We start from the raw sequence: 57,671 nt of genomic DNA on the forward strand, positions 1-57,671 counted from the left end.
CTTATACTATGTTGTGGTGACTTAAGTATAACGAATCTTCATGTCTTTTTTTAGTGTTGCGTTTCATCTTACAACACACCTAAATAATTTTGTATTAGATTCTTGTGACTTTATATAGAGTAAAAGAAAAGCATGTAAAAGAATTAAAGTATTTATTCAGTATAATAACTAACCTTTCTCTATTATAAAGTTGTAGTATTTACTTTAACTAAATACTACAAGCGTGTTTTTCATTCTGTTTATATTACATGACTACAACAAGCCCCTTAAAGTTAGGTCCCTGGTCCAACTTTAAGGGGAGTTTAACTGTATTTAATTACCTCTTATTATCTTAATTCAGGCCAATACTCTTTATTATCTTTAATTAATGCATCCAATACTTGTCGTGCCTTTTTAGCATCGACAATAGTACGATTTAATGTTAGAGCCTGAAGTGCTTTACCATATGATTCTTCTATATACGCTTCTACAGTTAACTTTTCAAAAGCATACTGATTCTCGATTAGTCCTTTATAAAAGGTTCCAATTTCTCCAACTGCATAAGGTGCAGGTCCATTAGCTCCCAGCGACGCTGCTACCTCAACCATACTGTCGTTTGGTAAATTTGAAATAATTCCGTTATTTTTTACAATAACCACAAATGTTTTACGTAAATTATTTGCTATTGATGCTGCTACCTCAACCATCATGTCGCCATGAGCATCATTATGAACAACCTTTGAATCTCTTGCTGTACCGTTAGCTACGATACGACGGCATTCTTCAAATACCTTCTTCTCACGGCCCTCTCTCACTTCATCTGTACGTGTCTTTTCAGGATTTAATTGTGATAATTTGTACTCAGGGTAAAGGTAATATTGAAGATACGTATTAGGCAAATAATCCGGAAAGTCTATTAACATATCTTTTACTACAGCATAAGTCTCTAACCAAGATTGATCCCGTTGCTCTGCATCTACTGGCTTAAACCCGCCTGTAGTTATTATTTCTTTCAGTTCAGGTGCCCTATCTTTTCCTGTTTCATCAAAGATATTAGTAAACCATCCAAAGTGATTCAGCCCAAAGTAGACTGGTTCCAAATCATTTACATCGTGGTTAATTAATTTTGAGTAAGACCGGAGCAAATTAACCGGCTGATCACAGATGTTTAAAATTCTTTCTTCTTCTGGAAATATTTTATCCAATGCGAGTGCAACAATCGCAGCAGGATTAGTGTAATTTAATATCCAGGCTTCTGGACTTAAACGGCGTACTTCTTTTACCATCTCGACCATATCTCTTATTGATCGAAGACCGTAAGCAAAACCTCCTGCTCCGCATGTTTCCTGGCCGATAACTCCTAGACTTAATGGTGTTTTTTCGTCTTTTTCTCGCATATTGAATCCACCTGTACGCATTTGACAAAATACAAAATCAACATCTGTATAAGCTATGTTTTTATCAGTTGTATAGACAACCTCTACATCAGGTGCCTCTTCTTTAAATAAGATCTTAGCAAACTCTCCTATAACTTCTTGTCTGTCCTCATCAATGTCGTAGAGCACGACTTTATTTAAAGCAAATTCTTCTAAATGAGTTGTCATTGCTTTCAAAATCCCAGGAGTCCATGTTGATCCCCCTCCAACTAATACGATATTATTTTTTTTCATAATAATCCCCTTTAAATTTTTGATTAATAATATTTATGAACCTTTTGATTCATACATGTAGTTATCTACAATATTTCTAATTTTAGAAATTCGTCCTCCATAAACGACATGCACTGTATTATTGTCGGGTTTGACTATACCGTTAGGGTGTGTTCGTTTAAGTAAATTATCCTCAACCAATGCACCGTCCTTTACCTCTACTCTTAAACGACTAATACAATTATCAACATCAACAATATTGTTTAATCCACCTAATCCTTTAACGATATATTCAGCTGTTTGTCGGTCTCCTTCTTCCACAGTTATACCTTCTTCGTATTCTTCAGTATCCTCAAAATCTGTTTCTCTTCTACCCACTGTTAACACATTAAATTTAGATATAATAAAGGTATAGCTGAAATAATACATTGCGAAGAAAATTGGTCCTGCAATTAAATATATATACCAGTTTGTCTCTGTTCCTTGCAATATACCAAATACAATCCAATCAATTATTCCTCCTTGAATATTACCGATCGCTACATTGAACATCGCTGGAATTAAAAAGGCTAATCCTGCAAAGATAGCATTTACTATCCATAGTATTGGAGAAATAAAGATAAACGTAAATTCAATAGGTTCAGTGATACCTGTTAGTATTACGGCAGTTAATCCTGCCATGAAGAATTTTAAAACTTTCTCTCTTTTTTCAGGAAGAGCCATACGATAAATCGCTAAAACGGTTGCAGGCATTCCAAATACCATATGAAGTATCTTTCCTTGAGCCAAGTATTGTGTAGCATCTGTAGAAAATGGTAAATTGTTATCTAATTGATAGAGGTAAATTTGTAATGCACCTACTAGTGTCTCTCCCTCTATATTTTCCACCCCACCTAAAGCAGTAAACCTGAATGTCTGATTTAAGATGTGGTGTAATCCGGTAGGATTAATAATCTTTTCTGTAAAACCATATAAAAAGGTCCCAAATAATCCACTTTCACTAATTAATTCACCTGTTGATATGATAGCAGTGTTAACCAAAGGCCATATATATGTTAAGACGATTCCAACTACTGACATGACTAGAGCAGCTATTATTGGAACAAATCGTTTCCCGCTATAGAAGGTTAATGAAGGATGCAGTTCGGTTTCTCTAAATTTATTATGCAAGAAAACACCTAATAGGCCCGCAATAATCCCGCCAATAACATTAGTATTATAGACAAAGATGCCTAAGGTACTAGTGTACATTGAATTTTGCAGAGTAGCTTGAACTTGATTTAACCCTTCAACATCCATTAAGTAATCCACGGTTGTAGTATCAGGAGTCAACCCTTGGATTTGTAACAAGTAACTCATTCCAATAAGCATGGCGATATAGCCTACTGCTCCCGCATAAACAGCTACTTCTTTGTCACGCTTTACCATGCCTAGTGGAATAGACATGGCAAATAATAACGGTAAATGCCCGAACGGAAGACCTGCTAATCTTCTAATGAATCCTAAAATATTTTGTAATGTTTCATTCTCTAAGAAAGGTAACACTTCTATAATAGCTGGATTTTGTAGAGCCGCTGCTAATCCTAGAAATATAGCCATAAAAGATAGCAGGCTAATCGGGAAAAGCAGTGATTTTCCAAAACTTTGGAAATTCTTTTTAAAATTTGACATAGAGTAACACCTCTTTTTATTTTTTAATAATAATATTTTTTATTTTTTGTGGTGCTAGGGTAAATGAAGAAATACTGCCTTTTAATTCTTCCATTGGATTAGATAAGTAGCTTTCCTCTGGCAATTGAGCTGTAACTTCTTTGTTTTGTGGATTAAATAAACGAATAAACAAGTCATTTTCTTCAGTAAGCTTTGTTGCAGATACAACTAACTCTTCTAACTCTAGGGATAAATATTTAGACGTCTTCGTAACATTCTCTCTAGGATTAATATTAAAACGGTTAAATTCCTTTTGCTGATATCCTATTAAAGGAGTTAAATATCTTTTTGATATTTTGCTTTCCTGATTTGCATTTTGAAAATCAATTGAAACACGGAAAGTAAAAGTTTGGTTCAAAAGCTGATTATCCGGTGTTTCTATTTCAATTCCAGAAGGTCTTCCAGGTCTGTTCACTAAATTACGTTTACCTAAATGAGAAAATGTTCTAAACAGAGTCAAATAAATACTGTCTCCTAATACTTCGTATTCTTTCAATCCTTCTGTGTAAACTGTACATTGCTTATTTTGACTTTTTAAAGAAATAAAACTTTGTGCTGTTTCAATACTTACTGGCTTTTCAACCCACTGGTCTGTTTCCCAAATATCTAATGCTTCCTGATTATAAACAGCCTTTTCCTGATTACTTAAATAACCATCAACTTTTACTTTATCCGATATAATTCCTGTTTTTATTACTAATCTATAGCGACTGTCTTTTGACTCATTTATATGATTTAAAGATACGTAAATTTTAGAATCATTTTGATAAAGACGAAGTGATCCGGAATAGCCTACTTCCTGATGTGCTATTCTGTTTTCTCTAGCTTTGCTGTCTAGGGGTACATTCATTTTCAAATCGAATTGAATCTCCTGATAGTTTGTTGTTTTATTAACCGAGAAATCTAACGTTCCATTATCTTTACTGTTTATAATCCAATCTTCAACCGGTGGAGAATAATCATAACTGTCTCCTGCATCTCCACTATTTTCAATAGATAAAATATTTTCGTACTTTTTGTTTGTATCTAAATGCACGTAGTCAATTTGATTGTCAGTCACAATTAATTTCCCGAATTTGTTCTCTATTGTGTTCTCTAATGTGGATTCAATATGAGTTACAGGTTCTTCTACATCTTGATAAGTATAATACTGGACACTTAACCCTTCAATACTAGCTACAGGTACAGCTATTGTTGTACGGAAAACTTTAATATCTTGCAATCGAGCAGCGACTTGACGATCAATTAATCCAGCATCTTCTTTTTGCTGAGATACAATAGAATAAGGTATTTTTTCACCTTCTTCATTAAATAATTCAAAATGCTTAGAACGTGTGAGCATTTCGAATTCCACTATTTCTTTTTCTCTCTTTTCAGGTAGACCGTTTACTATTGCGATGGTGTATTCGTTTTGTTTATCGCCCATTATTAGCAATCTAAGGTGAAGTTCTATTTGAGTGTTTACCATCTCAAGGGCATTTAATAGTCGCTGTTTAATATCTTGATTTACCTTGTCCGAGTTACATCCTCCAATACTGTCATGCGCATGAGTACCAAATAAGGTTTTACAAATCTTTTCTACCACAGTATGGGGGTAAGAAATTCCTGCATTATTACCGATAACAGCCAAAGGCTCTAATACATTAAACAACTTATTTTCAATTTCAGTATTCAGAAGTTTTATATCCATACGGGTAGAACCAATTGTTCGATGAATCCGAGCATGTTTACTGTCCGTCAGTTCTCCAGTTACAACTTCTAAATTGTCTACATCCAATCCCTCAACATACGATTCAAAATCACTAATTTCTACTGTATCTTCCGGATATATATTTTCGATTTCTGTAATGACATCCTTGATGTTTTTTTGAATAGGCATTTGATCGTGTCCATTCATAACCAAACGGTTACTTGAAGTAGAATAGGTATCCAGTACATTCATTATTTTATTCATACGTATCTTTAATTCTTCAGGGTCACTTTCTAAGTATTTAGCGCCCTGATAACCAGTTGCTAAGTTCACCCCCACTATTTTACTGTCATCTAATCCTTTCCATATAAAATCGGATTTTTTACCTTTTAATTCACTGTATCCTCTCCAAAAAAAGGTCGAGTTGATACCAAAAGCCTTATATATTTGAGGCATTTGACTTGAGTGGCCGAAAGTATCCGGTGCGTATCCCACTAGCATCGGATGACCAAATTCGCGAGCTCGCTTAATTCCATAGTATAAATTGCGAAAGATAGATTCTCCATGAACCAATAATAAGTCTGTTTGCGTATACCAAGGTCCGACGCGTAGATTTCCTTTAGCTATTAATTCTCTTAATCTATCTTCTGCTTCAGGTTCTAACTCTAAATAATCATCTAGCATAACGCTCTGCCCATCAAGCACGTATACCGTATCAGGATTATTTTCCAGATACTCCATCACTTCTTGCATATGATTTCTAAGAAGAACTTTTGTTTCATCTTTCGTAAAGTACCATTCTCTATCCCAATGAGTGTGCATTAAAATCTGAATATTTCTTTTCATAATAATCTCCTTATCCTTTAAATCCTCTACAAAAATAGTATAGCTCTTTTTCGTGAAAGTGCTTTCCAAGTTTACGGATAATTATCCAAAAAAAAAGAAGCACTTAAAATGCTCCTCGGGTTCCTAATACTTTGGAAAATAATTGGTTTTTAATTGGTTTATAACCTCATTTATCATTAAGATTATATGCAGTTGCTGTTCTCGAGAAATCCCTTCCATTTTATCTACTGGAACGTCATGATAAAAAGAACAATCGCTCTTGGACATCACAGAAGAATCTTTTTTTGTGATGGATAGTATTTCCATATTAAGATTTTTTGCTTCTTTTATAATTTGTAAGCATCTTTGCGTTTCTCCTGAGTTAGATAATATTAAAATGGAGTAATCATTAAACCTTTTTAACATCTGTAATTCAGAAACGATAATAGCTGGGATACCTAAATAGAGTAATTGCCTAGTCATATACTGTGCAGATACGTTAGAAGCACCTAAACCAAATAGTAGAATTTTATTTCTTTTGCTATAAATTCTTTTTATCAATTCATTTGAATGATTAAAATTTACTTTAGATAAAAAATATTCTGTATCTCTAATATGACGATTGGTTTTTGAATCTATCATGTTAAGATCTTCTTTAATAGCATATTTTAATTCACTAAACCCCTTAAACCCCATTAATTTACAAGCTCTATTAATGGAAGCTTGAGAGGTATAACTTTCTTGAGCCACTTTTACAACGGTTTGGTTTGGCACCTTTCGTATGTTCTCTTCAAGATAATCTAACACTGCTGCTTCACTTTTAGTAATAGGGCGATCAAAATTTCGTTCTTTTAATTGATGAATGACATGGTACATTTTTCGCACACCTCTTCTCTTTGAAAAAGTATAACATATTGCAGAATATATCCGTCCATACTCATTTAATTTTTTCTTTCCAAGTAACCGATAAAAATGTATATTTTCAAATCCCAAATTAAAAATCAGGTTAAGTTAAATGAAATTATTTGAAATAGAAAAACCTAAACAAGAGAAAGGACCTGGTGGGTAGTGCGGTCTCTCTTTTCTTGTCTAGGTTTTACTAGTGTAGTTATTAGTCTATTTCTTTATGCAACTAGAATCGGTAATGAATGGCTTCTTTGAAGACTTCTATTAATGTTTTATTTAATTCATCTCCACCATCCAAGTTCGCACTGTAAAATATAGGTGGTTTTTCCATGCCTCTAGCTTTTAATTGCTTAACTGTTTCCACTACCAATGTATTAACAATAGTGGCGCCTACAACTGTAGAAGAGGGGCCGACGCGTTGATCCAATCCTTCAATCTCACACATTCCATCCCCTTTATGACCATGATTATCTATAACGATATCACTGTATGCATAAAGGTTTTTTCCAGATGAATGTCTGGATTCTACTGATTTTGAATAGGTTAGATTGGTTATAGATATAGTGGTGACCCCCCTTTTTTGGGCTTCCAGTGCTAGTTCGATGGTCACCGGATTACGACCGGAAACCGAGTGCAAAAGGAGCACGTCTCCCTTTTTAAAAGGCGTTTTGTTAGCTAAGGCAGTGCCATAACCCATTAACCGCTCCATTTGGCTTGTGTGCGTAATTGGCTCTACATCTAGGAGAATACTTTCCCCAAATATGGGATTAATAACCATTAATCCTCCTGCACGATAATACAACTCCTGAGTGAGTATGCCTGCATGGCTTGCTCCAAAAGCAAAGAGGGACTGTTTCTTTTCGACAGCTTCTGTTAGGACTGTGACCGCTTTTTCTATAGCTTCCTTTTCTTCTTTCTCAACAGTATCCAGTATTTCTCTAATTCCCTTGAAGTAATCAAACATTAGCCTACCACCCCTGAAAGTAATTGGGCTAACCAGCTAGCTAATGGCCCAAATAAGGAGAAGTCATTTCCACCAAAAATAAGCATCCAGTTTCGTATTGTCGTTTCATAAACTATAACGGATATACCCATTAAGCCAACCATTACTATAGCCGACACAACGGTCCCTATAATGGCACCTCGCAAGCCTCCTTGCCCTTCTCCAACGACGGCCGCTCCACCCATTTCAAAGAAAGATGTGACAACAAGTGGAATTAAGATAACCCCAAATAAGTTTGTAGCATTAGCGATTAGAATCATAACAGTTGATGTAATCATCGCTACAATAAAACCTAAGATAACAGCGTTCGGTTTATAGTTAAATAGAATCGGAACATCAAAGGCTGGAACAGCTCCCGGAATAACTTTCTCAGAAATCCCTTGGAATGCAGGGATGATCTGGTTAATTAACATACGTACCCCATGAAGCATGATGATTAAGCCCGCACCAAAGGTAATCCCTTGTGTAATAGCAGTAAAGAAAGGATTGTCTCCTTCAGCTACAATTTCTGGAGTGATAAAGGACATGATAATATACATAATAAAGATAACAATGGCACCCATGACAGATATCTCACGGAAGAAAGACAAGCTTTTTGGTACATTTAATGATTCTGTTGAGCGTTCTTTATTTCCTACACGTTTAGCCACAAAGCCTGAAATCAAACTTAAAATACCTGTTGGGTGTCCGATAAGGAAGGAATCGTCTTCTGTGACATCCCAAATATATTTGCGCATAATCCATGGCATAAACGACCAATATAAAGCAGACAACACAGCTCCGAAGGCAATCAATGCAAAGCCTGATAGTCCTCCTTCAACTCCCGCTGCAACGAATATAAACGGGAACCACCATAGCATATGACCGGTTAGGAAAATGGTTTTAACCGGAGTAAAGCGAGCAATGAGTAAATGAAGAATCAAGCCGACAAACATGGCCAGGCCTACTTCTCCCCCATAATCCGCTGTAAATGTCACATCGCTAAGCGCTTCTCCTACTTCTGCTCCCCCTGCAATAGTTTCTTGGAAAGCATCATTAATAGGAGCAATGGTGCCAACAATTAAACCGACCCCTGTATCCAAAATAAGCATACCGAAGGCTGCTGATAAAGAACCCTTCACAATATCTGCTATATTTTTCCTTTGTATAATCAACCCTATTGCTGCAATCAAACCGAGTAAAACGGGTGGGTTACGCAGTATATAATCTGTTAGAAAATCTAATACTCCTTGCATGTGTTATCATCCTTTCGCATGATTAGCTAAAAAGTCATCTAATGCAGCTCCTACTTCTTCCTTATCCATATAGCGTTTTATCGGATAAACCGGTGATTTAGTCGAAGATTTTAAATCGTCTCCTAGTTCCTGACTGGTAAATATCGCATCCGCATCACTCCCTTTAGCGGAACTTAAATCCGTATTTTCTACATCACACTCAATTCCCCGCTCTTTGGCAGCTTTTTCTATAGACATTTTCAATACCATTGACGATCCGACACCAAATCCACACACTGCTAAAAATTTCATTTTATTTCTCTCCTTTTTCTATTATATTGAGTAATTTTTCATGATTCCCTGATAGAAAGATGGCGTAAACTTCCTCATCCATCAATAATTCAGATACTTCTGACAATGCTTCTAAATGAGAGGTAGAGTCTACCGCTGCCAGGACTAAAAATACTTTTACAGGATTCCCTTTTAAGTCAACCGGTTCATCCAAAGTCAGTAAAGCCAAGCCAACTTCATTCACGCCTTTCCCCGCCTTGGCATGAGGTAAAGCGAAATAATCTTTCAGTACAATATAAGGCCCGTTTGCTTCCACACTATTAATCATCTCTTGAATATAGCTTTTTTCTATCACTCCTTTTTTTAGTAGTGGGTCAGCAGCAAAGGCAATGGCTTTTTCCCAATCTTCCATCTTGTCGGCATGCTGCATGGTTTCTTTTGTAAGATATTCCCTAAGCATAAGCTTCCCTTCCTTTTTAATGATAGTTTGCCAAATAGCGATATATGGCTGAGTCTGGCTGGTTAAAGAAGACCCGTTCTACATTCTCTCTTGACTGCATCACCTCGTATATTCTTTCTATAAAAAAGCTAATATAATTCATATCCGCTTTAGACACTGAAATTAATATGACTATATCAACTTTCTCTGTTCCCCATGGTATTTTAGTCTCATTAATTAGGATAGAAACAGTCGTTTCATTAACATATGCTGGATTACCGTGAGGGATAGCGACTCCTGTTTCAAAAGCTGTTGAGGACATCTCTTCTCTGTCAAAAACAGAATCCAGATAGTCAGGAGTTACTTTTTCTTCATTTTCTAAAGGCTGAACAAGAAGGCTGATAGCTTCCTTTACAGTTTCAGATCGCCCTTTAATGATTTTAAACCGCTTTCTCAACGATGAAATAAACGGGTGCTCTTGTTCATATACAGCTGGATGGTGGGTGAGACCTGATTGACTTATTAATAGAGTACTGGCCTTTTTCTCTAATTCTTTCAATTCTTTATCTGAAGGGATAGTCGACAAATAGAGTACGGGAGTTGATTCCAGTTGAATCGGCACAGTGGATATAATTAAATCTACTTTAGATAAGTTGGCATGCTCCATTTTTTCTTTTGGCATGATTTCATATATATGGGCACTGGGTAGTACGTGTTTAATCCGTCTTTCCAATAGTTCTGTTGTCAGTGTCCCTGTCTGACTGACAATGAGAACTTTTTTGATGTTCGTTCTTCTTTCAAGAGCAGATTGGAAATGGATCATTAAAAAAGCAATCTCATCTTCAGGTATTTTCTTTCCTATTTCCTGTTCAAAATCAATCACACTATACCAAGTCAGGTGAAACATTAAAGAGTACTGCTTTTTTATTTCTTGAATATAAGGATTCTGAAGGGGAATATCATTTTTAAGTCGAAACGACATCGGGATAATATGATTGAGCAAGCCTCTTTTAAGTTGCGGGTCTTGAGACAAATCTTCGTTCAGCATACTTCCAATTTTTTGAATCATATCCTCGGCGAGTGATTCATAATACTGGTTATACGTAGTCTCGGCTAATTGGGAAATCCCATTCGCTATTAAACATTGGTTGACGTAGAGAGTGTCTTCTAGTGTGCATGAAATACCTGTTTTATTTTTTACAAATGCAGTTAGTTCATTAGCGATATGAAAGGTTTCAAGTTCACTTATGCGTTCAAAAATATATCCTTCTGCCTGACCATGGTGAAAACCTAAACGGATACGGTAATAAAGAATCATAAAGGATTCGAACAAATTTATTCGGTAGTAATCGGCTATATTGTACTTGAGCCCCAGCCTTTCTACTTCAGAAACCAGTGTTTGGCTGATTAAAGAATGGAGGTTTAATTCTTCTTTAATAAATGAGGCATAAGAACTAAGGTTAATAGGAGGATGATGATAATTTTTTTCGAATCTGTATCGTAACAACTTGCTCCACACTTTTTGAATCGACTGTTCGCTTCCTACAATGACAGACCCTTCATGATTGGATGCCCTCTGAATGTCTTCTCCAAAAAAAGTTTCTTTTACTGCTTTAATATCTTTCACTACCGTTGAACGGCTGACATAGTACTCCTTAGAAAGCTGGGAATAAGATAGACGCTCACCGTTTAGAAGTTTCTTTAAAATAGTATGTTGCCTTTCTTCTGGCTCAATTTCTAGGAATGGATTCAGGTTTAGGGTATACATTAAACGATCCTTGTCTTTTCTCTTCCCTTTCAACCGAATACCTACTCCCGGTCTTTTTTCTAACTTAACAGTACTGCTATCCAGCGCCGATTCTAACTCATCCAAATAGGTATAAAGAGTGCGAGAAGAAACGGACAATTTCTTGGCATACTCGCCAGCTGGTTCGAATTGTTCTGATTCTACGAGCAGTTTAAGCAAGCGACTTTTAGGATTTGAACTCATCTCTCTCCACCTTTCTTCTATCTTTGAAAAAAGTATAGCACAGAATTGTAAGCGCTAAAATGCATTTTTTAGCAACAATACTTGTTGCAATAAAGTGAACACTTAGAAGCATATCCTCATCAAAAAAAAAGACTTCCCAAAAATGTCGGAAAGTCTCGTAATGCTATTATTCTATAAGTCTGCTTTATAGAAAGATAGGCAGCAAAAGTGAACTGCGTACCCCCTCTATAGGTATTAGTCTTAGTTGGTTCTACCACCGTCAACAGTAGTTTAGTATTAAAAAACATAACTGGTAGATTTCTTCCTGTAAGGTTAGCTCAGATTTCTCATTTTATTCTTGAGTTAATGATTTAATCCTCCACAAACTTTCCTTTATCGGGTAAAGCGACTTCTTCCCAGTTGTTTAACACATGGTTCATCCCATCTTTTAGTTTGTCTCCGCTCATGGGTTTGCCATGGCCGGTAATGGCATGATAGGGATTTAAGTGAACTAATTTTTCAAAAGAAAGTTTGGCAGCCGTCCAATCTGGCGTAAGGTAACGTGGCGGTCCGCTCACTTCTTCTTTCTGAGTTAATACAGAATACAAACTTTCCTGTTCGGTTGTCACAAAGGCATCGGCTGCGATGAGTAGGCGATCTGTTTCTCGGAATAAGGCCACTTGTCCTTCTGTGTGTCCCGGAACAGGCAGCCATTTGAATTCAGCTAGATGCGGAACGGTTCCGTCTTCTGGCAGAGGATGAAGCCTGTCCCCCAAATCAATCGGGTCCGTCGGAAACAGTTTAGACGCTTTGACAACCATTCCTCCATCTGCTTTATAATCGGGTTCGGGGTAAGCTCTTTTGCCTGTCAGATAAGGAAATTCTTTTGTATGAGCGTAAACCGGGCTGTTCCATTTTTCAATCAATTCTATGACTGAACCGACGTGATCAAAATGCCCATGCGTTAAAATAATAGCACGCGGCTTAGCATCCGTTCCGAACCGGTCTTCAGCCGCTTGAATAATGGTCTCACTTCTTTTGGGCATGCCGGCATCAATGATAACATAACTCTCATCTCCGGGTTTCCCTATAAAAATCAGGTTTACAATTTGGTCGGTAAAAACATAAACATCCTCTGTCACTTCTACGCCCTTACCTGACTCTTTACTATACACCGGTAACTTTTTATAATCGTCACCATATCTCATGGGTTATGGCACTCCTTTTCATCGTGATTGTTTTATCCTTTAAACGTTAGTTCTATCTTAATCCTTCAACCGTCTAAATTCTAGAATAAAGCATTCAAGATAAGGAGGGTCTTACTTTCTTCTAAAGTCAGTGAAATACACTTCTGAGCGGTCGACTGCTTCTCTGACAGAATACAAGCGAGACTTGGCATCTCCAACAATGCCTATCTGGACTTGCCTGTCTTTTTCCATTTGTTTTCCGATGACTAGAAACTGTTCTTCATCCATTTCAATATCTGTATAAATCTTCCAAACGCGCTTGCCATTTTCCATCAGAGCTGTGCCTTCTGTTTGCAAAGGAGGGTTAGGCGCTCGGTATTCTCCTAAATGGAAAGCCGTAGAGGTATCGTAATCCGTTCCAATGGCTAGGACACTCGCATCCAGTTCGTATAGCTTCTTTAATGGAGACTCTTCTCCTAAGCCAAAATTCAGCGCATGGTCCACTGTAATATAATCGGCATGCTTTCCCCATGCTGTAAAGGAAACTCCCGGGTGGCTGCTTCGTTTGACGTCTGGGTAGGTTCGAAACAAGTCCGCAATGACACCCATGGCTAAGCAAGGGGTTTTGTCTTTATCAAAGGCAGGCATCGTTTCTCGGATGGCCTCCCACCATTTTTGAGGCACGGCTGGATGGTCCCACTTGGATGGTTCGCTCCAGTCCATGGTCTGACTCGGCATGACAAGGCAGCCCTTCTCTTTATCCACGACTGTCATCAAGGCCTCCACAACAGCCATGGCTCCTCCGTTAACCCACCCCATTTGAGACAAGGAACTATGTACTAATAGAATACTGTCCTCTTTTACACCAAGTATTTTCAAATCTTCAGCTATGGATTTCACCGTATGCGGATAAGATGTTTTTTTAATAATAGTATCAACCATTTTGTGCCCTACTTTCTTTCCTTTTTTCTACTGTTAGTATAGCATAGGCTGATTGATGAGAACGGGATAAAACAATAGTAAAAATGATTTATTTTTCTGCTGGTTATCGGTATACTATCATTGGAGTTTGCAAGGCCAAACTTGTAAAAATGATAACTCTAATTTAGGAGAGATTTAATATGGAAAGAGCAGTAGGCACAGTAGTACGTGGACTTCGTGGTCCAATCGTTAACGAAGGAGATAATATGGTGGACATTGTCGTGGACACCGTATTGAAGGCAGCGGAAGTTGAAGGATATGAGATTAGAGACCGTGATGTCGTTACAATCACAGAATCCGTGATCGCACGTGCGCAAGGAAACTATGCTACTTTAGACCATATTGCCACAGATATAAAACAAAAATTTAATGGAGAACCCATCGGTGTTGTTTTTCCGATTTTAAGCCGGAACCGTTTCTCAAACTTGCTTAGAGGCATTGCCAGAGGAACGGAAAAAGTGGTCTTGTTACTCAGCTTTCCCTCAGATGAAGTAGGCAATCATTTAGTATCTTTAGATGAATTAGATGAGGCGAAGGTCAATCCCTGGTCTGATGTCTTAACAGAAGAAACATTCAGAAAACATTTCGGCTATAAAAAGCATGCCTTTACAGGGGTAGATTATATCGAGTATTACCGGTCACTCGTTGAAGAAGAAGGGGCAGAATGTGAAGTCATCTTTTCAAATGATCCCCGAACGATTTTAAAATATACTCCAAATGTTTTAGCCTGTGATATTCATAGCCGCCACCGAACCATGCGTCAAATCAGACAGGCTGGAGCGGAAAAGGTCTACGGTTTAGAACACATCTTATCTGAATCGGTGGATGGCAGTGGCTTTAACGAAGCGTATGGCTTGCTGGGATCCAACAAAGCAACGGAAGAATCAGTTAAGTTATTCCCTTATAACGGGCAACCGATTGTTGAGGGAATCCAAGCTAAAATCAAAGAAAAAACAGGCAAAACCATTGAAGTCATGATTAACGGAGACGGGGCCTTTAAAGATCCAGTCGGACAAATTTGGGAACTAGCTGATCCGGTCGTCTCTCCAGCTTATACAAGCGGTCTAGACGGCACACCTAACGAAGTGAAACTCAAATATTTAGCCGATAACAATTTTTCTCATCTAAGAGGAGACGAATTAAAAGCCGCCATTTCAGAACATATTCAAAACAAAGAAGACGATTTAGTCGGAGCTATGGAAGCACAAGGGACTACTCCCAGACAGATTACTGATTTAATTGGCTCACTCGCTGATTTAACTTCAGGAAGCGGAGATAAAGGCACGCCTTTCGTTTATATCCAAGGCTACTTCGATAACTTTACAGACTAGGAGCACACAAGCATATGCAAATAAATATAAAACCCGTAAGTCAGGATTCGATTGTCTCAGAAAAAGAAAAACAAATTACTCAAATTGCTGTTTTAAACTTTATTGCTTTAATAAGCGCATTAACCACCAAGCAAGGAGCAGTATCTAACCCTTTAAAGGAATCAGAAAAGGACAATATAGGATATGAAGCATTCCTTGAAACTACTTCTCAAGAAGAAGAAAAAGAATTCAGAAGAAGAATATTTAATCAAGTGATCACCTTTCTAACTATGTCAGAAGTCCCCTATTCTGTTGAGATTACAGACTAAAAGCACCCCTCGGGGTGCTTTTTTATTTTATGGTCCATTCTTCCTCTTCATTTAAAACTAAAACCCAATCCGCCTTCTGAGACTGGTTCATAATTAAATGATGATTGGGCAAGTCTGCTCTTTCATAGTGAGCCATCGCTTCTTCTTTTATATGGCCACCTTTTAACTTGCGCTCAATGATACGTTTTTTCAATAATTCTCTAGGTGCTGTCAAAAACACCCTCAAGTCAGCATAGGAGACCAAGTCTTTCCACCCCTCCTGGTCCAGAAGCAGGTAGTTCCCTTCAATCAAGATAATGTCGGCATCCACTTTAGTGGTCTCATCGGACACATCATGTAAACTTCGGCTATAAATAGGCCACTCGACAGCTTCACCTTTATGAAGCGCTTGAATCGCTCGTGTGAGACTCTTTAAATCAAAGGTCTCAGGTTTACCTTTAATCTCCTTTAACAGGGTCTGTTTGCCGTTAATTTCTGTGTAGTGGCTCGTCAGGTAGCTGTTGGTATGGTGAAAGCCGTCCATTGAGAGAGATTGAAAGGTATAGGGTCTTGGGCTTTCTTTATAGATGTCTTCCAAAAGTAGAGATAAGCTTGTTTTGCCTGCGCCGGGCGGGGCTGCCAAGTAAATGATCACCCGGCTCTTTTTCTTCTCTCTTAATTGGGTAAAGTGTTGGAGCATCGGCAGAAAGACTGTTTCCAATTCTTTTGGGGTATAGGATACGTCCATGGTCAGTCCTGTGATAGTGAGCTGCTTTCTAATCATGATGATCCTCCTTCAGAGTTCCGGGCATCTCTTGGCCCTCATAGTACACTTTTTCCATGCACAAACCGACTGGTGATAAGGTCAATCCCGCTGATTCTCTATCTTTGGCTTCTATGATAGATGGGATATCATCTGCTTCTCTTCTGCCATCAGCTACTTCAAGGAGGGTTCCCATCAAGATGCGTATCATATTGTACAGGAATCCATTCCCTACAAAGGTAAATAGCCATTCATTCGTTTCTTCATCCACTGAGACACGCGCTTGATAGATTGTGCGGACTTTATCTTCTTTGTCTGAGTGAGTGGAAGCAAAGCTTGTAAAATCATGCGTGCCTTCCATATGCTTTAAAGCTTTTTCTACTCTTTTCCTCTCCATCGGGTAACGGTGATGGTAGGCATATAACCTTTTAAAAGGATCCGCAAATCGGCTGTTATCTACTCGATAAGTGTACATTTTTCCTTTAGCTAAGTAACGGGCATGAAAATCTGCTTCTGCTTCTTCTACATCCACTATAGTGACATCTTCTGGCGTAGATGTGTTTAAACCGGTCAATAAGCCTTTAGGATGGATGTAAAACGGCAAGTCAAAGTGAATCACTTGCCCTCTAGCATGGACGCCGGCATCTGTTCGACCAGCTCCATGAACACGAATGTTTTCTCCTTTAGCTATTTTTATTAATGCTTTTTCCAGTTCCCCTTGAACGGTGCGCGCATTTGGCTGTACTTGATAGCCTGAAAAGTGTGTGCCGTCATAGGCGACTGTTACTTTATACCGTGTTTTTTTCACGTCTATCTTCCTTTTAGTTTATTCTACAGACTGAGGTCTTTTGCTTTTGCTCATCTCGATTAACTCATTATAGCTTTTCTCTTGAGTTGACTGAGATAGCTCCAGCTCATTTAACTCAATACAATATTTCCCATGAGTTGATTAAGATAGTCTCAGCTCGATTAACTCGGCCCGGTTATTTTTCTCAGTTAATTGATATGGTTCTTTTCCTAAGAAAAAAGGATAAAGATTTTCATCTTTACCCTCTTAATATATATAATACTCCTGTTAATAAAGCAAAGGCAACCATGACCGTTGTATCCCGGCTAACCCAGTCTAATTGACGGTATTTCGTCCGTCCTTCGCCGCCCTGGTAGCCACGTGCTTCCATAGCAGTCGCTAATTCTTCCGCTCTGTTAAAGGAACTGACGAATAAAGGAATGAGTAACGGAACGATGGCTTTCATTTGCTGATAGATATTTCCTTCCCCAAAATCAATCCCTCGTGCCCGTTGAGCGTTCATGATTTTTTCCGTCTCATCCATAAGCGTTGGAACGAATCGCAAGGCAATTGACAGCATCAGAGCTATTTCATGAACAGGGACTTTTATCGCATTTAATGGTCTAAGCAAGTATTCAATCGCATCAGTCAAGGACAGAGGCATGGTCGTCAATGTCAGGATGGTTGACATAAATATAATGAGGACAAAACGGAAGAAAATAAAGACTCCGTTGAGCACCCCTTCTTGAGAAATCACTACAGGTCCGAATCTAAACCAAATGGTTTGCCCACTCGTAAAGAGCACCTGCAGAATCACTGTAAATAAAATGAGCCATATGAGTGGCTTCACTCCATTAATGAAAAAGCGCGGGCTGATTTCTGATAGTTTAACTGCCAGTAAGACAAACAAGATTAAGGCTACGTAGGTAAGCCAGTTATTAGCTAGAAAAATAATAACAATGAACCATATAGCGCCTAATAGTTTGGCTCGCGGATCCAGCTGATGGATAAAAGAGTTCCCTGGAATATAGCGTCCAAATATGAGTTTTTCCATCATAAGACATCACCTGCACTATCCCCTAACTTTTGAATCATCTGTTCCGCTAGTTCATCTGTCGTCAAAGGAAGCGGATCAAATGTCCATTGAAACTTTTCTTCTAATTCATGCGCAAAGCGAACCGTTGACGGTACCCCTAGCTGCATACTAGAAAGCCAGCCAGCTTCCTTGAATAACTCACGCGGGGAACCTTCTCTTTTAACCGTTCCCCCTTCTAACACAATCATGTGATCGGCATATTCTGCCACATCATCCATCTGGTGAGTGACTAAAACAATCGTTAGTCCTTTATTTTGATACAAAGAATAAAACATATCCATGATTTCTTTTCGACCTTGAGGGTCCAAGCCAGCTGTTGGTTCATCTAAAACCAGTACTTCCGGCTCCATCGCTAAAACACCCGCTATGGCCACTCGTCTCATCTGCCCTCCAGATAAATCAAAAGGCGAACGCTCTAAAAAGCTTTCATCTAGTCCCACTAAAGGCAAAAGTTCTTTTGCTTTTGCTAGTCCTTCTTCTTCAGATAGGCCAAAGTTTTTAGGCCCGAAGGCGATGTCTTTACCGACAGTCTCTTCAAATAGTTGCGCTTCTGGAAACTGAAAGACGATCCCAACTCGTTTACGCAACGTTTTTAAACCTTTATCTTCTGAAAAATTAGAAATCACTCGGTCTCCAATGGTGACTGTACCAGTCGTTGGCTTTTTCAGAGCATTAAGGTGCTGCAAAACCGTCGACTTTCCACTCCCTGTATGACCGACCAATGCTGTGAAAGACCCGTCTTTGATGGACAGATTAATATCGTGCAGGGCACGACTTTGAAAAGGTGTCCCTTTTTGATAGGTATAGCCTACTTCTTGGAAACGTATGTCCATAACCAGTCCACCATCCTTTCTTCGGTAATATAATCATCAGGCACAGCTACGCCTTGTTTCTTCAAAGATGCCTTCAAGCGTTCCGGAAAGGGTAAATCTAAGCCCATTTTAATGAGCTCTTCCCCATAAGAAAAGATGGTTTCAGGTGTCCCTTCTTGAATCATTTGCCCGTCTCTCATAACAAGTATTCGGTTAGCCTCGGCTGCTTCATCAATATCATGGGTAATCGATAAAACAGACAGATTTTCTTGTTCCTTCACTTCTTTCACTGTCCGTAACACTTCTTCACGGCCTTGAGGGTCAAGCATACTGGTGGCTTCATCCAAAATCATAATATCTGGTCTCAGAGCAACAATACCGGCTATGGCTACACGCTGCTTTTGTCCGCCAGATAAACGAGCCGGTTCTCTTTCAGCGAACTCAAGCATGTTCACTTTTTCCAGTGCCGAACGCACGCGCTCAATCATATCCTCTCTCGGTACACCTAAATTTTCAAGACCAAAAGCCACATCATCTTGAACGGTCGAACCGACAAACTGGTTGTCTGGATTTTGAAAAACCATGCCAACCATTTGACGAATGGACCAGACATTCTCTTCATTCAAAGGAAGTCCCCCAACAGTCACTTGGCCATGATCCGGTTCAATCAGCCCGTTAATCGTTTTAGCTAAGGTAGATTTACCAGAGCCATTGGGTCCAATAATCGCTACCCATTCGCCTCTATTAATTGAAAAAGAAACATCCTGTAAGGCAGGACGCTGATCCTCATCTGTATATTTATATGATATATTTTGAACATTAATAATTTCTGACATAATAGGTACCCTCAACTTTTTATTTAATCCATATAAGGGAAATACAATCCTTTATATTAAGGTGTCTTGACAGGAACTCAACAGTACAAGATTACCAAAAAAGGCCTGTGATAACAATAGAAAAATGTTACGTACGCTTTCTCATGAAAGCAGGGATCTTGCTTTTTCACTATGTAGGTTTATTTCCAATAAAAAAACACTTAATGATATATGGCTCCTCCCAGAGGGTTTCCTCTGGGAGAAACTGAGCTAGACACTTGGAACTATTTCCATCATCATAACGCTCATCATACATCCAAAAAGTGATTTTGGTTTAGTATTTAAACTTTTACTGAATTATTCAGCGTCTTCTTCAGTTGTTTCTTCAGCTACTGCTGCTTTTTCAACTAATTCTAAAACAGCCATTGGAGCTCCGTCACCACGACGAGGTTCTGTTTTTAAAACACGAGTGTATCCGCCGTTTCTGTTTGCAAAACGAGGGCCTAAATCGTCAAATAATTTTTGTAAAACTGTTTGTACTACGATTTCGTCTTCTGTTTCAGATACAGTTGCTAATTCGTTACGAACAAATTGAGCAGCCTGGCGACGTGAATGCAAGTCTCCGCGTTTACCTAAAGATATCATTTTATCAGCCATTGATGAAACTTCTTTTGCACGAGTTACAGTAGTTGTAATACGTTCATTAATTAATAAATCAGAAGTTAAATCACGCAGTAACGCTTTACGTTGTGCACTTTTACGTCCTAATTTGCGGTAAGCCATTGCTCGAAATCCTCCCTTAACTACAAAATTACCATACCCCTATCAACCTAGTTGAAGGCGGCATGTCTACCATTAATCCCATAAGAGATTAATGCTTAATCTTCTTCACGTAAGCTTAAATCAAGCTCGTTTAATTTCAATTTAACTTCTTCCAGAGATTTACGTCCTAAGTTACGGACTTTCATCATTTCTGGTTCTGTTTTGTTTGTCAACTCTTGAACAGTATTAATCCCAGCACGCTTCAAACAGTTGTAAGAACGCACAGATAAATCAAGCTCTTCGATAGTCATCTCAAGCATTTTCTCCATTTGTGTTTCTTCTTTTTCAACCATAATTTCCGCTTCACGGGCTTCTTCTGTTAAGTTAACGAATATGTTCAGATGTTCAGTCATTATTTTAGCTGCTAAGCTGACACCATCTTCTGGAGAAATAGATCCATCTGTCCATACATCAAGCGTTAGCCTGTCATACTGGTTTCTTTCTCCCACACGTGTATTTTCAACATGGTAGTTCACTCGGTTGATTGGGGTATAAATCGAATCAACCGGCAATACACCAATTGGCATATCCTCGTGCTTGTTGTGTTCAGCGCGCACATACCCTCTGCCTTTTTCTGCTTCCATACGGGCATGTAAATGACCACCTTCAGAGACAGTACAAATATATAAATCAGGATTCATTATTTCGACATCACTGTCAAATATAATATCAGCCGCTGTTACAGTAGCTGGTCCTTCAACATCCAGTTCAATGGTTTTTGTTTCATCAGAATACAGCTTAAGTGCGAGTTTTTTTAAATTCAAAATGATGGCAGTAACGTCTTCTACAACCCCATCGATCGCAGTGAATTCATGTAAAACGCCATCGATTTGTATATTTGTGACGGCAGCACCAGGTAAAGACGATAATAAAATTCGACGCAGTGAGTTACCAAGAGTGGTTCCGTATCCTCGCTCAAGCGGTTCTACGACAAACTTACCGAATTTTCCATCTTCACTGATCTCAACAGTTTCTATAACCGGCTTCTCAATTTCGATCATTTAATCCGTTTACCCCTTTCAAAACGTTAGTCCACGTTATCCTAAAACGACATCTAGTGTTAATTATACGCGACGACGTTTTGGAGGACGGCAACCGTTGTGTGGTATCGGTGTTACGTCACGAATTGCAGTTACTTCTAGTCCAGTAGCTTGTAAAGAACGAATAGCCGCTTCACGACCAGAACCAGGTCCTTTAACAGAAACCTCAACTGTCTTCATGCCATTTTCCATTCCAACTTTTGCAGCAGCTTCAGCAGCCATTTGAGCAGCAAATGGTGTAGATTTACGAGAACCTCTAAATCCTAGAGCACCTGCAGAAGACCATGAAATTGCATTTCCGTTTGCGTCGGTTATCATTACAATTGTGTTGTTGAATGTTGAACGGATATGAGCAACTCCGTGTTCAATATTCTTTTTGACTCTACGTTTACGATTACGAGCTGGGCTTTTTGTTTTAGCCATATATATCTTGACCTCCTAACTAACGGTAATTATTTTTTCTTACCAGCGATTGATACAGCTGGTCCTTTACGCGTACGCGCATTGTTTTTAGTGTTTTGACCACGTACTGGTAAACCACGACGGTGACGAATGCCACGGTATGATCCAATTTCGATTAAACGTTTAATATTTTGGTTCACTTCACGACGAAGATCTCCCTCAATTTTAAGTTTATCTACTTCAGCACGGATTGCATCTAACTGATCGTTTGTTAATTCACGTACACGGGTTTCTTCTGGAACACCAGCAGCTTCCAATACTTGTTTAGCTGTTGTTTTACCAATACCGTAGATGTACGTTAATGAAATTACCACATGTTTGTCACGTGGAATATCTACTCCTGCTACACGAGCCATGTATGAGCACCTCCTGTTAAATTATCCTTGACGTTGTTTATGCTTAGGATTTTCGCAAATAACCATTACACGGCCGTTACGACGAATCACTTTACATTTGTCACACATTTTCTTGACTGATGGTCTTACTTTCATGAACTTTCCCTCCTTGAATTCTTCGGAGTCCTAAGTTTATTTAAATCGATACGTAATGCGTCCACGTGTTAAATCATATGGAGACATCTCAACCGTTACCTTATCCCCAGGCAGAATCCGGATGTAATTCATACGAATTTTGCCAGAAACGTGCGCTAGAATTTCGTGCCCGTTTTCCAATTCAACCTTGAACATTGCATTAGGCAAAGTTTCTAGGACAGTTCCTTCAATCTCAATAACATCATCTTTTGCCACGCCTGGTTTCCTCCTTTGATATATCGCTTCTGTACACATGAAATAAAGTGAGAAAGGCATTTCTCACTAGTTTTTTGTATAATTAATTTAAAACGCCTAATTGACGCTCGAAATATTATACCACATATACATTGCTTCCGCAAGGAATCTTACACATTAGCGGACAATTATTTTAATATGTCCTTAATGTCATTAAATACTTCTTTTGGATTTTTTTCTCCGTCCACTTCACGGACTAGTCCCTGCTCAGCATAATGCTTCGCGAGAATTTCTGTTTGTTCTTCGTTGACGTCAATTCGGTTTTGAACTGTTTCAGGTTTGTCGTCTTCTCTCTGGTAGAAGTCGTGAGCGCCACATTTATCACAAGTTCCTTCCACTTTAGGTGGATTGTTGACTTTATGATAGGTCGCCCCACAGTTTGAACACATAAATCGACCGGTCAATCGCGCCATTAAAATATCTTTTGGTACTTTAATGTACAGGACATGGTGCAATCTTCTATTTGAAGAAGAAAGTGCCTGTTGCAATGCTCTGGCCTGATTCAATGTACGAGGATACCCGTCGAGTAGAAAACCTCTTTTAGCATCATCTTGCTGCAAGCGTTCCTTTACGATTCCGTTTGTTACTTCATCCGGAACCAGATCACCTGCATCCATATATTTCTTAGCTTCTAAGCCAAGGTCAGTTTTGTTTTTCATAGCTGCTCTAAACATGTCCCCAGTAGAAATATGAGGGATATTATACTGTTCAGATATACGTGCAGCTTGTGTCCCTTTCCCTGCTCCGGGAAGACCTAATAAGATTAAATTCATCTTGTTGCCTCCTTTAGTCATTCACTCTCTTGAGGAGTTATGGAAAAAAGATCGATTTACCCAATCAACTCTCTAGTAAATCAGGGCAAATCGTCTTATTTCAACCCATTCACTCGCTTAAGTGCGTTGAATGAACCCTTGATAACTCTTCTTACTTAATAACCCTTCAAGTTGACGCATAGAGTCAAGCGCCACACCGACTACGATGAGCAAACTTGTTCCTCCGAGTGCGATAGAGCTTGGAAGATTGAATAAGGAAGAAGCGACAATCGGAAGCAATGAAATTAAACTTAAATAAATCGCTCCAACTGTACTTAGACGAATAAGCATATAGCCAATATACTTCTCAGTTGCCTGTCCTGGTCGAATACTTGGGATATACCCACCTTGTTTTTGTAGGTTTTCTGCAGCTTTCTCAGGGTTAACCTGAATGAAGGCATAGAAAAAGGTGAACAAAATAATCAAGACAGTATATAACACAGCTCCGGCCGGTTCTTGTAAGTTAAATATATTATTTAACGTTTGATACCATCCAGCATTCTGATTGCCTTGTGCAAAGTAACCTAGAATGATTTGTGGTGTCATCAAGAACGAACTGGCAAAGATAACTGGAATAACTCCAGCAGAGTTTACTTTAAGTGGTAGGACAGCACTGTCTTTCGAAGTGGTCGCACGCTTAGAGTAACGTACTGGAATATTGCGTTTCGCATTTTCCATATAAGTGACTAATATAACAAGTAATACAAATCCAATGACTAAGACTGCTGTTAGAATCAGTGTTCCAACAATTTCGTCTCCAGCGTTTCTGATTTGCACATTATAGTATTGATAAACATCTTGTGGGATACGTGCAACAATACCGGCAAAAATGATCAATGATGTTCCGTTACCGAAACCATGCACAGTAATCATTTCTCCTAGCCACATAACAAGCATCGTACCAGCCGTTAAGATGATAGCGATGGTGATGTATGTAGCTGGGCCAGGATTTCTGACTAATCCTAATCCAGTTAATGCGTTAAACCCATAAGATATCCCTATTGCTTGGAAGAAAGCCAAGACAATAGTTAAATAGCGCGTGGCTTGATTTAACTTTCTACGTCCTACTTCTCCTTGCTCTGACCATTCTTTAAATTTAGGAAGAACGTCCATTTGCAGGAGTTGAATGACGATGGATGACGTGATGTAAGGAGATACCCCGAGGGCAAACACGGAATAACTTCCGAGCGCTCCTCCACCAAATGTATCCAACAAGTTAAATAATCCTGTTTCTGATAATTCTGTTAATGCTTGTGCATTGACTCCTGGAACAGTTATATGTGTCCCAAGTCGGAATACTAAAAGTATTCCTAAAGTAAATAACACTCGACTACGAACATCTTTTTCTCTGAATGCGCCTTTTATCAGTTCGATCATCCTTAGATCACCTCAACTGATCCACCGGCAGTTTCAATAGCTTCTTTAGCTGAAGCAGAAAACTTGTGTGCTTTCACAGTTAGTTTGTGATCGACGTTTCCTTTCGCCAAAACTTTTACACCGGATTTTTCGTTCTTGATTACTCCTGATTCAACTAGTAATTCTGGAGTAACTTCAGTTCCTTCTTCAAAACGGTTCAATGTATCTAAGTTAACAATAGCATATTCTTTACGGTTGTAGTTAGTGAAACCGCGTTTTGGCAATGTTTGGAATAATGGTGTTTGTCCACCTTCAAATCCTAAACGTGTTCCTCCGCCTGAACGTGCTTTTTGTCCTTTTTGTCCACGACCGGATGTTTTTCCGTTACCAGAAGATGGCCCGCGTCCTACGCGATTGCGTGTTTTACGAGATCCTTCTGCAGGTTTTAATTCATGAAGTTTCATAAATCCTGGCACCTCCTTTAGTTAGACTCTATACTCTTTAGACTTCTTTTACTTCTACTAAATGAGCGATATGTTTAATTGCGCCTCTTACATAATCATTGTCTTCTCTGACAACTGTATCGTTAGTCTTTTTAAGTCCTAATGATTTAACCACTTGGATTTGTTTTTGTTGGCGACCAATCAAACTACGCTTTAATGTGATTTCTAAGTTTGCCATTGTGTCCCTCTCCTTATCCAAGTAATTCTTCTACAGATTTACCACGTAATTTAGCTACGTCTTCTGCACGTTTTAATTGGTTGATTCCGTCAATCGTTGCACGAATCATATTGATTGGTGAACTAGAACCAACAGATTTAGATGAAACATCCTGTACACCAGCTAATTCTAAAACAGCACGTACGGGACCTCCAGCAGAAACTCCAGAACCGGCTACAGCTGGTTTCATGATGATTTTACCGCCACCGTGAGTACCAATAACTTCATGTGGAAGAGTAGTTCCAACTATAGGCACTTTCACAAGATTAGTTTTTGCGTCTTCAATAGCTTTACGGATAGCTTCAGGAACTTCTTGAGCTTTACCTGTTCCAAAACCAACGTGTCCGTTTCTATCTCCAACAACGACTAAAGCAGCAAAACGAAGACGACGTCCACCTTTAACAACTTTAGTAACACGGTTAATTTCGACTACGCGATCTTCAATATCTAATTTAGATGCATCAATTTGAGTTGTCATGTACTTAAACTCCTCCTTTTCTTAGAATTTCAATCCATTTTCACGAGCTGCGTCCGCTAATGCTTTCACACGTCCGTGGTATTGGTAACCGCCACGGTCAAAGACAACTTCAGTAATGTCTTTTTCGTTAGCACGTTTAGCAATCAATTCTCCTACTGCAGCAGCTTTTTCAACTTTCGAATCGCCTGAAACGTCAGTATCCAAAGTAGATGCACTTGCGAGCGTTACACCCTCTACATCGTCAATTAATTGAGCGTAGATGTTTTTATTTGAACGGAATACGTTTAAACGTGGGCGCTCAGCAGTACCAGAAAGATTTCTGCGAATGCGTTTATGTCTTTTCAGACGTAATTTGTTTTTATCTGGTTTTGTTATCACAATTGTCACCTCTTTATTCTTTATCTCATTAAATGAGTATATCAGGCTGTTAGGTACAATGAAAAGTAGAATACCATCTGTAAAAAGTGGTGATTCTGACTTAATTCATTATTTACCTGTTTTACCTTCTTTACGACGTACGAATTCGCCTCTGTAACGAATACCTTTCCCTTTATAAGGTTCAGGTGGACGTACGGCACGAATGCTGGCAGCTAAAGCTCCAACGTGTTCTTTGTTTGCACCTTTGATTGAGATCACTGTGTTAGACGGTACGTCTACTGTTAATCCTTCAACTGGTTCAAATTCTACTGGGTGAGATAGGCCAACGTTCACTACAATTTTGTTTCCTTGTTTTTGTGCACGGTAACCAACACCATTTAATTCAAGTACTTTTTCAAATCCATCTGTTACACCTTCTACCATGTTATTCACGATAGCACGAGTTGTTCCGTGGATTGTACGACTTGCTTTAGAATCATCTGGTCGTGTAAATGTAATTTCGTTATCTTCAATATTTAAATCAATGATAGGGCTGATTTCACGAGATAATTCTCCGTTTTTCCCTTTTACAGTTACTAAATTTCCGTCAACGTTGATTTCAACGCCTTCTGGAATAGTAATCACTTTATTTCCGATACGGCTCAAAGTCCGGCACCTCCTTCATCTTTCTTACTGATTACCAAACGTATGCGAGGACTTCTCCTCCGATATTTTTAGCACGAGCTGTTCTGTCTGTTACAACGCCTTCTGAAGTTGAAACGAGAGCAATTCCTAACCCGTTTAACACTTTAGGCATTTCTTCTGCATTTGCGTAAACACGTAAACCAGGTTTAGAAATGCGTCTTAATCCAGTAATAACACGTTCATTGTTTTGACCATATTTCAAGAATATGCGGACGATGCCTTGTTTGCCATCTTCCACGAATTCAACATCTTTAACGAAACCTTCAGATTTCAAGATGTCGGCCATAGCTTTTTTTAAGTTAGATGCAGGAATTTCCACTTTCGTGTGACGTGCGTTATTCGCATTACGGACACGTGTTAAGAAATCTGCGATTGGATCTGTCATGACCATCCGGTGTAGCCTCCTTTACGGCAGTTTTCGTTTTACCAGCTTGCTTTTTTCAAGCCAGGAATTTGACCTTTGTATGCTAATTCGCGTAAGCAAATACGGCATAACTTAAATTTTTTGTATACGGAATGTGGGCGTCCGCAACGTTCACAGCGGGTATACTCACGAGTCGAAAACTTGGCTGGTTTTTTGTTTTTTTCTATCATTGCTTTTTTAGCCATTTCTACAATTACCCTCCTAATAGGTATTCTAGGTTATCTCTGGAACGGCATTCCCAATTGTCCGAGTAACTCACGAGCTTCTTCATCTGTTTGTGCTGATGTTACGATAACAATGTCCATTCCTCGAACTTTGTCAACATCATCGTAGTCTAACTCTGGGAAAATTAATTGCTCTTTAACACCTAATGTGTAGTTTCCACGTCCGTCAAAAGCATTTTTGCTTACACCGCGGAAGTCACGTACACGAGGGAGTGAAACAGAAACTAATTTATCCAAGAAATCATACATACGATCTCCACGTAAAGTAACTTTTGTACCAATTGGCATACCTTCACGTAAACGGAAACCAGCGATAGATTTTTTAGCTTTAGTTACTACTGGTTTTTGTCCAGAAATTAACGTTAATTCTTCTACTGCTTTATCTAAGTTTTTAGTGTTTGATACAGCATCACCAACACCCATGTTGACAACAATCTTTTCAACTTTAGGTGCTTCCATGACTGACTTGTAATCAAATTTTTCAACTAATGATGGTCGTACATCATTATTATATTTTTCTTTAAGGCGTGTCATAAACGAATGCCCTCCTTTCCTACTTTAATTTTAAAGAACTTCGCCAGATTTTTTAGCGAAACGAACTTTCTTACCATCTTCTACTTTGTAACCTACACGAGTAGATTCTCCTGTTTTAGGATCAATTAACTGAACATTAGATACGTGAATCGGAGCTTCTTTCTCCACAATTCCGCCTTCTTGTCCCATACCAGTAGGACGGGTATGTTTTTTGTTTATGTTGATTCCTTCAACAATTACTTTGTTTTGTTTTGGTAATGCAGATAGAACATTGCCTTCTTTGCCTTTGTCTTTACCTGCTAATACTTTAACTCTGTCTCCAGTTTTTACAAACATTCTCTAGCGCACCTCCTTATGACGTTTATCGGAATTATAGAACTTCCGGAGCTAACGAAATAATTCTCATAAAGTCATTATCACGTAATTCACGCGCAACTGGTCCGAAGATACGTGTTCCACGTGGTGCTTTATCTTCACGAATAATAACACAAGCATTTTCATCAAATTTAATGTAAGAACCATCTGGACGTCTAGTACCAGATTTCGTACGAACAATTACTGCACGGACAACGTCACCTTTTTTAACAACGCCGCCTGGTGTAGCATGTTTTACTGAAACGACTACTTCGTCACCGATATTAGCAGCTTTAGCTCCTGATCCACCTAAAACTTTTATGACAAGCACTTCACGAGCGCCTGAGTTGTCAGCGACTTTCATTCGACTTTCTGTTTGAATCACGTTAGGATCCTCCTTTCAAACTCACGATGAAGCATTTGCTTCTCGTTGTGTTGCAGCCGGTTTACCGGTTATTTTTATAAAACAATTGCTTCTTCTACCACTTCTAATAAACGGAATCGTTTATCTTTAGATAATGGGCGAGTTTCCATGATTCTAACAACGTCACCGGTTTTAGCTGTGTTATTTTCATCATGTGCTTTAAATTTTGTTGAGTATTTAAGACGTTTATGGTATTTACGGTGTTGCTTCTGAGTTGCAATTTCTACAACGATGGTTTTATCCATTTTGTCAGAAACGACTTTTCCCTGATACACTTTACGTTCATTACGTTCAGCCATTTTTTAGCCTCCTTTGAATAAGCTATTACACTATTGATTGATTAAACTGTTTCAGCTTGACGCAATACAGTTTTTACACGCGCGATGTTTTTACGTACTTCTTTGATACGAGCGGTGTTTTCTAATTGTCCAGTAGCTAATTGAAAGCGTAAGTTAAATAGCTCTTCTTTGTATTCTGCTTCTTTTTCGATTAATTCAGTAGTGGATAAGCCTTTTAATTCACTAGCCTTCATTTGAGTCACCACTTTCTTCACGGGATACTACTCTAGTTCTAACTGGTAGTTTGTGTGAAGCTAAACGCAATGCTTCGCGAGCGACTTCTTCAGATACTCCGCCTACTTCAAACATGATTTTTCCACGTTTGACAGGGGATACCCAGCTCTCAGGAGCTCCTTTACCAGAACCCATACGAACACCAATTGCTTTAGCTGACACAGGTTTGTGAGGGAAGATCTTAATCCACACTTTCCCACCACGTTTCATATAACGAGTCATCGCTATACGAGCTGATTCTATTTGTCTACTTGTAATCCATGTAGAGTCAATAGCTTGTAATCCATATTGTCCATATGCTATTTCTTTTCCGCCTTTTGCTTCGCCTCTCATTTTTCCACGAAATTCACGACGGTGTTTAACACGTTTAGGTACTAACATTGATTATTTCCCTCCTTCCTTATCTTCTTTAATTTCAGGAAGAACTTCTCCTTTATAAATCCAGACTTTAACTCCTAATTTACCATAGGTCGTGTCTGCTTCTTCGTTTGCAAAGTCAATATCTGCACGAAGTGTATGCAAAGGAACAGTTCCTTCAGAAAAACCTTCGCTACGAGCAATGTCTGCTCCGTTTAAGCGTCCGGCAACTAACGTACGAATTCCTTGAGCTCCTTGACGCATAGCACGTTGAATAGCTTGCTTTTGCGCACGACGGAAAGAAATACGGTTTTCTAATTGCTCAGCGATACTTTTAGCAACTAATGTTGCATCGATATCAGGTTTTTTGATTTCCACGATATTTACGTGTACTCGTTTGTTTGTTAAGTTGTTTAATTCATTTCTTAAAGCATCAACTTCTGATCCACCTTTACCAATGACCATTCCTGGCTTAGCTGTGTGAACAGAAACGTTGATTCTATTTGCTGCACGTTCGATTTCTACACGAGAAACAGAGGCATCACTTAATTTTTTAGCAATGTGCTCACGAACAGCAAGGTCTTCATGTAATTTATCTGCAAAATCTTTTTCTGCGTACCATTTAGCGTCCCAATCTTGGATGACTCCAACACGCAGTCCATGAGGATTTACTTTTTGTCCCATTGATTACCCCTCCTTCTTCTCTGTTACCACTACTGTAATGTGGCTTGTACGTTTATTTATACGTGAAGCTGCACCTTTCGCACGAGGACGGAATCTTTTAAGAGTTGGTCCTTCATTGACATAGGCTTCGCTTACGACTAATTCTTCAATATCCATATCGTAATTGTGTTCAGCATTTGCAATTGCTGACATTAAAACTTTTTCTACCGCTTCAGATGCTCCTCTGTTAGTGAAGCGAAGGATAGAAATAGCTTCTGCAGCACTTTTCCCTCTAATGGTATCAACAACCAAACGTGATTTACGTGGTGCGATTCGAACCATACGAGCAGTTGCTTTAGCTGCTGTTACTGTTTCTGCCATGAATGTATCCTCCCTTCGCTATTAGCGACTAGTTACGCGGTCGTCTTTTCCGTGTCCGCGGTACGTTCTTGTTGGTGCAAACTCACCTAGTTTGTGACCAACCATATCTTCTTGAATATAAACTGGTACGTGCTTTCTACCATCATATACGGCAATTGTATGACCAACAAAGTTCGGAAAGATTGTTGAGCGACGTGACCACGTTCTGATTACACGTTTGTTTTTGTCGTCCATTTCTCGAACTTTTTTCATCAAATGATCATCGACGAAAGGTCCCTTTTTCAAACTACGGCTCATGTATTGCCCTCCTTTTGGGATAGTCCCATAATTTCTATATTTTTAAAACAGAGTACTCGCCTAATTATTATTTCTTACGACGACGTACGATTAATTTGTCAGACTTTTTGTTCCCTTTACGAGTCTTCTTACCAAGAGTAGGTTTGCCCCAAGGTGACATTGGGCTTGGCATACCGATTGGCGCTTTACCTTCTCCACCACCGTGTGGGTGATCGTTAGGGTTCATTACAGATCCACGAACGGCTGGACGTTTACCTAACCAGCGGCTACGGCCTGCTTTACCAATGTTAATTAATTCGTGTTGTTCATTTCCAACTGTACCAACTGTCGCACGACATGTTGCTAAAACTAGACGGTTTTCACCAGAACTTAAACGAACTAATACGTATTTACCTTCTTTACCTAACACCTGAGCAGATGTACCAGCAGAACGAACCATTTGTCCGCCTTTACCAGGTTTCAACTCAATGTTGTGTACAAACGTACCAACTGGAATGTTAGTTAATGGAAGTGCGTTACCTACTTGGATATCCGCATCTGGTCCAGAGTAAATGCTTGTGCCTACTTTAATTCCTTTAGGAGCTAAAATGTAAGCTTTTGTTCCGTCCTCATATTGTATTAAAGAAATATTTGCGGAACGGTTTGGATCATATTCAACAGTTTTAACAATACCGCGAACGCCATCTTTTTGACGTTTAAAGTCAATTACACGGTATTTATGCTTGTGGCCTCCGCCTTGATGACGGACAGTGATTTTACCAGCATTGTTACGTCCGGCACGTTTAGGGTTTGGTTTCAATAAGCTTTTTTCTGGCTTATCTGTTGTGATTTCAGCGAAATCATACCCTGTCATGTTACGACGTCCATTTGTGGTAGCTTTATAATTCTTAATCGCCACGTGATTCCCCTCCTTGTAAACTCATTACGATTCTTAATCGTTCTGTTTCATTACTTTTATTCTTCGTCTCCGAATAGTGCAATGTCATTAGAATCAGCAGTCAAAGTCACAATCGCTTTACGACGTTTTTTAGTATAACCTTCGTAACGTCCCATACGTTTTGGTTTCGGTGCTGTATTAATAACGTTGACTTTATCTACTTTTACGTCGAATAATTCTTCGACAGCTTTTTTGATTGTTGGTTTTTTAGCGCGAACATTCACTTCAAATGTATACTTTTTGTCGTCCATAGCATACATTGATTCTTCTGTGATTATCGGGCGTAAGATTACGTCACGTGCATCCATTATTGAAGAGCCTCCTCTACTTGTTCCAGAGCAGCCTTCGTTAAGATGAGTTTGTCATACGCAACAACATCTAATACAGAAACATTGTTAGGGGCGATAACTTTCACTCCTGGAATGTTACGTGCAGATAGTTTTGCGAATTCATTTCCATCTTCTAGTACAACTAAAGCTTTTTGGTTAACATCAAGGTTATTTAGTACCGCTCTGAACTCTTTCGTTTTTGGTGCGTCGAAGTTCAATTCGTCTACTACAACAATCTCTTCATCTAAAACTTTAGATGATAAAACTGATCTGATAGCTAAGCGACGAACTTTTTTCGGTAAGTTGTAGCTGTATGAACGAGGTGTTGGTCCGAATACGGTACCTCCTCCACGCCATTGTGGTGAACGGATAGATCCTTGACGAGCACGTCCTGTACCTTTTTGTCTCCAAGGTTTTGCTCCTCCGCCACGTACTGCGCTACGGTTTTTTACTGCGTGTGTTCCTTGTCTTAAAGAAGCGCGTTGCATGGTGATTGCATCATAGACAACACTTTCGTTTGGTTCGATACCAAAGACTGCATCATTTAATGTTACTTCACCATTTTGCGTTCCGTCTTGTTTAAATAACGTTACATTTGGCATTCTGCTAGTCCTCCCTTCCTACTCTATTACTTGTTATCTGCTTTAACAGCAGTTTTAATTTGTACAAGTGACTTTTTAGCTCCTGGTACATTCCCTTTAACAAGAAGAACGTTACGCTCTGTATCGACACGTACGATTTCTAAGTTCTGTACAGTAACTAGGTCTCCACCTTTACGACCAGGCATTTTTTTGCCTTTAAATACTTTTGCAGGATGAGTAGCCATACCGATTGATCCGGGACTACGGTGGTGTCGAGATCCGTGAGACATTGGTCCGCGGCTGAAGCCGTGACGCTTAATTACCCCTTGGAATCCTTTACCTTTCGAAGTTCCTGTGACATCAACGATGTCGCCTTCTGCAAATGTATCTACTTTAATTTCGTTCCCAACTTCTACGTCCCCTAGCTCAGCATCTCGAATTTCTCTAATGAAGCGCTTAGGAGCCGTGTCAGCTTTCTTAACATGACCTTGTGCTGGTTTGTTAGATAAAACTTCACGTTTATCGTCATACCCTAATTGAACAGCGTTGTAACCGTCAGCTTCTACAGTTTTAACTTGTAGGACAACGTTTGGTTGTGCTTCGATTACTGTTACAGGAACTAATTCTCCTGTTTCGCTAAAAATTTGAGTCATTCCAACTTTTTTTCCTAAGATTCCCTTGGTCATGAGTACACCTCCGTTATATTATTTGTATTTTTTATTACTTATTACTTGCTCATGTATTATAGTTTGATTTCAATATCTACGCCTGACGGTAAGTCAAGTTTAGTTAACGCATCAACTGTCTTAGGTGTAGGATTAACAATATCTACAAGACGTTTATGTGTGCGCATTTCGAATTGTTCGCGTGAATCTTTGTACTTGTGCGGCGAACGGATAACTGTGTAAAGTTTACGCTCTGTTGGCAATGGAATTGGACCAGATACGCTCGCTCCAGTTCTTTTTGCCGTTTCAACGATTTTGTCTGCTGATTGATCAAGTACACGATGTTCGTACGCTTTTAAACGAATACGAATTTTTTGATTTGCCATGTGTTTCCCTCCTTCGCTTATTTAAGAAATAAACCTAGCTCCACGAAAATTTCCAACGTCACCCCTCCATGGCAATGCATCCGGGTGTGTCGCAACCTCTCGCTTCGAAGCCCTGGTTCTGTGATTCGACCCCCATGTCACCGAATGGTAAGAAAGCTTACTCCTTCGCTGTTTTCCATAGAAAAAAGACGTCTTCCACAGACACCTTTAATAGTATACATATAATGAGCGAGTTAATCAAGTGAATTTCATACTTTTTTTCAAAAAATGCGAAATCTTTTTTTCACTGAACTTTTGCCGACTCAGGAGCACTTTTTTTCGGCTTTCTTCTATCCTTATTCGGCCCGATATAATTGTTGCTATTTCAAGTTCTCCAGTATTCATCCTACAAGCCCATATGGTATCCTTAAGATAGGAAAAGGACTTATATAAATTATATTTAAGGATGACTCATTATGACTTTCTCACATGATAAACTTCAGTCCGTAAATAAGCTGCATACATTAATTGAAACAGTGGACCGCATTGTCATTGGTAAGAAAGACACCACACGTTTGACAATCATTGCTATGCTAGCGGGCGGTCATGTTTTATTTGAAGATATTCCGGGTGTCGGAAAAACACTGTTAATTAAAACAATAGCTAAATGTCTGGATGCAGACTTTTCTCGTATTCAATTTACGCCTGACTTAATCCCATCAGACATTATTGGGTTTTCGGCACCCAACTCCGAAAAAGAAAGGTTTCATTTCCATAAAGGACCTATTTTTAACCAGCTCATTTTAGCAGATGAAATCAATCGCACGTCCCCTAGAACGCAGGCAGCTATGCTTGAGGCCATGTCAGAAAAACAAGTCACTTTAGATGGGCAGACCTATCTCTTACCGAATCCTTTTTTTGTCCTGGCTACTCAAAACCCTATCGAATACGAAGGCACCTATCCTTTACCCGAAGCTCAGTTGGATCGCTTTTTATTTCAGTTGTCTCTCGGCTACCCTACTGCTGATCAGGAACGCTTAATGCTGGCTTCTCCTGATCAACAACTCGAAGTCCAGAAGTTACAGCCTGTTATGTCTATGGAAGAATTTCTTTCATTGAAAGAAGCGGTTTATAGCATTCATGTAGAAGATAGCTTACTTCAGTATATTGTATCTTTAGGTAATCTCACGAGGCATCACGCATCTTTACGCTTAGGCATCAGTCCAAGGGGGAATCAGCATTGTCTGGCTGCAGCCAAAGCCCATGCTTTAATGGAGGGCAGGGACTTTGTTATACCAGAAGATATTTTAAATGTGATTAAGCCTGTCTACAGACACCGTTTGTTATTTGAGTCAACCACCGATAAAGAACAGGTTGACTCCTTTATCGACCGATTGATTGATGATTTAGTTATTCCTACCAAACGGGTGAGGCGATCATGAAAGATTTTATCCTAAGAAGGCAAGTCGTCTTATATTTAGTATTTTACTTTTTGATTATTCTCTATTTGCTTACTTTCCCAACAACTGTTTCTTGGTTTCTGTTTTATGCTTTTACCTTATTGCTTATTATCTCCTATGCTTCCTCCAGTCATCGATTGGTTGTAAGGGATGTCAGCTGGCATGTCAATGAAGCCAATGGAATTATTTTTAAAGTTAAGCTATCAAGTAAAAGAGCCCTGCCTCTCTTTCTATCTTCATTAAAGCTAACCCTTTATAAAGAAGACAGGAGGACACAGCATCATCAAACAGCTTTTTTCAATAAGTACGTGACGGTTACCTTTCAGCCCATTCTATTGAAAAGAGGGAGACACGAATCACTCTCATTAGATATAGAAGGAATGAGTCTATTCGGTTTATGGGTGAAGCGCGCCACTCATTCTATTCCTGTAGACATAGACATCTATCCCCTAGTCATGCGAAAGTCCAGTCGGGCCAATTTAATGAAAGAGATTCATCCTTTACTCTCGCACGCTCACCATTCTGTGCTGCATGATTTTTACGTGAAGGAACTACGTGCTTTTCAAAATAGAGATTCTTTGAGTGACATCGACTGGAAAACAAGTATGAGACGCAATCAGTGGATGGTGAAAGAGTATGAACGCGAAGAAGAAGCGCCTATTGACTTAATTTTTTATGGACAAGCTTCCGAACAATTTGAAGCGCTTTTGAGTTTAACGTATTCTCTTTTTATGGAATGGCATGCCGTTATTAAAGACAATGTCTTTATCATCGGCCGTTTTAAGTATGGGATTGAGACTAGGCAAGGAAAACAGGCTTTTTTAACTGTTCAGCCTGCTCAAGATAGCAAGGAGTTACACCGGTGCTTGAATGAGTCGCTTAAGCCTGGCAGAAAGCCTATCATTGTCACATCCAAAACCCATTCCCTACCTGTTCTTAGGTCGCCCAATCAGACTTATCTTATATTAGATGATGACTACTTGCATCATTTTAAAACCGAATGAAGGAGGGGAGATTAGTCATGCATGCATCTCGTGTAATATCTTTTTTGCATCGAAGTTTGATTGCTGTTTTACACACGTTTATGCTTATTCCTGTTTTCCTTTTCTTTATGACCTTAAACCGTGTCCCTCATCCACACATCCTCCTGTCCTTCTTTCTAGTGACTCAGGTTCTGGCTGTTTTATTATATAAATGGTGGCTGTTTTTACCTGTTCAACTTGTTCATATTCTTTACCGTTTGTATGGGCACTTTCCTTCTGTCACTCCTTCCCTCACTATTCGAGAGTGGATGAGAGAAACAGGGTATACTATTAGCAGTCAATTCAGTGATTTATTAGAAGGGCGTTTAACTGATGTTCCCGAACTCCTTATTTTTAGTCTGCTCTTCCTGCTCATTAGTCTTCTCACTAGTTTGGCTGTGCATAAAAAATGGGCTCTCCCTTCTTTCTTAGTCCCTTTTAGTTATTTAATGATTGTGCACACCTTTACGGATAACCGGATCCTATCTTATATGGTCCTGTTAGTCGGATTCAGTTTTTTATGTATAGCTGTAATGAAAATGCCTACTGATATTCACTGGAGCCATTATTTAAAAAATGTCACCTTAACCTCTTTGATCACTTTCGCTTTAGTTAGTCTCTCGTCTTGGGGTGTTGACCGTTTTCGTTCCAGTCAGGAATGGGTAGAAGTACAATTTTACCCTTATCAGCGCACATTGGATGATAGCGGGTTTTTCAATTGGATTAATGCGTATTCAACGGGTTTAGGCTATCAGCGAACAGGTTTCGGATTGGATGACTCTGTTTTAGGCGGCCCCTTACACCAGGATTTCACTCCCTTATTTAGAGCGTATACGGATGAACCTAATTACTGGAAAGTCATGCATCGCACGGAATACACTGGGAGTGGATGGGCAGATAATATGGATGAATCTTTTACGTCCGTATCAGAACCCATTAATCGTGAACTGCTCTACCCTGAATACAATCTTACCTTTGATAATATGCGGGATGAAGAAGTGTACACCCATCTGACCATTGACTGGTATAATGATGTGGACTATATTGCTTATCCCTATGGCTGGTCTACTTTCGAATTAGATGAGATAGAAAACGATTATGCTCTTGATTTCTATGAAAGAAGCAGCTATTATGCTCTTCCATCTGAACTAGAGGCAATTTCTCACTATTCCATTTATTATGATGAGCAGTTTCCGGACCGATTTGATGAAGAGCGTTTAAGTCAAGATGACGGATGGCGAAGCCTAATCATCGATGACTACCGCAAATGGATGGAAGAGGAAGAAGTGGATGAAGAGGCAGAGATGGATCAAGAGGAAATTTTGGCTTATTTCTTTGAAGCTGAGCTGCAAATACCAGATAGCCTCCCTCAAAGAGTAGCCGAATTAGCCGAAGAGATTACGGAAGGGCTGGATTCTGAATACGAGATGGTACGTGCTATCGAACAGTATCTTAAAGAAGACGGTGGTTACCGCTATAGTTTATTAGAAGTTGAAAGTAGTCCAGAAGGAGAAGATTACGTGGATTATTTTCTTTTCAACTCTTTTATCGGGTATTGCGATAACTTCTCTACAGCGATGACTATGATGCTGAGAACCATCGGCATTCCTGCCAGATGGACAAAAGGCTTTACACCGGGTAACTTGTATATCAATGGAAAGGATACGCCTTATTACCAAGTCAGTAACGCAAATGCCCACTCCTGGGTTGAAGTGTACTTCCCAAGTTTTGGATGGGTCCCGTTTGAACCGAGTCCGTCTTTTGCCAATCCTGTGACGAATCCAGAACCCGTCCCTTCTATTTCTCAGGAATCCTACGTAGTAGAAGAAGAGGACTATATAGACTTAGAAGAAATCGAACAAGAGGTTGACCCTATCATTGAAGAGGAAAATGCGTCTGAAGAACCGACAGGATCAGAAGAACTTAAAGGTTCCCCGGAATTAACTCCTTATCTATCTGAAACATCTGATGATGAAAGGGAGCCCTCTATCGATTGGTCTACACTCATCCTTTATATCTTTTTACTATTTATGGGTTTCCTTCCTCTTTTCTTCTTATTCAGGGGTGAAACGGTTCAGTGGGGATTGAAACAACTGGTATCAACCAATCTACTCTCTTTAGAGAAAGCTATCCAGCTGATTCTGTCTTTATTCAATCGAAAGAAAAAACTGCAACCGGGTCAGACGATTGAAGATTACTTGAATCAATGGAAACCTTTTGTACCTAATGAAACGGATACCATTGACCAGTTCATTGCACTGGCTAATGTCTCCTTTTATAGTGGGAAAGAATCACAGGAAGCACTCAGCTCAGAACAAAAGGCAGTCATCTTAGGTATGGTGGATGTTTACAGCAAAGCACCGGATTTAAAGAGAGCCAAACACAAATCCCAAGTCATTATATAGTAAAAGAGTATCCGTCGTTAGTACGGATACTCTTTTACTATAGTGACAGGTAGATTTACTCTACATCATTGGCTATTTCTTCTTCCACATCTGTTAAATCGACGGTATCATGATCAGTGTACTGAGCTTCTACAATGATGGTTACTCTTCCGATTTCCATATCTCCATCTGATTCTTCCCCTACGATATTTAAGGATAAGTCTTGCAAGTAATAAGTCGAGTCATCCATGGTCGCTTCAAGGGTCATAGTGATGTTTTCTTCTGAAACACCGCTTATGGAGAGACTGAATTCTTCCTCAAACGCTTCCCATACTTCACGGTCATTGCCTTCATAGCTTAGAACAAGGACGTCTCCAGAATGACTCGCTTCCATTAGGTCCTCTATTTCTATGAGAGACTCGACTACATTGGGATACCAAGGGGCGTACTCAATAGGACCGGCATCCGGATAATGTGTCCAATTCTCATTCTCCTTTAAATAAAAGTCATTTCCTTCAAAGAACACTTCTTGACTTAATCCTGCAACGTTTTCTTCTACACTGTAGCCTTTATCCAAATCACCGACTATGGATATAACTATTTTCAGTTCATCTTCTTCGACTACATTATCTGGTCCCAGTGACACACTCACACGAATATCCGTATCCGAAGAATAACTTTCTAAATTCTCTGACCCTTCCTGAATGTATTCCGTCCAGTTTTCTTCCAAATCTTCGGGACTTTGACAACCAACCAGTACACATCCGCTTATAATAAGACTTCCAATAATTTTTTTCATTTTTTTCTCCTTCTTTACACCCACTATTTATAAAAAGCATAGCATGAAAGCCTCATCAATCTCAACGGAAAGAATAGACGAGGAGAAAGTAAAAAAACCGCAAAAACCATCAAGAGATGATTTTTGCGGTTTATCATTTAGGTTTACATTAAAGTAAGTGTCCCAAAGCATTCAATGATTATTGAATAACTTTAGTAACAACTCCAGCACCTACTGTACGGCCACCTTCACGGATAGTGAATTTAGTTCCGTCTTCAACAGCGATTGGAGCGATTAACTCAACAACCATGTTTGTGTTGTCTCCAGGCATAACCATTTCAGTTCCTTCTGGTAATTCAACAACACCTGTTACGTCAGTTGTACGGAAGTAGAACTGTGGACGGTAGTTAGTGAAGAATGGAGTATGACGTCCACCCTCTTCTTTTGAAAGTACGTATACTTCAGCATCAAATTTTGTATGCGGAGTAATAGCACCTGGTTTAGATAAAACTTGTCCACGCTCGATGTCATCACGTGACATACCACGTAATAATGCACCGATGTTGTCTCCAGCTTCAGCGTAGTCTAATAATTTACGGAACATTTCAACACCAGTAACAGTTGATTTAACAGTGTCTTTAATTCCGATAACTTCAACTTCGTCACCAACAGAAACAGTACCTGTTTCAACACGACCTGTAGCAACTGTTCCACGACCAGTAATTGAGAATACGTCCTCAACTGGCATTAAGAAAGGCTTGTCAGTGTCACGTTCAGGAGCTGGAATGTAAGTGTCAACAGCTTCCATTAATTCTAAGATTTTAGCTTCGTACTCTTCGTCGCCTTCTAAAGCTTTAAGAGCAGAACCAGCGATTACTGGAATGTCGTCTCCAGGGAAATCGTACTCAGATAATAAGTCACGAACTTCCATTTCAACTAATTCTAATAATTCTTCGTCGTCTACCATGTCTACTTTGTTCATGAATACTACGAAGTAAGGAACACCAACTTGACGAGCAAGTAAGATGTGCTCACGAGTTTGTGGCATTGGGCCATCAGCAGCAGATACTACTAAGATAGCTCCGTCCATTTGTGCCGCACCAGTGATCATGTTTTTAATATAGTCCGCGTGTCCTGGGCAGTCCACGTGTGCGTAGTGACGGTTTTCAGTTTCATATTCAACGTGAGATGTTGCAATTGTAATTCCACGTTCTCTTTCTTCTGAAGCGCCATCGATAGAATCGTATGCTTGTGCTTCTGCGAAACCTTTTTTAGCTAATACGTTAGTAATTGCAGCTGTTAAAGTTGTTTTACCATGGTCAACGTGTCCAAGAGTTCCAACGTTCATATGCTGTTTACTACGGTCAAATTTTTCTTTTGCCATTTTAATTAGTTCCTCCTTAGATTATATCTATCTTTTTTAAAATAGAAACCATTTCTATTCCTATTTTTCCTATACATTATACCGATACAACAGTATAAAATCAATCAATTTGGCAATTCTGTGCACTCTCTCATAATTGTATACGGAATGCATAAAGAATGAAAGAGTGCTTTGCCTAAAGGACGAATCCTTTATTATACTTCTCCACCATTTTTCTTGATGATTTCTTCAGCAATACTCTTAGGTACTTGCTCATAGTGGTCGAATTGCATAGTGAATGTTCCGCGTCCTTGAGTCGCAGAACGTAATGCAGTCGCGTAACCGAACATTTCTGCTAAAGGAATCATCCCTCTAACAACTGTTGCAGCTGAGCGCTGTTCAGATCCTTCGATATTTCCACGACGAGCAGAAATATGACCCATGATGTCTCCCATGTAATCTTCTGGAACTGTAATTTCAACAGCCATGATAGGCTCAAGAATAGCAGGTTCAGCTTTTTTAGCAGCGTTTCTAAGAGCTAATGAAGCAGCTACTTTAAACGCAGACTCACTGGAGTCGACATCGTGGTAAGATCCGTCGTAAAGTCTAGCTTTAATATCAACTAAAGGATATCCAGCTAATACACCATTGTCTAAAGCGGCTTCTAAACCAGCTTGTACTGATGGAATGTATTCACGAGGAACAACCCCACCAACAATAGCATCTTCAAATTCAAATCCGGATCCTTCTTCACCTGGAGTAAATTCAATCCATACGTGACCGTATTGACCTTTACCACCAGACTGACGAACGAATTTACCTTCAGCTTCAACAGCTTTAGTAAATGTTTCACGGTAAGATACTTGTGGAGCCCCTACACTTGCGTCAACTTTAAATTCACGTTTTAGACGGTCAACGATGATGTCTAGGTGTAATTCACCCATACCAGCAATGATAACTTCGCCTGTTTCGTGATCTGTTTCAGCACGGAAAGTAGGATCTTCTTCAGCTAATTTTTGTAAAGCTAATCCCATTTTATCTTGGTCAGCTTTAGATTTAGGCTCAATAGCTACCTGAATAACTGGTTCAGGGAATTCCATTGATTCTAAAATAACTGGGCTGTCAATGTCACATAACGTGTCACCAGTAGACGTGTCTTTTAATCCAACTGCTGCAGCAATATCTCCTGAGTGAACTTCAGAGATCTCTTCACGAGAGTTTGCATGCATTTGTAGGATACGACCAACACGTTCACGGCTGTCTTTAGTTGCATTCAGGATGTATGATCCAGCTTCTAAAGTACCTGAGTAAACACGGAAGAATGTTAAACGACCAACGTAAGGGTCAGTCATAACTTTAAATGCTAAAGCTGCAAATGGTTGATCGTCACCAGCAGTACGTTTGATTTCATTTTCTGGATTACCTTGCTCATGTCCAGTAATGGCAGCAACGTCTGTTGGAGCTGGTAAGTAGTCAACAACAGCATCTAATAGCAATTGAACACCTTTGTTTTTGAATGCTGATCCAGCTAATACTGGGTAGAACTCAACATCTAGGGTTCCTTTACGAATACCGGCTTTTAGTTGCTCTTCAGTGATTTCTTCACCTTCAAGGTATTGCATCATTAGCTCTTCATCTAATTCTGCAACAGCTTCAACTAATTTAGTACGCCATTCTTCAGCTAATTCTTGATAATCTTCAGGAATATCTTCTTCAGTAATGTCAGTTCCTATGTCGTTTCCGTACATGTAGGCTTTCATTTTAACTAAGTCGATGATACCTTCAAAGTTGTCTTCAGCACCAATTGGCAATTGAATTGGGTGAGCATTTGCCTGTAAACGATCAGATAAAGTACCTGTTGCATACAAGAAGTCTGCACCAATTTTGTCCATTTTGTTGATGAATACAATACGAGGAACGCCGTAAGTTGTTGCTTGACGCCAAACGGTTTCTGTTTGCGGCTCAACACCTGACTGCGCATCTAATACTGTAACAGCACCGTCTAATACACGAAGTGAACGTTCAACTTCAACTGTGAAGTCTACGTGTCCTGGTGTATCAATAATGTTTACACGGTGGTTATTCCATTGAGCAGTTGTAGCGGCAGACGTAATGGTGATTCCACGCTCTTGTTCCTGCTCCATCCAGTCCATTTGGGAAGCACCTTCGTGTGTTTCACCAAGTTTGTGGATACGGCCTGTGTAATAAAGGATACGCTCAGTTGTGGTTGTTTTACCAGCATCGATATGCGCCATAATCCCGATATTACGTGTTTTCTCTAGAGGAAATTCTCTTTTGGCCACTAATCATTACACCTCTCTTATTTTTAGTCATTTCATGTTGTCATGAAAACGGATGGGTTCTAATTTCAATAGCAACTGTGCGCTAATAGTAAACTAAAGCGCCAGTTCCAGTTAATTTTACCAGCGATAGTGAGCAAATGCTTTGTTTGCTTCAGCCATACGGTGAGTTTCTTCACGTTTACGAACAGCAGCACCAGTGTTGTTAGCTGCATCCATAATCTCTCTAGCTAAGCGATCTTCCATGGCATTTTCACCACGAAGACGAGCATAGTTGACTAACCAACGAAGTGCTAATGTCGTACGACGTTCAGGACGTACTTCAACTGGCACCTGGTAGTTAGACCCTCCTACACGACGGGCTTTAACTTCTAGTACAGGCATGATGTTTTTAAGTGCTTGTTCAAACACTTCCATAGGATCATTACCTGTTGTTTCTTTAATTTGCTCAAATGCGTCATATAAAATGTGAGCTGCTTTACCACGTTTTCCATCAACCATTAAACGGTTGATTAAACGAGAAACCAATTTAGAATTGTAAATCGGATCTGGCAATACATCACGTTTTGCTACAGGACCTTTACGAGGCATTCAAATTCCTCCTTTCGCGAGAATAATAAATTCAATGTTTAATTTTTATTTTGATTTTTTAGTTCCGTATTTAGAACGGCTTTGTTTACGATCAGTTACTCCTGCAGTGTCAAGTGCACCACGAACGATATGGTAACGTACCCCTGGTAAGTCTTTTACTCGACCTCCACGAATTAATACCACACTGTGTTCTTGCAAGTTATGACCTTCTCCTGGAATATATGCTGTAACTTCAATCTGGTTAGATAAACGAACACGAGCATATTTACGTAATGCGGAGTTAGGTTTTTTAGGAGTCATAGTTCCAACACGTGTACATACACCACGTTTTTGTGGAGAGTATACTGTTGTCTGTCTACGTTTTTGAGTGTTGTAACCTCTGTTTAACGCTGGTGATTCAGATTGAGCCACCTTGGATTTACGAGGCTTACGGATTAATTGGTTCATTGTAGGCATTGGGTGTTTCCTCCTTCCATTCATTGTAAAATTAAGTTTGTATCTAGACCCACACATCCAGGCGTTCTCTAAAAAACAAAAAAAGAATAATCGCTTTTTAGCGAGTCAATCATTGTTTCGAGAACAAGAATATATGGTCACATTCGGCCCTTGCGCGCCAGTCAGCACGACTGTTAACTCGATTGAGCTAGAATAATCTAGAACAGGAATCTGTACACAAAAGCACCTATAGCATAATATCACGCATAGTAGGTTATGTCAATGATTTCCTAAAATAAATTTCAAATTTTAAAAAGGGCACAGGGCAGACAGTGCTGCCCTATTTCCTTCTTCAATCGTGTTGTAATTTAGTCTGTTTGTTCCGTTTCTTGAGCTTCTTCGTTTATGCTGTAAACATTTTCGCTTACAACACCCACTTTTTTCGGCTCCATATCGTTATAAATCTTCATACCTGTTCCGGCTGGGATAGATTTACCGATAATGACATTCTCTTTCAGACCAATTAACTGGTCATTCTTACCTCTGATAGCGGCATCTGTCAGGACACGTGTCGTCTCCTGGAAGGAAGCAGCGGATAAGAAACTGTTTGTTTCAAGTGAGGCTTTCGTAATACCAAGTAAGATTGGACGACCTGTTGCAGGTTGGCCACCGCTTAACAAGGTTGCTTTATTCGCTTCTTTAAAGTCATAAATATCGATCAGACTACCTGGCAATATTGAGGTATCACCCGGGTCAAGAACGCGAACTTTTTGAAGCATCTGTCTCACCATTACTTCGACGTGTTTGTCACCAATTTCTACCCCTTGACTTCGGTAAGCATACTGAACTTCTTTCAGCAGGTAATTTTGTAATTTAATGACACTACTTACAGCTAGCAATTGTTTTGGATCGATAGACCCTTCATTCAAGGCATCTCCACGTTCAATAAAGCTGCCTTCCTGTACACGTAAACGTGCATTAATCGCTAAAGTGTAAGAGCGTGTATCCGTTGCCCCTTTAATAGTAACTTCCTTCGTACGTTCTGCTGGGTTCTCATCTATAGAAACAACCTCACCCGTTACTTCCGTAATTGTTGCTTGTCCTTTCGGATGACGTGCTTCAAAGATTTCCTGTACACGAGGGAGACCTTGTGTAATATCGTCTCCAGCTACCCCACCGGTGTGGAATGTACGCATCGTTAACTGAGTTCCTGGTTCTCCGATTGATTGAGCAGCGATTGTTCCAACCGCTTCGCCTACTTCAACTTCTCTACCAGTTGCTAAGTTACGGCCGTAACATCTCTTACATACACCATGGTTGGTGTTACATGTAAAGACGGAACGAATCGTTACTTCTTCAATTCCTGCATCGATGATCTGTTTAGCTAGATCTTCAGTGATCAATTCATTTTCTCTCACTAAAACCGCACCTGTTTCAGGATGAAGGGTTGTTTTACGTGCGTATCTTCCGATAATACGTTCTTCTAGATGTTCGATTTCTTCTGTTCCATCATATAATGTTCTTGCTTCTAATCCACGTTTCGTTCCACAGTCTTCTTCGCGAATAATGACATCTTGGGCTACGTCAACTAAACGACGTGTCAAGTAACCGGAGTCAGCTGTTTTCAGAGCTGTATCCGTCATTCCTTTACGGGCACCATGTGTCGAAATGAACATTTCAAGGACAGATAAACCTTCACGGAAATTAGACGTAATCGGTAATTCCATGATTCGTCCACTTGGAGCAGCCATCAAACCACGCATACCCGCTAACTGTGTAAAGTTAGAGATATTACCACGTGCTCCTGAGTCACTCATCATGTAGATATTGTTCTTCGTATCCAATGAAGCCATCAAGTGTTCTTGAATAATGTCTTTCGTTTTCGTCCATAAGTCGATAACTGCACTGTAACGCTCTTCTTCTGTAATCAGACCACGTCTGTGAGAGGCGTTTATGCGCTCAACTTGTTTGTCCGCTTTAGCTAGGATTTCTTCTTTTTCTTCTAAATGAGAAATATCTGCTATACCAACAGTTATTCCTGATCGAGTCGAATATTTGTAGCCTAAGTTTTTCATCAAGTCAAGCATCTTAGATGTTTCCGTTACTTGGTATCTCTTAAAGACTTCTGCGATAATATTACCTAAGTTTTTCTTCTTGAACGGATCAACCGGATCCATGCTTGCAATGTGTTCCTTAATGTTGGTTCCGTACTCTACAAAGTATTTATCAGGAGTCTGATTCACTAAGTTTGTTTGAGTCGGTTCATTTAAATAAGGGAATTCAGCAGGCATAATTTCATTAAAAATAATTTTACCAACAGTTGTAATTAAGAATTTCTCTCTTTGTTCCTCTGTAAATGGTTTGTTCGGCAATGCAGATGCGTGCATCGCAACACGCGTATGCAAGTGAACATAACCTGTCTGGTAAGCTTGTACGGCTTCTGCAGGTGTAGAGAAGACCATGCCTTCTCCTACTTTCCCAGGCACTTCCATTGTGAGGTAATAGTTTCCTAAAACCATATCCTGTGAAGGAGTCACAACCGGTTTACCATCTTTAGGGTTAAGAATATTTTGTGCACCAAGCATTAAAATACGTGCTTCAGCTTGAGCTTCTTCACTTAATGGAACGTGAACAGCCATTTGGTCTCCGTCAAAGTCAGCATTGTATGCTTCACAAACTAGTGGGTGCAGACGAATCGCTTTTCCTTCTACTAATACAGGTTCAAAGGCTTGGATACCCAAACGGTGTAATGTAGGTGCTCGGTTGAGTAGAACAGGGTGCTCTTTAATCACATCTTCAAGCACTTCCCATATTTCTTCATCCAAACGCTCTACTTTACGTTTCGCATTTTTAATATTATTTGCAATTTCTCGAGAAACTAACTCTCTCATAACAAAAGGCTTGAATAATTCAATCGCCATTTCTTTTGGCAAGCCACATTGGTACATTTTCAGACTTGGACCTACTACAATAACGGAACGACCAGAATAGTCTACACGTTTACCTAGTAAGTTTTGACGGAAACGTCCTTGTTTTCCTTTTAACATATGAGAAAGTGACTTAAGCGGGCGGTTACCTGGTCCAGTAACAGCACGTCCACGACGGCCATTATCAACCAAAGCATCCACTGCTTCTTGTAACATACGCTTTTCGTTTTGAACAATAATATGTGGTGCATTTAAGTCTAATAATCGTTTCAGACGGTTATTACGGTTAATGACACGACGGTATAAATCGTTCAAGTCACTTGTCGCAAAACGTCCACCTTCCAATTGAACCATTGGTCTCAGTTCAGGCGGAATAACAGGCACAACATCCATAACCATCCAAGTCGGATCATTTCCAGAATTTCTAAATGCTTCTAGAATGTCTAGACGGCGAATCGCACGGGTACGTTTTTGCCCTGTAGCGGTTTGAAGCAATTCTTTTAATTCTTCAACTTCCCCTTCAAGGTTCACATCTCTGAGTAATGTTTTAATGGCGTCTGCCCCAATTTCAGCCTGGAAAGAATTTCCGTATTGCGCACGGCGCTCACGGTATTCTCTTTCAGTCATCAATTGTTTTTTCTCAAGCGGTGTGTCCCCTGGTTCTGTTACAACATAAGAAGCAAAGTAAATAATTTCTTCTAATGCACGTGGAGACATATCTAATACTAAGCCCATACGACTTGGAATACCTTTAAAGTACCAAATGTGCGTTACAGGAGCAGCTAATTCTAAGTGTCCCATACGCTCACGACGTACTTTAGATTTTGTTACTTCTACTCCACATCGGTCACACACAATCCCTTTGTAGTGTACTCGCTTATATTTTCCACACGCACACTCATAATCTTTTGACGGTCCAAAAATTCTTTCACAGAATAAGCCGTCTTTTTCTGGTTTAAGTGTACGATAATTAATTGTTTCTGGTTTTTTTACTTCTCCGTAAGACCAACTGCGTATCTTATCCGGTGAAGCCAATCCGATCTGAATACTTTCAAATTTATTTACATCGATCAAAGGGGCTACCTCCCTTTAGTAGAATATGAAGCTGCCCTAATGCTCCACTTTTCTAGTACTTATTTTGAAACAGGTAAGAGAGTTTGGGTTGAGCCGCACTCTCTTATTTTATTTGTCTTAATCCTGTTCTTGACCTTCTGCTTCTCTTTGAGCCAGCAGTTGCTCTTCTTTTTGTCTTTCTTCTTCAGCTCGTTTATCTTCTTGTTCTTTTTTCATTTTTTCTAATGAATCAACAGAACCGAACTCATCATCTTCATCGCTATCTTGTAAATCAATAGCTTCTTTATTGATATCCAGTACTTTCAAGTCCAGTCCTAGTGACTGCAACTCTTTAACGAGTACTCGGAAGGATTCTGGTACGCCTGGTTTCGGTATAGGTTCACCTTTGACAATGGCTTCGTATGTCTTCACACGACCAACAACGTCATCTGACTTGTAAGTCAAGATTTCTTGTAAGGTGTATGCCGCACCATATGCTTCCAGTGCCCATACCTCCATTTCTCCAAAACGTTGTCCACCGAATTGCGCTTTACCACCAAGTGGTTGTTGTGTCACTAGAGAATATGGACCGGTTGAGCGGGCATGTAATTTGTCATCAACCATATGCGCTAATTTAAGGAAGTACATCACTCCAACAGATACTTTGTTATCGAACGCTTCTCCTGTTCGACCATCGAATAGCACTGTCTTACCGTCTTCGTCCATTCCAGCCTCTTTAATTGTCTCCCAAACGTCTTCTTCACTTGCTCCATCAAATACTGGAGAGGCAATGTGAATACCCATTTGACGAGCTGCCATTCCCATGTGCAATTCAATGACCTGTCCAATATTCATACGAGAAGGAACACCTAGTGGGTTCAGCATAATGTCTACTGGAGTACCATCTGGCATAAACGGCATGTCTTCTTCTGGAAGAATCAGTGAAACGACACCTTTATTTCCGTGACGTCCAGCCATCTTGTCTCCTACGTTGATTTTACGTTTTTGAACGATGAACACACGAACAAGGTAGTTCACTCCTGGTGATAATTCGTCTCCCGCTTCACGGGTAAAGATTTTCACGTCATGAACAATACCGCCGCCACCATGTGGTACACGTAGAGACGTGTCTCTTACTTCACGTGCTTTTTCACCAAATATAGCATGGAGTAATTTTTCTTCAGCTGATAATTCTGATACTCCTTTAGGCGTGACTTTACCAACTAAGATATCGCCATCTCTAACTTCTGCACCGATACGGATAATTCCGCGATCATCCAGGTTCTTAAGAGCATCGTCACCGACGTTTGGAATTTCTCTCGTGATTTCTTCAGGTCCTAATTTCGTGTCACGTGCTTCTGATTCATACTCTTCAATATGAATAGAGGTATACACGTCATCTTTAACTAGACGCTCACTCATGATGATGGCATCCTCAAAGTTGTACCCGTCCCATGTTGTAAAGGCAATAAGCGGGTTACGTCCTAATGCCATTTCTCCGTTTTCCATAGAAGGACCATCTGCTAAGATATCCCCTTTGTCTACTTGTTCTCCATGGCGAACGAGTGTGCGCTGGTTATAAGAAGTCCCTGCGTTTGAACGTTTAAATTTAGCTAAAACATATTTATCTAAAGCTCCATCTTCTCGACGTACACGAATTTGTTTAGCATCCACATATTCAACGACTCCCGAGTGCTCCGCAATAATTGCTGCTCCAGAGTCTCTGGCAGCTGTATGTTCGATACCAGTACCCACGAGTGGAGCTTCTGGTTGAATCAAAGGAACAGCCTGACGTTGCATGTTCGCTCCCATTAGTGCACGGTTGGAGTCATCATTTTCCAAGAAAGGAATACTGGCTGTCGCAACCGAAACCACTTGTTTTGGAGACACATCCATATAGTCTACTTGATCAGCTGCCACTTCTTCGTTGTTATCTTTTGTACGTGCTAACACAAACTCATTTTCAAACGATCCATCTTCATTTAATGGAGCGTTAGCCTGAGCGACAACATATAAATCTTCTTCGTCAGCTGTTAAATAATGAATTTCCTTGGTCACTTTTCCAGTTTCTCTATCTACTTTACGGTAAGGAGTTTCGATAAAGCCGAATTCATTTATTTTCGCATAAGTGGATAAACTGTTAATTAACCCAATGTTAGGTCCTTCAGGTGTTTCAATCGGACACATACGACCATAGTGAGAGTAGTGAACGTCCCTTACTTCATAACCCGCACGGTCACGCGTCAATCCACCCGGTCCAAGTGCAGACAAACGTCTCTTATGCGTCAATTCGCCTAGAGGGTTCGTCTGGTCCATGAACTGAGATAATTGAGATGATCCAAAGAATTCTTTAATAGAAGCCACAACGGGTCTGATGTTGACTAATTGCTGCGGTGTAGTCGTTGATGTGTCTTGAATAGACATACGCTCACGAACCACACGCTCCATACGTGATAAACCGATACGGAACTGATTTTGAAGCAATTCACCAACTGAACGGATACGTCTGTTTCCTAAGTGGTCAATGTCATCTGTTTCTCCAATGCCTTCTAATAAGTTTAAGAAGTAACTGATTGAAGCAATCATATCTGCCGGTAAAATGTATTTAATTTCACGGTCAGGATGAGCATTCCCAATCACATGAACTACTCGGTCATTATCTTTTGGTGAATACACTTTGACCAGCTGAATGTCAACTGGTTCAGGTACAACCCCTTCATCTGATGGGTAAAGCGTAATGTGATTCAATCCTTCATCTAATTTAGGACCGATAACATCCATCACTTCACGATTGATCAGTGTACCTTCTTGAGCTAAAACTTCTCCTGTTTCACTATCCACAAGAGGTTCAGCTAAGGTTAATCCCATTAAACGGTTTTTCAGGTCTAATTTTTTATTCAGTTTATATCGTCCAACTCGAGCTAAATCGTAACGTTTTGGATCAAAGAATCGAGTGGTCAATAAACTTCTGGATGAATCGGCTGTTTTAGGTTCTCCTGGACGTAGGCGCTCATAAATATCTTTCAGCGCTTCTTCTACGCGAGAGTCTGTTGAGTTTTTATGAATATCTTTTTCAAGTGTAGCTAACAAGCTTTCATTTGATCCAAAGATATCAAGAATTTCATCATCTGAACCAAAACCTAATGAACGAACTAAGACACTTAAAGGTATTTTACGTGTACGGTCAATACGTACATTGGATAAGCCTTTAGAGTCTGTTTCGTATTCCAGCCATGCTCCACGGTTAGGAATTACGGTTGATCCGAATCCTTCCATACCATTCTTTTCAACTTTAGGACTAAAGTAAACACCTGGTGAACGAACTAACTGAGAAACGATAACACGTTCTGCTCCGTTAATAATGAATGTTCCATGACCAGTCATTAATGGGAAATCTCCAAAGAAGACTTCTTGTTCCTTGACTTCTCCAGTCTCTTTATTAATTAAACGTAACTTTACATATAATGGTGCGGAATAGTTTGCATCATGTTGTCTTGCTTCATCTACGGTATATTTAGGTTCTTGTAATTGATAGTCAGTAAATTCCAATAGTAGGTTTCCTGAGAAGTCTTCAATAGGAGAAATATCTTTAAACATCTCTCTTAATCCTTCTTCTAAAAACCAGTCATACGAATTTGATTGGATTTCAATCAAGTTCGGAAGTTCTAACACTTCGTTGATTCGTGAAAAACTTCTACGTGTACGGTGCTTGCCGTATTTTACATCTTGGCCTGCCAACCTCTTCACCCCTCATTATTAATCACTACTTCGTGTACGAAAAGATATTGGATTCGCATTGTTACGTTTTAGTAACAACTATAACAAATTGATTAAAAATAAGGTTCTAACCCTATTTTTGACCAAAAAAAAGACAAAAGACTAGTGAAAGAATAAACTTAACCATCACACATTCTTTTGTTTTTTCATAAAAACCCTATACGGACAATATTTCGCACGGGTTTCTCTTTTCATACTTGTTTAGCGTCTATTTATTCTACACTAAAGCTTTATTTAAGTCAAGGTTATATTCTTTTGTGCTATTTTTTGAGTTCAATTCTTTATTGAGTGCCTAAACTTCACTTTTAGGCAAAAAAGGTGAGTTTAGTGATAAGTTTTTTTCTAAACTAAAGATAATTGCAAAATAGTTGAGTTCACCATATTTTTCTTCTAAACTCAACACAAACAAGCATAACAAAGGACCACTCCTTCAACATTGAGTGATCCTTTATGATTATTTTTTAGATTGTAAAATCCAGTAGCCTTTATCTTGCACAATGCGTTCGATATTCCCAAATACGTCTTCCATTTTCTTTTTGGCACTTGGTGCACCTTGTTTCTTCTGAATAACTATAGTTAAAATTCCACCAGGTTTAAGTTGATTATAGGCTCCTTCGAGAATTTGATGAACCACTTTTTTCCCAGCTCGTATGGGAGGATTAGAAAATATACCTGCAAAATCTTTCTTTTCTACTGCCTCATATATATGAGAAGAATAAATGGATACGTTGTTTACTTTATTCGCTTGTGCATTTTTCTGAGCCAGTTCGAGTGCTCGTGTATTGACATCGACCATTTCGACTGTTCTATTGTTATCTTTTAAAGCCAAAGCTAAGCCCATCGGTCCGTAGCCACAGCCTACATCCAGTAAGTCTCCCTCTGGAAATAGAGACAGATCAACGGATTCAATAAGTAACTGAGAACCGAAATCTACCTTCTCTTTAGAAAAAACTCCGGAGTCTGAAGTAAAATGAAACGTTCGGTTATCTAATGTAGCTTCCCATGTGACAGGGTTACTCTTTGTATTGGGATTTTCAGTATAGTAATGTTCTGACATTCTGATTGCTCCTTCTCTTTCAGCGTGTGTCTATTATACCATGTCAGAAGGGTCCGTATACTCCTCATACTCTTTTTCTGTTACCCAGCCTGACTCAACAGCTGCTTCCTTTAATGTCGACCCTGCTTCATGGGCCTTTTTTGCGATGGCGCTGGCTTTGTCATAGCCAATATGAGGAGATAATGCCGTTACGAGCATTAATGACTGATCAACTAAACGCTTCATCTCTTCTTCTACAACAGCTATGCCTTTTATGCATTTCTCATTAAATAAGTACAAACTGTCACTAAGCAAGTGGATGCTTTGCATGAAGTTATAAATAATAACCGGCATAAAGGCATTCAATTCAAAGTTACCCTGTGATGCAGCTACTCCAATAGTCGTGTCATTTCCCATAACTTGAACACAGACCATCGTTAACACTTCTGCCTGTGTAGGATTGACTTTTCCAGGCATGATAGAACTGCCTGGTTCATTGGCAGGTATTGATATTTCTCCTAGTCCGCTTCTCGGTCCACTGGCCAGCCATCTGATATCATTAGCCATCTTCATCGCATTGGCTGCTAAAGTCTTCAATGCGCCATGACCGAACACAAAAGCATCTTTACTTGATAAACCGTGGAACTTATTTGGATTTTCTACGAAGTCAAGGGTCGTCCATTGAGCTATTTTTTCTATAGCTCGTTTAGCAAAGTCCGGGTGAGTGTTCATGCCTGTTCCGACTGCTGTTCCTCCTAAAGGCAAGGATAGAAGAGAAGGCAATGTTTGGCGAATCATCCACTCATTTTGCTTTATCATTTCCCTCCATCCACTAATCTCCTGACCAAATGTAATAGGTGTTGCATCTTGTAAATGAGTCCGACCGATTTTAATCGTGTCTTCGTACTTTTCTTCCAACCCTAGCAGGCTTTCTTGAACCTCTTTTAAAACGGGCAAGAGAGTCTCTTTCAGTTTAATTACACTAGCTATATGCATCGCTGTTGGAAAAGTATCATTTGTACTTTGTCCCATATTCACATCATCATTAGGATGTACCTTTATTTCTTGATTTTTTGTGGCCAAATGAGCAATAACCTCATTAACATTCATGTTTGTTTGAGTCCCGCTTCCTGTCTGCCATACAGATAAAGGAAATTCACTAAGCCATTGGCCGTTCACTATCTCATTACACACTTTTGAAATAGCCTGAGCTTTCCCCTGATCTAACTTTTTCAGTTCTGCATTGGTTTGAGCGGCTGCTTTTTTAATTAAGGCATAAGCTTTAATCAAAGAGATGGGCATTTTTTCCTTACCAATTGAGAAATTCTCTAAACTCCGCTGAGTCTGAGGACCCCACAAGCGATCAGCTGGAATGGTTACCTCTCCAAATGAATCCCGTTCCGTTCGTTTTTCCATCCATTAACACTCCCTATTTTTTAAATGACATAATCTGAGAACGCTGTTTTTAAATAATGAACTAATTCTTCTTTTGATTCTTTCCTCATAATGTCATCTGCCAGATCCTCTACTAAGACTTTTCGATTCCGACTACTTGTAAAGCCTTTATCTAAAAGGGTTTTGACATCTTCTGTCGACAAGTAAAAATTCAGCTTGATAGACTCTCTTCCTAATTCGGATAGCAAGACTGTAATACGGTTTGAAAAGACTATAATTTTATCAAAAGCCATTTGATTTAGTTTATATAATTCATTAATGGTTAAATGAGCAACCATCTCAAAGTTTACATGTTGACTGAGTACTTCCAGGAAAAAATTGACTTTTTCTACTGATGAATTGGTAATGATAACAATCCTCGGTTTATCCTTTTCGACCATTTGATTTTTAATAATAAACCGTTCGGCTATTAAGCAAAGCACAGAAATTTGATGCTCCGTTAATTCGAAGGCATACCTGTCTTTAAAAGAATCAGCGCTTTTCGTCAGGAGAGCAAACAATTTTGGAAATACATATTTTGTATCGTCTAACTTGTCATCGTAAAAATAATATTCGAGTTTATTCTTAATTAAACATTTATATAAATAAGCATACAATTCGTCATACACCTGTTGATAGGTATAGAAATGAATGGATGTTTCTTCTTCTATTTCCTTTATTAAGTGTTGAGCCATAGCACGAATTATTTTATTCTTAGGAAAGGTTAAGGGCTCTTTGTAATTTAATGATGCAATGAGATAGTCCATATATTGACTGTCCTGTTTGACTGGCAGAAGATGGTGCTGAGGTACTTCTGGCATCTCTTCAAGAGAGCGTGTAATCGGAAATCCTTTTTCATTCCGCATCAAACTAATAGCCAAGTGTATATAAATGAATTTTTTCGACGCGTAATCCACTGCTCTTGATTGTTCACCCACAACCTTTTCAATCACTTCAATTACTTCGGAATGATAGCTGGATAAGTGCTCTTCAAACATGACATAGAGTAACTTTTGTACAGGTGTGTTCGCCTTACGAGGGATATAATAATCATTTTTGTCTAATTCTATCACTGAGATGAGACGTCTCGCTACGAACATCCTGAGAAAAATTTCATTGCCTTCTATCTGAATGCCGCGTTTGTGTCTGTTTCGTATAGTGATAGTCTTTTCTTCAAGTAAATAGCCTAATTCTTTACGGTCATTTTTCTTTGTAGACAAACTAAGGTTGAGCGTGTCGTAAAGCTCTGTCATATTAACTATTCCTTGTAAAAAAGCTTTGCAAACAATCAGTGACAGCCTTTCATCGACAGAAGAGGCATAATCTTTCAACTCCAGTCTTTTACATAAATTAGAAAAATCTTCGTAACTCATATTAGTCTTCATTTCATTCTGACTTATACTAAAATGCAGATGACTCGGCAAATACTCATTTAAGGTGTATATGCTTCTTTTTAAAGTGGACTTGCTTTTATTATATAAACCCACACAGGTAGCAAAATCGATGCTCCCTTTATCTTGGACATAGTTAGCTAATTTTAAATCAAACTCGGTGACGACCACTGTATTCCCCTCACATTTCTCCTTGTTTTCGATAACGGTAACAAACCCTGATTTAAAAGTAAAGATGATGTCCACCATTAACTAAAAAATAGACTTCTTAACTGGCTTTTTCTTTTAGTATGATGGCTGCATCATTTATTCGACCGCAAGAACTTAAAGTATGTGTTGGAGGTCTAATAAATCGTATATTTACAACCACCTAGATAACTTTAATGCTATTCCGGTCTGATATAGTGCTTCTTAACGACCTGAATGAGAAGAGAGTGACTTGTCTGGTAGTATAAAAGTCTTTTTGGACTAGCAGCTACAACTTTTTTCAATCTAAGAGAAAAAACCGCCTCAGGGGACGGTTTTATCTCTTTTATAATCTTTAGCTTAGCTCTTTTGCCCTATCTTGTGCTTTCTTAGCCATTTTAACTGCTAACTCTGGAGCTAAACCAATATAACTTCGTGGATCAATCAATTCCTTTAACTCTTCATCGGTAAAGTTTTCACTTATGAGATCATTCTCTTTTAGATTGGTTAAGAAATCTTCTCCGTGAGCGGCTGTTTTTATAGCAATATCATAAATAAGGGAGTGGGCTTGATCTTTTCCAAGTCTTTTAGCCATCTCCATCATCAAGTATTCACTATTATCTAAGCCTTTGTTGCGTAAAGCATTCTCTAACATACGGTCTTTATTCACTTGTAAAGTACGTGTCAGCTCTTCAGCTCTTAACAAAATTTCTGTCATAAGCTGTAAGCTCTCTTCTAGCAAGCCGTCAAAGAGCATATACTGACTGCTGTCTCCTTCATAGGGTCTAACGGACGAGTAAGATCCTACGCCTGGAAGTGAGTACAATTTTTGAGAATTAGCAATAATGCCTTTAGCCAACTTAGGATTAATCTTATGTGGCATTGTGCTACTTCCGACTGTTCCTTCTTTAAATCCTTCAGCGACTTCTGCAATTTCTTCCAAACTGGTTTGATATACTTCTTCAGCTATTTTGTGACAGACACTAGCTAATAAAGATAAATTCATCATGTATTCCAACTTATGTGTATTGATGCTTCTAGAAGGAACGTCCATAGAGTACATACCTAAAAGGTCAGCTACACGCTCTTGAACGGCTGGTCCAACTTCCGGCATCGTACTAAAGGTCCCTACTGCACCACCCGTCATGATTCTGAA

At 39.3% G+C, this 57,671-nt stretch carries 61 protein-coding genes (1 of these 61 running past the window's edge); 5 read left to right on the forward strand and 56 right to left on the reverse strand.

The features are described from left to right. Positions 1-326 precede the first annotated feature (326 nt). From ABDZ53_RS05665 to ABDZ53_RS05715, 11 genes are all read right to left on the reverse strand, one after another. Positions 327-1,649 (reverse strand): 6-phospho-alpha-glucosidase, encoded by a 1,323-nt coding sequence (locus ABDZ53_RS05665; protein WP_343754623.1) that lies wholly within the window; start codon positions 1,647-1,649, stop codon positions 327-329. Positions 1,650-1,682: 33 nt separating this feature from the next. Next, positions 1,683-3,299: a PTS transporter subunit EIIC gene (locus ABDZ53_RS05670; protein WP_343754624.1), complete on the reverse strand. Its 1,617-nt coding sequence runs from the start codon at positions 3,297-3,299 to the stop codon at positions 1,683-1,685. Positions 3,300-3,315: 16 nt separating this feature from the next. After that, positions 3,316-5,874, reverse strand: a complete 2,559-nt coding sequence (locus ABDZ53_RS05675; protein ID WP_343754625.1) for a glycoside hydrolase family 38 N-terminal domain-containing protein — start codon at positions 5,872-5,874, stop codon at positions 3,316-3,318. Between the two features lie 123 nt (positions 5,875-5,997). Beyond that, positions 5,998-6,729 (reverse strand): MurR/RpiR family transcriptional regulator, encoded by a 732-nt coding sequence (locus ABDZ53_RS05680; protein WP_343754626.1) that lies wholly within the window; start codon positions 6,727-6,729, stop codon positions 5,998-6,000. A 256-nt stretch (positions 6,730-6,985) separates the two neighbouring features. Further along, positions 6,986-7,723, reverse strand: coding sequence for a sugar isomerase domain-containing protein (locus tag ABDZ53_RS05685; protein ID WP_343754627.1), 738 nt, complete (start codon positions 7,721-7,723; stop codon positions 6,986-6,988). Next, the gene (gene ulaA, locus ABDZ53_RS05690; protein ID WP_343754628.1) at positions 7,723-8,997 is read right to left on the reverse strand and encodes a PTS ascorbate transporter subunit IIC; all 1,275 of its coding nucleotides are present in this window, start codon (positions 8,995-8,997) and stop codon (positions 7,723-7,725) included. The genes ABDZ53_RS05685 and ulaA overlap by 1 nt, the downstream gene beginning before the upstream one ends. A gap of 6 nt (positions 8,998-9,003) precedes the next feature. After that, on the reverse strand, positions 9,004-9,288 hold the full coding sequence (locus tag ABDZ53_RS05695; RefSeq protein ID WP_343754629.1) for a PTS sugar transporter subunit IIB: 285 nt from the start codon (positions 9,286-9,288) through the stop codon (positions 9,004-9,006). Between the two features lies 1 nt (position 9,289). Further along, positions 9,290-9,727, reverse strand: coding sequence for a PTS sugar transporter subunit IIA (locus ABDZ53_RS05700; RefSeq protein WP_343754630.1), 438 nt, complete (start codon positions 9,725-9,727; stop codon positions 9,290-9,292). Positions 9,728-9,743: 16 nt separating this feature from the next. Continuing rightward, positions 9,744-11,696 (reverse strand): BglG family transcription antiterminator, encoded by a 1,953-nt coding sequence (locus tag ABDZ53_RS05705; RefSeq protein ID WP_343754631.1) that lies wholly within the window; start codon positions 11,694-11,696, stop codon positions 9,744-9,746. 350 nt (positions 11,697-12,046) lie between these two features. Beyond that, entirely contained in the window at positions 12,047-12,883 is an 837-nt protein-coding gene (locus ABDZ53_RS05710) for an MBL fold metallo-hydrolase (protein ID WP_343754632.1), read from the reverse strand. Positions 12,884-12,994: 111 nt separating this feature from the next. Next, positions 12,995-13,804, reverse strand: coding sequence for an AAC(3) family N-acetyltransferase (locus ABDZ53_RS05715; RefSeq protein WP_343754633.1), 810 nt, complete (start codon positions 13,802-13,804; stop codon positions 12,995-12,997). A gap of 179 nt (positions 13,805-13,983) precedes the next feature. Here ABDZ53_RS05715 and ABDZ53_RS05720 point away from each other — a divergent pair, with 179 nt between their 5' ends. After that, complete coding sequence (locus ABDZ53_RS05720; protein WP_343754634.1) at positions 13,984-15,174, forward strand: coenzyme F420-0:L-glutamate ligase; 1,191 nt, start codon at positions 13,984-13,986, stop codon at positions 15,172-15,174. A 14-nt stretch (positions 15,175-15,188) separates the two neighbouring features. Beyond that, complete coding sequence (locus tag ABDZ53_RS05725) at positions 15,189-15,482, forward strand: hypothetical protein (RefSeq protein ID WP_343754635.1); 294 nt, start codon at positions 15,189-15,191, stop codon at positions 15,480-15,482. Positions 15,483-15,504: 22 nt separating this feature from the next. Here ABDZ53_RS05725 and ABDZ53_RS05730 read toward each other — a convergent pair whose 3' ends face one another. The 34 genes from ABDZ53_RS05730 to rpsJ form a co-directional block, all read right to left on the reverse strand. Beyond that, positions 15,505-16,245 (reverse strand): nucleoside/nucleotide kinase family protein, encoded by a 741-nt coding sequence (locus ABDZ53_RS05730; protein ID WP_343754636.1) that lies wholly within the window; start codon positions 16,243-16,245, stop codon positions 15,505-15,507. Beyond that, positions 16,238-17,032 (reverse strand): tRNA pseudouridine(38-40) synthase TruA, encoded by a 795-nt coding sequence (truA, locus tag ABDZ53_RS05735; RefSeq protein WP_343754637.1) that lies wholly within the window; start codon positions 17,030-17,032, stop codon positions 16,238-16,240. The genes ABDZ53_RS05730 and truA overlap by 8 nt, the downstream gene beginning before the upstream one ends. 238 nt (positions 17,033-17,270) lie before the next feature. Beyond that, entirely contained in the window at positions 17,271-18,068 is a 798-nt protein-coding gene (locus tag ABDZ53_RS05740; RefSeq protein ID WP_343754638.1) for an energy-coupling factor transporter transmembrane component T family protein, read from the reverse strand. Continuing rightward, positions 18,065-18,940, reverse strand: a complete 876-nt coding sequence (locus ABDZ53_RS05745; protein WP_343754639.1) for an energy-coupling factor ABC transporter ATP-binding protein — start codon at positions 18,938-18,940, stop codon at positions 18,065-18,067. The genes ABDZ53_RS05740 and ABDZ53_RS05745 overlap by 4 nt, the downstream gene beginning before the upstream one ends. Continuing rightward, a complete protein-coding gene (locus tag ABDZ53_RS05750; RefSeq protein WP_343754641.1) occupies positions 18,916-19,755 on the reverse strand; it encodes an energy-coupling factor ABC transporter ATP-binding protein in 840 nt (279 codons plus the stop codon). Before ABDZ53_RS05750 ends, ABDZ53_RS05745 begins: the two co-directional genes overlap by 25 nt. A gap of 336 nt (positions 19,756-20,091) precedes the next feature. Further along, positions 20,092-20,517 carry a 50S ribosomal protein L17 gene (gene rplQ, locus ABDZ53_RS05755; RefSeq protein ID WP_343754642.1) on the reverse strand — a complete coding sequence of 142 codons (426 nt, stop codon included), beginning with the start codon at positions 20,515-20,517 and terminating at the stop codon, positions 20,092-20,094. Between the two features lie 95 nt (positions 20,518-20,612). Then, positions 20,613-21,557, reverse strand: a complete 945-nt coding sequence (locus ABDZ53_RS05760; protein ID WP_343754643.1) for a DNA-directed RNA polymerase subunit alpha — start codon at positions 21,555-21,557, stop codon at positions 20,613-20,615. A 63-nt stretch (positions 21,558-21,620) separates the two neighbouring features. After that, the gene (rpsK, locus tag ABDZ53_RS05765) at positions 21,621-22,019 is read right to left on the reverse strand and encodes a 30S ribosomal protein S11 (RefSeq protein ID WP_343754644.1); all 399 of its coding nucleotides are present in this window, start codon (positions 22,017-22,019) and stop codon (positions 21,621-21,623) included. A gap of 29 nt (positions 22,020-22,048) precedes the next feature. After that, positions 22,049-22,414, reverse strand: coding sequence for a 30S ribosomal protein S13 (gene rpsM / locus ABDZ53_RS05770; RefSeq protein ID WP_343754645.1), 366 nt, complete (start codon positions 22,412-22,414; stop codon positions 22,049-22,051). Positions 22,415-22,435: 21 nt separating this feature from the next. Then, on the reverse strand, positions 22,436-22,549 hold the full coding sequence (gene rpmJ / locus ABDZ53_RS05775; protein WP_034299928.1) for a 50S ribosomal protein L36: 114 nt from the start codon (positions 22,547-22,549) through the stop codon (positions 22,436-22,438). A 36-nt stretch (positions 22,550-22,585) separates the two neighbouring features. Beyond that, positions 22,586-22,804, reverse strand: coding sequence for a translation initiation factor IF-1 (infA, locus tag ABDZ53_RS05780; RefSeq protein ID WP_034299926.1), 219 nt, complete (start codon positions 22,802-22,804; stop codon positions 22,586-22,588). Between the two features lie 167 nt (positions 22,805-22,971). Next, complete coding sequence (locus ABDZ53_RS05785) at positions 22,972-23,616, reverse strand: adenylate kinase (protein ID WP_343754646.1); 645 nt, start codon at positions 23,614-23,616, stop codon at positions 22,972-22,974. 117 nt (positions 23,617-23,733) lie between these two features. After that, a complete protein-coding gene (gene secY, locus ABDZ53_RS05790) occupies positions 23,734-25,032 on the reverse strand; it encodes a preprotein translocase subunit SecY (RefSeq protein WP_343754647.1) in 1,299 nt (432 codons plus the stop codon). A gap of 2 nt (positions 25,033-25,034) precedes the next feature. After that, positions 25,035-25,475, reverse strand: coding sequence for a 50S ribosomal protein L15 (gene rplO, locus ABDZ53_RS05795; RefSeq protein WP_343754648.1), 441 nt, complete (start codon positions 25,473-25,475; stop codon positions 25,035-25,037). Between the two features lie 37 nt (positions 25,476-25,512). Next, positions 25,513-25,692, reverse strand: a complete 180-nt coding sequence (gene rpmD / locus ABDZ53_RS05800; RefSeq protein ID WP_343754649.1) for a 50S ribosomal protein L30 — start codon at positions 25,690-25,692, stop codon at positions 25,513-25,515. A 13-nt stretch (positions 25,693-25,705) separates the two neighbouring features. Further along, positions 25,706-26,209, reverse strand: coding sequence for a 30S ribosomal protein S5 (gene rpsE, locus ABDZ53_RS05805; RefSeq protein ID WP_343754650.1), 504 nt, complete (start codon positions 26,207-26,209; stop codon positions 25,706-25,708). 21 nt (positions 26,210-26,230) lie between these two features. Beyond that, the gene (gene rplR / locus ABDZ53_RS05810) at positions 26,231-26,596 is read right to left on the reverse strand and encodes a 50S ribosomal protein L18 (protein ID WP_343754652.1); all 366 of its coding nucleotides are present in this window, start codon (positions 26,594-26,596) and stop codon (positions 26,231-26,233) included. Positions 26,597-26,695: 99 nt separating this feature from the next. Then, entirely contained in the window at positions 26,696-27,232 is a 537-nt protein-coding gene (gene rplF / locus ABDZ53_RS05815; protein WP_343754653.1) for a 50S ribosomal protein L6, read from the reverse strand. A 31-nt stretch (positions 27,233-27,263) separates the two neighbouring features. Next, positions 27,264-27,662 carry a 30S ribosomal protein S8 gene (rpsH, locus tag ABDZ53_RS05820; protein ID WP_343754654.1) on the reverse strand — a complete coding sequence of 133 codons (399 nt, stop codon included), beginning with the start codon at positions 27,660-27,662 and terminating at the stop codon, positions 27,264-27,266. A 32-nt stretch (positions 27,663-27,694) separates the two neighbouring features. Next, a complete protein-coding gene (locus tag ABDZ53_RS05825) occupies positions 27,695-27,880 on the reverse strand; it encodes a type Z 30S ribosomal protein S14 (protein WP_091265274.1) in 186 nt (61 codons plus the stop codon). A gap of 33 nt (positions 27,881-27,913) precedes the next feature. Continuing rightward, positions 27,914-28,453 carry a 50S ribosomal protein L5 gene (gene rplE, locus ABDZ53_RS05830; protein WP_343754655.1) on the reverse strand — a complete coding sequence of 180 codons (540 nt, stop codon included), beginning with the start codon at positions 28,451-28,453 and terminating at the stop codon, positions 27,914-27,916. A gap of 30 nt (positions 28,454-28,483) precedes the next feature. Next, complete coding sequence (gene rplX, locus ABDZ53_RS05835) at positions 28,484-28,789, reverse strand: 50S ribosomal protein L24 (RefSeq protein ID WP_343754656.1); 306 nt, start codon at positions 28,787-28,789, stop codon at positions 28,484-28,486. Positions 28,790-28,823: 34 nt separating this feature from the next. After that, positions 28,824-29,192, reverse strand: coding sequence for a 50S ribosomal protein L14 (gene rplN, locus ABDZ53_RS05840; protein WP_343754657.1), 369 nt, complete (start codon positions 29,190-29,192; stop codon positions 28,824-28,826). 74 nt (positions 29,193-29,266) lie between these two features. Next, positions 29,267-29,530, reverse strand: a complete 264-nt coding sequence (gene rpsQ / locus ABDZ53_RS05845; RefSeq protein ID WP_343754658.1) for a 30S ribosomal protein S17 — start codon at positions 29,528-29,530, stop codon at positions 29,267-29,269. 41 nt (positions 29,531-29,571) lie between these two features. Beyond that, the gene (rpmC, locus tag ABDZ53_RS05850) at positions 29,572-29,763 is read right to left on the reverse strand and encodes a 50S ribosomal protein L29 (protein WP_343754659.1); all 192 of its coding nucleotides are present in this window, start codon (positions 29,761-29,763) and stop codon (positions 29,572-29,574) included. Then, positions 29,753-30,184, reverse strand: a complete 432-nt coding sequence (gene rplP, locus ABDZ53_RS05855; protein ID WP_343754660.1) for a 50S ribosomal protein L16 — start codon at positions 30,182-30,184, stop codon at positions 29,753-29,755. The genes rpmC and rplP overlap by 11 nt, the downstream gene beginning before the upstream one ends. A 3-nt stretch (positions 30,185-30,187) precedes the next feature. After that, on the reverse strand, positions 30,188-30,844 hold the full coding sequence (gene rpsC / locus ABDZ53_RS05860) for a 30S ribosomal protein S3 (RefSeq protein ID WP_343754661.1): 657 nt from the start codon (positions 30,842-30,844) through the stop codon (positions 30,188-30,190). Positions 30,845-30,847: 3 nt separating this feature from the next. Continuing rightward, complete coding sequence (gene rplV, locus ABDZ53_RS05865) at positions 30,848-31,204, reverse strand: 50S ribosomal protein L22 (RefSeq protein ID WP_343754662.1); 357 nt, start codon at positions 31,202-31,204, stop codon at positions 30,848-30,850. 21 nt (positions 31,205-31,225) lie between these two features. After that, a complete protein-coding gene (gene rpsS / locus ABDZ53_RS05870) occupies positions 31,226-31,501 on the reverse strand; it encodes a 30S ribosomal protein S19 (protein ID WP_343754663.1) in 276 nt (91 codons plus the stop codon). Between the two features lie 67 nt (positions 31,502-31,568). After that, the gene (gene rplB, locus ABDZ53_RS05875; protein WP_343754664.1) at positions 31,569-32,399 is read right to left on the reverse strand and encodes a 50S ribosomal protein L2; all 831 of its coding nucleotides are present in this window, start codon (positions 32,397-32,399) and stop codon (positions 31,569-31,571) included. A 56-nt stretch (positions 32,400-32,455) separates the two neighbouring features. After that, positions 32,456-32,746 (reverse strand): 50S ribosomal protein L23, encoded by a 291-nt coding sequence (gene rplW / locus ABDZ53_RS05880; RefSeq protein ID WP_343754665.1) that lies wholly within the window; start codon positions 32,744-32,746, stop codon positions 32,456-32,458. Further along, entirely contained in the window at positions 32,746-33,369 is a 624-nt protein-coding gene (rplD, locus tag ABDZ53_RS05885) for a 50S ribosomal protein L4 (protein ID WP_343754666.1), read from the reverse strand. Before rplD ends, rplW begins: the two co-directional genes overlap by 1 nt. 26 nt (positions 33,370-33,395) lie before the next feature. Further along, positions 33,396-34,034: a 50S ribosomal protein L3 gene (gene rplC / locus ABDZ53_RS05890; protein ID WP_343754667.1), complete on the reverse strand. Its 639-nt coding sequence runs from the start codon at positions 34,032-34,034 to the stop codon at positions 33,396-33,398. 56 nt (positions 34,035-34,090) lie between these two features. Next, positions 34,091-34,399, reverse strand: a complete 309-nt coding sequence (gene rpsJ, locus ABDZ53_RS05895; protein ID WP_343754668.1) for a 30S ribosomal protein S10 — start codon at positions 34,397-34,399, stop codon at positions 34,091-34,093. Positions 34,400-34,854: 455 nt separating this feature from the next. Here rpsJ and ABDZ53_RS05900 point away from each other — a divergent pair, with 455 nt between their 5' ends. Genes ABDZ53_RS05900 through ABDZ53_RS05910 form a run of 3 tightly spaced genes read left to right on the forward strand, consistent with a single transcriptional unit; the run spans position 34,855 to position 39,265 of the window. Continuing rightward, positions 34,855-35,820, forward strand: coding sequence for an AAA family ATPase (locus tag ABDZ53_RS05900; protein ID WP_343754669.1), 966 nt, complete (start codon positions 34,855-34,857; stop codon positions 35,818-35,820). After that, complete coding sequence (locus ABDZ53_RS05905) at positions 35,817-36,842, forward strand: DUF58 domain-containing protein (protein WP_343754670.1); 1,026 nt, start codon at positions 35,817-35,819, stop codon at positions 36,840-36,842. Before ABDZ53_RS05900 ends, ABDZ53_RS05905 begins: the two co-directional genes overlap by 4 nt. 17 nt (positions 36,843-36,859) lie before the next feature. Then, on the forward strand, positions 36,860-39,265 hold the full coding sequence (locus ABDZ53_RS05910) for a transglutaminase-like domain-containing protein (RefSeq protein ID WP_343754671.1): 2,406 nt from the start codon (positions 36,860-36,862) through the stop codon (positions 39,263-39,265). A 55-nt stretch (positions 39,266-39,320) separates the two neighbouring features. Here ABDZ53_RS05910 and ABDZ53_RS05915 read toward each other — a convergent pair whose 3' ends face one another. From ABDZ53_RS05915 to ABDZ53_RS05965, 11 genes are all read right to left on the reverse strand, one after another. After that, on the reverse strand, positions 39,321-40,043 hold the full coding sequence (locus ABDZ53_RS05915; protein WP_343754672.1) for a hypothetical protein: 723 nt from the start codon (positions 40,041-40,043) through the stop codon (positions 39,321-39,323). Between the two features lie 178 nt (positions 40,044-40,221). After that, positions 40,222-41,406 carry an elongation factor Tu gene (gene tuf, locus ABDZ53_RS05920; protein WP_343754673.1) on the reverse strand — a complete coding sequence of 395 codons (1,185 nt, stop codon included), beginning with the start codon at positions 41,404-41,406 and terminating at the stop codon, positions 40,222-40,224. 194 nt (positions 41,407-41,600) lie between these two features. Then, positions 41,601-43,688 (reverse strand): elongation factor G, encoded by a 2,088-nt coding sequence (fusA, locus tag ABDZ53_RS05925; protein WP_343754674.1) that lies wholly within the window; start codon positions 43,686-43,688, stop codon positions 41,601-41,603. Positions 43,689-43,805: 117 nt separating this feature from the next. Beyond that, on the reverse strand, positions 43,806-44,276 hold the full coding sequence (rpsG, locus tag ABDZ53_RS05930) for a 30S ribosomal protein S7 (RefSeq protein ID WP_343754675.1): 471 nt from the start codon (positions 44,274-44,276) through the stop codon (positions 43,806-43,808). A 45-nt stretch (positions 44,277-44,321) separates the two neighbouring features. Continuing rightward, positions 44,322-44,732, reverse strand: coding sequence for a 30S ribosomal protein S12 (gene rpsL / locus ABDZ53_RS05935; protein ID WP_343754676.1), 411 nt, complete (start codon positions 44,730-44,732; stop codon positions 44,322-44,324). Between the two features lie 347 nt (positions 44,733-45,079). Next, a complete protein-coding gene (rpoC, locus tag ABDZ53_RS05940) occupies positions 45,080-48,712 on the reverse strand; it encodes a DNA-directed RNA polymerase subunit beta' (protein ID WP_343754677.1) in 3,633 nt (1,210 codons plus the stop codon). 117 nt (positions 48,713-48,829) lie between these two features. Beyond that, entirely contained in the window at positions 48,830-52,438 is a 3,609-nt protein-coding gene (gene rpoB / locus ABDZ53_RS05945) for a DNA-directed RNA polymerase subunit beta (RefSeq protein WP_343754678.1), read from the reverse strand. Between the two features lie 484 nt (positions 52,439-52,922). Beyond that, a complete protein-coding gene (locus tag ABDZ53_RS05950) occupies positions 52,923-53,525 on the reverse strand; it encodes a class I SAM-dependent methyltransferase (protein ID WP_343754679.1) in 603 nt (200 codons plus the stop codon). A 33-nt stretch (positions 53,526-53,558) separates the two neighbouring features. After that, positions 53,559-54,920, reverse strand: coding sequence for a class II fumarate hydratase (fumC, locus tag ABDZ53_RS05955; protein WP_343754681.1), 1,362 nt, complete (start codon positions 54,918-54,920; stop codon positions 53,559-53,561). Between the two features lie 20 nt (positions 54,921-54,940). Continuing rightward, positions 54,941-56,500, reverse strand: coding sequence for a helix-turn-helix domain-containing protein (locus ABDZ53_RS05960; protein WP_343754683.1), 1,560 nt, complete (start codon positions 56,498-56,500; stop codon positions 54,941-54,943). A 370-nt stretch (positions 56,501-56,870) separates the two neighbouring features. After that, positions 56,871-57,671 carry the 3' portion of a class-II fumarase/aspartase family protein gene (locus ABDZ53_RS05965; protein ID WP_343754685.1) on the reverse strand. It continues 558 nt past the right edge of the window, so 801 of the gene's 1,359 nt are visible here — the last part of the coding sequence; its start codon lies beyond the right edge, outside the window; the stop codon is at positions 56,871-56,873.

Source organism: Alkalibacterium iburiense (assembly GCF_039521845.1).
GTDB lineage: Bacteria > Bacillota > Bacilli > Lactobacillales > Carnobacteriaceae_A > Alkalibacterium > Alkalibacterium iburiense.

Bases quoted from the DNA above. Each gene is read 5' to 3' on its own strand.
- ABDZ53_RS05665 (WP_343754623.1), bottom strand. From the start codon at position 1,649: ATGAAAAAAAATAATATCGTATTAGTTGGAGGGGGATCAACATGGACT.
- ABDZ53_RS05670 (WP_343754624.1), bottom strand. From the start codon at position 3,299: ATGTCAAATTTTAAAAAGAATTTCCAAAGTTTTGGAAAATCACTGCTT.
- ABDZ53_RS05675 (WP_343754625.1), bottom strand. From the start codon at position 5,874: ATGAAAAGAAATATTCAGATTTTAATGCACACTCATTGGGATAGAGAA.
- ABDZ53_RS05680 (WP_343754626.1), bottom strand. From the start codon at position 6,729: ATGTACCATGTCATTCATCAATTAAAAGAACGAAATTTTGATCGCCCT.
- ABDZ53_RS05685 (WP_343754627.1), bottom strand. From the start codon at position 7,723: ATGTTTGATTACTTCAAGGGAATTAGAGAAATACTGGATACTGTTGAG.
- ulaA (WP_343754628.1), bottom strand. From the start codon at position 8,997: ATGCAAGGAGTATTAGATTTTCTAACAGATTATATACTGCGTAACCCA.
- ABDZ53_RS05695 (WP_343754629.1), bottom strand. From the start codon at position 9,288: ATGAAATTTTTAGCAGTGTGTGGATTTGGTGTCGGATCGTCAATGGTA.
- ABDZ53_RS05700 (WP_343754630.1), bottom strand. From the start codon at position 9,727: ATGCTTAGGGAATATCTTACAAAAGAAACCATGCAGCATGCCGACAAG.
- ABDZ53_RS05705 (WP_343754631.1), bottom strand. From the start codon at position 11,696: ATGAGTTCAAATCCTAAAAGTCGCTTGCTTAAACTGCTCGTAGAATCA.
- ABDZ53_RS05710 (WP_343754632.1), bottom strand. From the start codon at position 12,883: ATGAGATATGGTGACGATTATAAAAAGTTACCGGTGTATAGTAAAGAG.
- ABDZ53_RS05715 (WP_343754633.1), bottom strand. From the start codon at position 13,804: ATGGTTGATACTATTATTAAAAAAACATCTTATCCGCATACGGTGAAA.
- ABDZ53_RS05720 (WP_343754634.1), top strand. From the start codon at position 13,984: ATGGAAAGAGCAGTAGGCACAGTAGTACGTGGACTTCGTGGTCCAATC.
- ABDZ53_RS05725 (WP_343754635.1), top strand. From the start codon at position 15,189: ATGCAAATAAATATAAAACCCGTAAGTCAGGATTCGATTGTCTCAGAA.
- ABDZ53_RS05730 (WP_343754636.1), bottom strand. From the start codon at position 16,245: ATGATTAGAAAGCAGCTCACTATCACAGGACTGACCATGGACGTATCC.
- ABDZ53_RS05740 (WP_343754638.1), bottom strand. From the start codon at position 18,068: ATGATGGAAAAACTCATATTTGGACGCTATATTCCAGGGAACTCTTTT.
- ABDZ53_RS05745 (WP_343754639.1), bottom strand. From the start codon at position 18,940: ATGGACATACGTTTCCAAGAAGTAGGCTATACCTATCAAAAAGGGACA.
- ABDZ53_RS05750 (WP_343754641.1), bottom strand. From the start codon at position 19,755: ATGTCAGAAATTATTAATGTTCAAAATATATCATATAAATATACAGAT.
- rplQ (WP_343754642.1), bottom strand. From the start codon at position 20,517: ATGGCTTACCGCAAATTAGGACGTAAAAGTGCACAACGTAAAGCGTTA.
- ABDZ53_RS05760 (WP_343754643.1), bottom strand. From the start codon at position 21,557: ATGATCGAAATTGAGAAGCCGGTTATAGAAACTGTTGAGATCAGTGAA.
- rpsK (WP_343754644.1), bottom strand. From the start codon at position 22,019: ATGGCTAAAACAAAAAGCCCAGCTCGTAATCGTAAACGTAGAGTCAAA.
- rpsM (WP_343754645.1), bottom strand. From the start codon at position 22,414: ATGGCTCGTGTAGCAGGAGTAGATATTCCACGTGACAAACATGTGGTA.
- rpmJ (WP_034299928.1), bottom strand. From the start codon at position 22,549: ATGAAAGTAAGACCATCAGTCAAGAAAATGTGTGACAAATGTAAAGTG.
- ABDZ53_RS05785 (WP_343754646.1), bottom strand. From the start codon at position 23,616: ATGAATTTAATCTTATTAGGTCTTCCCGGAGCAGGGAAAGGGACACAA.
- secY (WP_343754647.1), bottom strand. From the start codon at position 25,032: ATGATCGAACTGATAAAAGGCGCATTCAGAGAAAAAGATGTTCGTAGT.
- rplO (WP_343754648.1), bottom strand. From the start codon at position 25,475: ATGAAACTTCATGAATTAAAACCTGCAGAAGGATCTCGTAAAACACGC.
- rpmD (WP_343754649.1), bottom strand. From the start codon at position 25,692: ATGGCAAACTTAGAAATCACATTAAAGCGTAGTTTGATTGGTCGCCAA.
- rpsE (WP_343754650.1), bottom strand. From the start codon at position 26,209: ATGACAACTCAAATTGATGCATCTAAATTAGATATTGAAGATCGCGTA.
- rpsH (WP_343754654.1), bottom strand. From the start codon at position 27,662: ATGGTCATGACAGATCCAATCGCAGATTTCTTAACACGTGTCCGTAAT.
- ABDZ53_RS05825 (WP_091265274.1), bottom strand. From the start codon at position 27,880: ATGGCTAAAAAAGCAATGATAGAAAAAAACAAAAAACCAGCCAAGTTT.
- rplE (WP_343754655.1), bottom strand. From the start codon at position 28,453: ATGACACGCCTTAAAGAAAAATATAATAATGATGTACGACCATCATTA.
- rplX (WP_343754656.1), bottom strand. From the start codon at position 28,789: ATGTTTGTAAAAACTGGAGACAGAGTTAAAGTATTAGCAGGTAAAGAC.
- rpsQ (WP_343754658.1), bottom strand. From the start codon at position 29,530: ATGGCTGAACGTAATGAACGTAAAGTGTATCAGGGAAAAGTCGTTTCT.
- rpmC (WP_343754659.1), bottom strand. From the start codon at position 29,763: ATGAAGGCTAGTGAATTAAAAGGCTTATCCACTACTGAATTAATCGAA.
- rplP (WP_343754660.1), bottom strand. From the start codon at position 30,184: ATGTTAGTACCTAAACGTGTTAAACACCGTCGTGAATTTCGTGGAAAA.
- rpsC (WP_343754661.1), bottom strand. From the start codon at position 30,844: ATGGGACAAAAAGTAAATCCTCATGGACTGCGTGTTGGAGTCATCCAA.
- rplV (WP_343754662.1), bottom strand. From the start codon at position 31,204: ATGGCAGAAACAGTAACAGCAGCTAAAGCAACTGCTCGTATGGTTCGA.
- rpsS (WP_343754663.1), bottom strand. From the start codon at position 31,501: ATGAGCCGTAGTTTGAAAAAGGGACCTTTCGTCGATGATCATTTGATG.
- rplW (WP_343754665.1), bottom strand. From the start codon at position 32,746: ATGGATGCACGTGACGTAATCTTACGCCCGATAATCACAGAAGAATCA.
- rplD (WP_343754666.1), bottom strand. From the start codon at position 33,369: ATGCCAAATGTAACGTTATTTAAACAAGACGGAACGCAAAATGGTGAA.
- rplC (WP_343754667.1), bottom strand. From the start codon at position 34,034: ATGACCAAGGGAATCTTAGGAAAAAAAGTTGGAATGACTCAAATTTTT.
- rpsJ (WP_343754668.1), bottom strand. From the start codon at position 34,399: ATGGCAAATCAAAAAATTCGTATTCGTTTAAAAGCGTACGAACATCGT.
- ABDZ53_RS05900 (WP_343754669.1), top strand. From the start codon at position 34,855: ATGACTTTCTCACATGATAAACTTCAGTCCGTAAATAAGCTGCATACA.
- ABDZ53_RS05905 (WP_343754670.1), top strand. From the start codon at position 35,817: ATGAAAGATTTTATCCTAAGAAGGCAAGTCGTCTTATATTTAGTATTT.
- ABDZ53_RS05910 (WP_343754671.1), top strand. From the start codon at position 36,860: ATGCATGCATCTCGTGTAATATCTTTTTTGCATCGAAGTTTGATTGCT.
- ABDZ53_RS05915 (WP_343754672.1), bottom strand. From the start codon at position 40,043: ATGAAAAAAATTATTGGAAGTCTTATTATAAGCGGATGTGTACTGGTT.
- tuf (WP_343754673.1), bottom strand. From the start codon at position 41,406: ATGGCAAAAGAAAAATTTGACCGTAGTAAACAGCATATGAACGTTGGA.
- rpsG (WP_343754675.1), bottom strand. From the start codon at position 44,276: ATGCCTCGTAAAGGTCCTGTAGCAAAACGTGATGTATTGCCAGATCCG.
- rpsL (WP_343754676.1), bottom strand. From the start codon at position 44,732: ATGCCTACAATGAACCAATTAATCCGTAAGCCTCGTAAATCCAAGGTG.
- ABDZ53_RS05950 (WP_343754679.1), bottom strand. From the start codon at position 53,525: ATGTCAGAACATTACTATACTGAAAATCCCAATACAAAGAGTAACCCT.
- fumC (WP_343754681.1), bottom strand. From the start codon at position 54,920: ATGGAAAAACGAACGGAACGGGATTCATTTGGAGAGGTAACCATTCCA.